The organism is Streptomyces cupreus (assembly GCF_014257025.1).
Taxonomy (GTDB): domain Bacteria; phylum Actinomycetota; class Actinomycetes; order Streptomycetales; family Streptomycetaceae; genus Streptomyces; species Streptomyces cupreus.
Genome location: NZ_JACMSF010000030.1, coordinates 1 through 55236 on the forward strand (window position 1 = coordinate 1; position 55236 = coordinate 55236).

The 55236-nt window shown below is 69.6% G+C and carries 57 protein-coding genes, 1 tRNA gene and 1 riboswitch (1 of these 59 only partly in view); of the genes, 28 read left to right on the forward strand and 30 right to left on the reverse strand.

The features are described 5' to 3' along the window. The first annotated feature begins 46 nt into the window (after positions 1-46). The 3 genes from H4N64_RS25270 to H4N64_RS25280 are packed head-to-tail and all read left to right on the forward strand — an operon-like array spanning position 47 to position 1632. Positions 47-439, forward strand: a complete 393-nt coding sequence (locus H4N64_RS25270) for a helix-turn-helix domain-containing protein (RefSeq protein WP_186284706.1) — start codon at positions 47-49, stop codon at positions 437-439. Positions 440-457: 18 nt separating this feature from the next. Further along, positions 458-874, forward strand: a complete 417-nt coding sequence (locus tag H4N64_RS25275) for a VOC family protein (RefSeq protein ID WP_186284707.1) — start codon at positions 458-460, stop codon at positions 872-874. A gap of 23 nt (positions 875-897) precedes the next feature. Further along, on the forward strand, positions 898-1632 hold the full coding sequence (locus H4N64_RS25280) for a VOC family protein (RefSeq protein WP_186284708.1): 735 nt from the start codon (positions 898-900) through the stop codon (positions 1630-1632). Positions 1633-1648: 16 nt separating this feature from the next. Here H4N64_RS25280 and H4N64_RS45525 read toward each other — a convergent pair whose 3' ends face one another. From H4N64_RS45525 to H4N64_RS25300, 5 genes are all read right to left on the reverse strand, one after another. Beyond that, entirely contained in the window at positions 1649-1975 is a 327-nt protein-coding gene (locus H4N64_RS45525; RefSeq protein ID WP_260859974.1) for a DUF952 domain-containing protein, read from the reverse strand. Positions 1976-1984: 9 nt separating this feature from the next. After that, complete coding sequence (locus H4N64_RS25285; protein ID WP_260859975.1) at positions 1985-3184, reverse strand: RNA polymerase sigma factor; 1200 nt, start codon at positions 3182-3184, stop codon at positions 1985-1987. 5 nt (positions 3185-3189) lie between these two features. Then, the gene (locus H4N64_RS25290) at positions 3190-3603 is read right to left on the reverse strand and encodes a YciI family protein (RefSeq protein WP_186284709.1); all 414 of its coding nucleotides are present in this window, start codon (positions 3601-3603) and stop codon (positions 3190-3192) included. Between the two features lie 95 nt (positions 3604-3698). Continuing rightward, on the reverse strand, positions 3699-3956 hold the full coding sequence (locus tag H4N64_RS25295; protein WP_186284710.1) for a hypothetical protein: 258 nt from the start codon (positions 3954-3956) through the stop codon (positions 3699-3701). Positions 3957-3974: 18 nt separating this feature from the next. Next, positions 3975-4559 (reverse strand): dihydrofolate reductase family protein, encoded by a 585-nt coding sequence (locus H4N64_RS25300; RefSeq protein ID WP_186284711.1) that lies wholly within the window; start codon positions 4557-4559, stop codon positions 3975-3977. Positions 4560-4670: 111 nt separating this feature from the next. Between H4N64_RS25300 and H4N64_RS25305 the strand changes: the two genes are divergently transcribed. After that, positions 4671-5261 carry a TetR/AcrR family transcriptional regulator gene (locus tag H4N64_RS25305; RefSeq protein ID WP_186284712.1) on the forward strand — a complete coding sequence of 197 codons (591 nt, stop codon included), beginning with the start codon at positions 4671-4673 and terminating at the stop codon, positions 5259-5261. Here H4N64_RS25305 and H4N64_RS25310 read toward each other — a convergent pair. From H4N64_RS25310 to H4N64_RS25320, 3 genes are all read right to left on the reverse strand, one after another. Continuing rightward, a complete protein-coding gene (locus H4N64_RS25310; RefSeq protein ID WP_186284713.1) occupies positions 5258-5875 on the reverse strand; it encodes a GNAT family N-acetyltransferase in 618 nt (205 codons plus the stop codon). The genes H4N64_RS25305 and H4N64_RS25310 overlap by 4 nt on opposite strands. 202 nt (positions 5876-6077) lie before the next feature. Further along, positions 6078-7235, reverse strand: a complete 1158-nt coding sequence (locus H4N64_RS25315) for a family 2 encapsulin nanocompartment cargo protein polyprenyl transferase (RefSeq protein ID WP_186284714.1) — start codon at positions 7233-7235, stop codon at positions 6078-6080. 103 nt (positions 7236-7338) lie between these two features. After that, positions 7339-8745: a family 2B encapsulin nanocompartment shell protein gene (locus H4N64_RS25320; RefSeq protein ID WP_186284715.1), complete on the reverse strand. Its 1407-nt coding sequence runs from the start codon at positions 8743-8745 to the stop codon at positions 7339-7341. A gap of 175 nt (positions 8746-8920) precedes the next feature. On the opposite strand from H4N64_RS25320, the gene H4N64_RS25325 reads away from it, so the two are divergent. Beyond that, entirely contained in the window at positions 8921-9814 is an 894-nt protein-coding gene (locus H4N64_RS25325; RefSeq protein WP_186284716.1) for a pyridoxal-phosphate dependent enzyme, read from the forward strand. Positions 9815-9821: 7 nt separating this feature from the next. Here the strand turns inward: H4N64_RS25325 and H4N64_RS25330 are convergent, their stop codons facing one another. Further along, a complete protein-coding gene (locus H4N64_RS25330; protein ID WP_186284717.1) occupies positions 9822-11417 on the reverse strand; it encodes a Na+/H+ antiporter in 1596 nt (531 codons plus the stop codon). An 85-nt stretch (positions 11418-11502) separates the two neighbouring features. Here H4N64_RS25330 and H4N64_RS25335 point away from each other — a divergent pair, with 85 nt between their 5' ends. The 3 genes from H4N64_RS25335 (at position 11503) to H4N64_RS25345 (ending at position 13540) form a co-directional block, all read left to right on the forward strand. After that, entirely contained in the window at positions 11503-11763 is a 261-nt protein-coding gene (locus tag H4N64_RS25335) for a UBP-type zinc finger domain-containing protein (RefSeq protein ID WP_186284718.1), read from the forward strand. 260 nt (positions 11764-12023) lie between these two features. Continuing rightward, positions 12024-12437 carry an ATP-binding protein gene (locus H4N64_RS25340; RefSeq protein WP_015657891.1) on the forward strand — a complete coding sequence of 138 codons (414 nt, stop codon included), beginning with the start codon at positions 12024-12026 and terminating at the stop codon, positions 12435-12437. Continuing rightward, positions 12434-13540, forward strand: coding sequence for a SigB/SigF/SigG family RNA polymerase sigma factor (locus H4N64_RS25345; RefSeq protein ID WP_186284719.1), 1107 nt, complete (start codon positions 12434-12436; stop codon positions 13538-13540). The genes H4N64_RS25340 and H4N64_RS25345 overlap by 4 nt, the downstream gene beginning before the upstream one ends. 11 nt (positions 13541-13551) lie before the next feature. On the opposite strand, the gene H4N64_RS25350 is transcribed toward H4N64_RS25345, so the two are convergent. Beyond that, positions 13552-13986 carry a hypothetical protein gene (locus H4N64_RS25350; RefSeq protein ID WP_186284720.1) on the reverse strand — a complete coding sequence of 145 codons (435 nt, stop codon included), beginning with the start codon at positions 13984-13986 and terminating at the stop codon, positions 13552-13554. 146 nt (positions 13987-14132) lie between these two features. Here H4N64_RS25350 and H4N64_RS25355 point away from each other — a divergent pair, with 146 nt between their 5' ends. Together H4N64_RS25355 and H4N64_RS25360 are read left to right on the forward strand one after the other, a co-directional pair. After that, positions 14133-15101 carry a diacylglycerol/lipid kinase family protein gene (locus H4N64_RS25355; RefSeq protein ID WP_186284721.1) on the forward strand — a complete coding sequence of 323 codons (969 nt, stop codon included), beginning with the start codon at positions 14133-14135 and terminating at the stop codon, positions 15099-15101. 320 nt (positions 15102-15421) lie between these two features. Beyond that, positions 15422-15679 carry a WhiB family transcriptional regulator gene (locus tag H4N64_RS25360; RefSeq protein ID WP_006142322.1) on the forward strand — a complete coding sequence of 86 codons (258 nt, stop codon included), beginning with the start codon at positions 15422-15424 and terminating at the stop codon, positions 15677-15679. 174 nt (positions 15680-15853) lie between these two features. On the opposite strand, the gene H4N64_RS25365 is transcribed toward H4N64_RS25360, so the two are convergent. Then, positions 15854-17320: a sensor histidine kinase gene (locus H4N64_RS25365; RefSeq protein ID WP_186284789.1), complete on the reverse strand. Its 1467-nt coding sequence runs from the start codon at positions 17318-17320 to the stop codon at positions 15854-15856. Positions 17321-17725: 405 nt separating this feature from the next. Further along, a complete protein-coding gene (locus H4N64_RS25370) occupies positions 17726-18355 on the reverse strand; it encodes a TetR/AcrR family transcriptional regulator (protein WP_186284722.1) in 630 nt (209 codons plus the stop codon). An 82-nt stretch (positions 18356-18437) separates the two neighbouring features. On the opposite strand from H4N64_RS25370, the gene H4N64_RS25375 reads away from it, so the two are divergent. Beyond that, positions 18438-19190, forward strand: a complete 753-nt coding sequence (locus H4N64_RS25375) for an SDR family oxidoreductase (protein ID WP_186284723.1) — start codon at positions 18438-18440, stop codon at positions 19188-19190. A gap of 118 nt (positions 19191-19308) precedes the next feature. After that, a complete protein-coding gene (nagB, locus tag H4N64_RS25380) occupies positions 19309-20094 on the forward strand; it encodes a glucosamine-6-phosphate deaminase (RefSeq protein WP_186284724.1) in 786 nt (261 codons plus the stop codon). A 145-nt stretch (positions 20095-20239) separates the two neighbouring features. Here the strand turns inward: nagB and H4N64_RS25385 are convergent, their stop codons facing one another. From H4N64_RS25385 to H4N64_RS25400, 4 genes are all read right to left on the reverse strand, one after another. Continuing rightward, complete coding sequence (locus H4N64_RS25385; RefSeq protein WP_186284725.1) at positions 20240-21724, reverse strand: glycoside hydrolase family 3 protein; 1485 nt, start codon at positions 21722-21724, stop codon at positions 20240-20242. 9 nt (positions 21725-21733) lie between these two features. Next, complete coding sequence (locus H4N64_RS25390; protein WP_186284726.1) at positions 21734-22564, reverse strand: ABC transporter permease subunit; 831 nt, start codon at positions 22562-22564, stop codon at positions 21734-21736. Further along, on the reverse strand, positions 22561-23556 hold the full coding sequence (locus H4N64_RS25395) for a carbohydrate ABC transporter permease (RefSeq protein WP_186284727.1): 996 nt from the start codon (positions 23554-23556) through the stop codon (positions 22561-22563). Before H4N64_RS25395 ends, H4N64_RS25390 begins: the two co-directional genes overlap by 4 nt. Before the next feature lie 77 nt (positions 23557-23633). After that, positions 23634-24911: an extracellular solute-binding protein gene (locus H4N64_RS25400; protein ID WP_186284728.1), complete on the reverse strand. Its 1278-nt coding sequence runs from the start codon at positions 24909-24911 to the stop codon at positions 23634-23636. Positions 24912-25218: 307 nt separating this feature from the next. Here H4N64_RS25400 and H4N64_RS25405 point away from each other — a divergent pair, with 307 nt between their 5' ends. The 9 genes from H4N64_RS25405 (at position 25219) to H4N64_RS25445 (ending at position 35767) form a co-directional block, all read left to right on the forward strand. Beyond that, the gene (locus tag H4N64_RS25405; RefSeq protein WP_186284729.1) at positions 25219-25983 is read left to right on the forward strand and encodes a GntR family transcriptional regulator; all 765 of its coding nucleotides are present in this window, start codon (positions 25219-25221) and stop codon (positions 25981-25983) included. Positions 25984-26084: 101 nt separating this feature from the next. Further along, complete coding sequence (locus tag H4N64_RS25410; protein ID WP_186284730.1) at positions 26085-28220, forward strand: carbon starvation CstA family protein; 2136 nt, start codon at positions 26085-26087, stop codon at positions 28218-28220. Then, positions 28195-28392 carry a YbdD/YjiX family protein gene (locus tag H4N64_RS25415; RefSeq protein WP_186284731.1) on the forward strand — a complete coding sequence of 66 codons (198 nt, stop codon included), beginning with the start codon at positions 28195-28197 and terminating at the stop codon, positions 28390-28392. The genes H4N64_RS25410 and H4N64_RS25415 overlap by 26 nt, the downstream gene beginning before the upstream one ends. Before the next feature lie 110 nt (positions 28393-28502). Further along, positions 28503-28760 carry a DUF3311 domain-containing protein gene (locus H4N64_RS25420; protein WP_186284732.1) on the forward strand — a complete coding sequence of 86 codons (258 nt, stop codon included), beginning with the start codon at positions 28503-28505 and terminating at the stop codon, positions 28758-28760. Beyond that, on the forward strand, positions 28757-30352 hold the full coding sequence (gene mctP, locus H4N64_RS25425; RefSeq protein WP_186284733.1) for a monocarboxylate uptake permease MctP: 1596 nt from the start codon (positions 28757-28759) through the stop codon (positions 30350-30352). The genes H4N64_RS25420 and mctP overlap by 4 nt, the downstream gene beginning before the upstream one ends. A gap of 69 nt (positions 30353-30421) precedes the next feature. Next, entirely contained in the window at positions 30422-30928 is a 507-nt protein-coding gene (locus H4N64_RS25430) for a GNAT family N-acetyltransferase (RefSeq protein WP_186284734.1), read from the forward strand. Between the two features lie 52 nt (positions 30929-30980). Continuing rightward, positions 30981-31104, forward strand: a riboswitch (cobalamin riboswitch). 121 nt (positions 31105-31225) lie between these two features. After that, a complete protein-coding gene (locus H4N64_RS25435) occupies positions 31226-33577 on the forward strand; it encodes a ribonucleoside-diphosphate reductase subunit alpha (protein ID WP_186284735.1) in 2352 nt (783 codons plus the stop codon). Continuing rightward, positions 33577-34587 (forward strand): ribonucleotide-diphosphate reductase subunit beta, encoded by a 1011-nt coding sequence (locus H4N64_RS25440; protein WP_186284736.1) that lies wholly within the window; start codon positions 33577-33579, stop codon positions 34585-34587. Before H4N64_RS25435 ends, H4N64_RS25440 begins: the two co-directional genes overlap by 1 nt. A gap of 214 nt (positions 34588-34801) precedes the next feature. Continuing rightward, on the forward strand, positions 34802-35767 hold the full coding sequence (locus H4N64_RS25445) for a helix-turn-helix domain-containing protein (RefSeq protein ID WP_186284737.1): 966 nt from the start codon (positions 34802-34804) through the stop codon (positions 35765-35767). Positions 35768-35771: 4 nt separating this feature from the next. Here H4N64_RS25445 and H4N64_RS25450 read toward each other — a convergent pair whose 3' ends face one another. The 10 genes from H4N64_RS25450 to H4N64_RS25495 all read right to left on the reverse strand — a co-directional run bounded on the left by H4N64_RS25450 (position 35772) and on the right by H4N64_RS25495 (position 45701). Further along, positions 35772-37148: a bifunctional albaflavenone monooxygenase/terpene synthase gene (locus H4N64_RS25450; protein ID WP_186284738.1), complete on the reverse strand. Its 1377-nt coding sequence runs from the start codon at positions 37146-37148 to the stop codon at positions 35772-35774. Continuing rightward, positions 37145-38230, reverse strand: coding sequence for an epi-isozizaene synthase (gene cyc1, locus H4N64_RS25455; RefSeq protein WP_186284790.1), 1086 nt, complete (start codon positions 38228-38230; stop codon positions 37145-37147). The genes H4N64_RS25450 and cyc1 overlap by 4 nt, the downstream gene beginning before the upstream one ends. A 283-nt stretch (positions 38231-38513) precedes the next feature. Next, entirely contained in the window at positions 38514-39164 is a 651-nt protein-coding gene (gene def / locus H4N64_RS25460; RefSeq protein ID WP_186284739.1) for a peptide deformylase, read from the reverse strand. 61 nt (positions 39165-39225) lie between these two features. After that, positions 39226-40206 carry a tetratricopeptide repeat protein gene (locus tag H4N64_RS25465; RefSeq protein ID WP_186284740.1) on the reverse strand — a complete coding sequence of 327 codons (981 nt, stop codon included), beginning with the start codon at positions 40204-40206 and terminating at the stop codon, positions 39226-39228. 117 nt (positions 40207-40323) lie between these two features. After that, complete coding sequence (locus H4N64_RS25470) at positions 40324-41571, reverse strand: HD-GYP domain-containing protein (protein WP_186284741.1); 1248 nt, start codon at positions 41569-41571, stop codon at positions 40324-40326. Next, on the reverse strand, positions 41568-42860 hold the full coding sequence (locus H4N64_RS25475) for an HD-GYP domain-containing protein (RefSeq protein ID WP_186284742.1): 1293 nt from the start codon (positions 42858-42860) through the stop codon (positions 41568-41570). The genes H4N64_RS25470 and H4N64_RS25475 overlap by 4 nt, the downstream gene beginning before the upstream one ends. A gap of 125 nt (positions 42861-42985) precedes the next feature. Beyond that, complete coding sequence (gene rsrA, locus H4N64_RS25480; RefSeq protein WP_186284743.1) at positions 42986-43288, reverse strand: mycothiol system anti-sigma-R factor; 303 nt, start codon at positions 43286-43288, stop codon at positions 42986-42988. Then, on the reverse strand, positions 43285-43980 hold the full coding sequence (sigR, locus tag H4N64_RS25485; RefSeq protein ID WP_336246803.1) for an RNA polymerase sigma factor SigR: 696 nt from the start codon (positions 43978-43980) through the stop codon (positions 43285-43287). The genes rsrA and sigR overlap by 4 nt, the downstream gene beginning before the upstream one ends. Positions 43981-44236: 256 nt before the next feature. After that, positions 44237-44884: an alpha/beta hydrolase family protein gene (locus H4N64_RS25490; protein ID WP_336246802.1), complete on the reverse strand. Its 648-nt coding sequence runs from the start codon at positions 44882-44884 to the stop codon at positions 44237-44239. A 1-nt stretch (position 44885) separates the two neighbouring features. Then, positions 44886-45701, reverse strand: a complete 816-nt coding sequence (locus H4N64_RS25495) for an SOS response-associated peptidase (protein ID WP_186284792.1) — start codon at positions 45699-45701, stop codon at positions 44886-44888. A 50-nt stretch (positions 45702-45751) separates the two neighbouring features. On the opposite strand from H4N64_RS25495, the gene H4N64_RS25500 reads away from it, so the two are divergent. From H4N64_RS25500 to H4N64_RS25515, 4 genes are all read left to right on the forward strand, one after another. After that, complete coding sequence (locus tag H4N64_RS25500) at positions 45752-46465, forward strand: M50 family metallopeptidase (protein WP_186284744.1); 714 nt, start codon at positions 45752-45754, stop codon at positions 46463-46465. A gap of 64 nt (positions 46466-46529) precedes the next feature. Continuing rightward, positions 46530-47846, forward strand: coding sequence for a 3-phosphoshikimate 1-carboxyvinyltransferase (gene aroA / locus H4N64_RS25505; protein ID WP_186284745.1), 1317 nt, complete (start codon positions 46530-46532; stop codon positions 47844-47846). Between the two features lie 16 nt (positions 47847-47862). Next, a complete protein-coding gene (rsgA, locus tag H4N64_RS25510; protein WP_186284746.1) occupies positions 47863-48873 on the forward strand; it encodes a ribosome small subunit-dependent GTPase A in 1011 nt (336 codons plus the stop codon). Between the two features lie 120 nt (positions 48874-48993). After that, positions 48994-49317: a DMT family transporter gene (locus tag H4N64_RS25515; RefSeq protein WP_186284747.1), complete on the forward strand. Its 324-nt coding sequence runs from the start codon at positions 48994-48996 to the stop codon at positions 49315-49317. A 6-nt stretch (positions 49318-49323) separates the two neighbouring features. Here H4N64_RS25515 and H4N64_RS25520 read toward each other — a convergent pair whose 3' ends face one another. Beyond that, a complete protein-coding gene (locus tag H4N64_RS25520) occupies positions 49324-49932 on the reverse strand; it encodes a TetR/AcrR family transcriptional regulator (protein WP_186284748.1) in 609 nt (202 codons plus the stop codon). 204 nt (positions 49933-50136) lie between these two features. On the opposite strand from H4N64_RS25520, the gene hisN reads away from it, so the two are divergent. After that, a complete protein-coding gene (hisN, locus tag H4N64_RS25525) occupies positions 50137-50937 on the forward strand; it encodes a histidinol-phosphatase (protein WP_186284749.1) in 801 nt (266 codons plus the stop codon). A gap of 126 nt (positions 50938-51063) precedes the next feature. Then, positions 51064-51456, forward strand: coding sequence for a CBS domain-containing protein (locus H4N64_RS25530; protein ID WP_186284750.1), 393 nt, complete (start codon positions 51064-51066; stop codon positions 51454-51456). Between the two features lie 80 nt (positions 51457-51536). On the opposite strand, the gene H4N64_RS25535 is transcribed toward H4N64_RS25530, so the two are convergent. Next, on the reverse strand, positions 51537-53009 hold the full coding sequence (locus tag H4N64_RS25535; RefSeq protein ID WP_186284751.1) for a catalase: 1473 nt from the start codon (positions 53007-53009) through the stop codon (positions 51537-51539). Between the two features lie 126 nt (positions 53010-53135). On the opposite strand from H4N64_RS25535, the gene H4N64_RS25540 reads away from it, so the two are divergent. After that, entirely contained in the window at positions 53136-53555 is a 420-nt protein-coding gene (locus H4N64_RS25540; RefSeq protein ID WP_186284752.1) for a Fur family transcriptional regulator, read from the forward strand. 263 nt (positions 53556-53818) lie between these two features. On the opposite strand, the gene H4N64_RS25545 is transcribed toward H4N64_RS25540, so the two are convergent. Together H4N64_RS25545 and H4N64_RS25550 are read right to left on the reverse strand one after the other, a co-directional pair. Beyond that, positions 53819-53892 (reverse strand) — tRNA-Met (locus H4N64_RS25545). Between the two features lie 56 nt (positions 53893-53948). Next, positions 53949-55236 carry the 3' portion of a tetratricopeptide repeat protein gene (locus tag H4N64_RS25550; protein WP_186284753.1) on the reverse strand. The gene runs 530 nt beyond the window's last position, so the window shows 1288 of its 1818 coding nt (coding positions 531-1818); its start codon lies beyond the right edge, outside the window — the gene reads right to left on this strand; it ends in the stop codon at positions 53949-53951.

Genomic DNA, 55236 nt, shown 5'->3' on the forward strand with positions numbered 1-55236 from the left:
TATCACTCGGCCGGGCCCCTTCGGCCGTTCGTGCCATGCTGGCGGGGTGAACACCGAGGACCTGGTCCGGCTGCGGCGGGCGCGTGACCGTATGGACCGCGAGTACACCGAGCCCCTCGACGTCATGGCGCTCGCCGGGACCGCGCTGATGTCCCCGGGCCACTTCCAGCGCAGCTTCCGCGCCGCGTACGGGGAGACGCCGTACGGCTATCTCATGACCCGTCGGATCGAGCGCGCGAAGGCGTTGCTGCGGCGCGGCGACATGAGCGTGACCGAGGTGTGCATGGCGGTCGGCTGTACCTCCCTCGGCTCCTTCAGCGCGCGCTTCACCGAGCTGGTGGGCGAGACGCCGAGCGCCTACCGGGCTCGCTCGCACGCGGACGGTGAGGTGATCCCGGCGTGTGTGGCCCGCCGTTACACCCGGCCGAAGCGGTCGTAGCGTCCTAATCTGGCCGTCATGGACATCAAACTCAAGCAGTGCTTCCTCGCCGTCGACGACCATGACAAGGCGATCGCCTTCTACCGCGACGTCCTGGGCCTTGAGGTCCGTGGTGACGTCGGGTTCGAGGGGATGCGGTGGGTGACGGTCGGCTCGCCGTTGCAGCCGGACGTGGAGATCGTGCTGGAGCCGCCCGCCGCGGATCCGGACACCTCCCCCGCGGACAAGGAGGTGATGGCCCAGCTGCTCGCCAAGGGCGTGCTGCGCGGGGTCAACTTCACCACCTCCGACTGCGACGAACTGTTCGCCCGGGTCCGGGAGTCCGGCGCCGACGTCGTCCAGGAGCCGACGGACCAGCCGTACGGCGTGCGCGACTGCGCCTTCCGGGACCCGGCCGGGAACATGCTCCGCTTCATGGAGCCGTCGAAGCCGTAGCAGGGCTGGCTAGGATCGCGCCCATGACCATCCGCTGGACGTACGCCTTCGTCGACCGGCCCGCCGAAGCCTTCGGCCCCGCCTGCGACTTCTGGACCGCCGTCACGGGCACGCAGCTGTCCGAACTCCGGGGCGACCAGGGTGAGTTCGTCACCCTGCTGCCCGAGTCCGGCGACGCCTGCGTCAAGGTCCAGGGCGTCATGGAAGGGCCCGGCGGCGCGCATCTGGACTTCGCCGTCGAGGACGTGCCGGACTTCGTGAAGGAGGCGCTGCGGGTCGGGGCGGGACTGGTCGCCGAGCACGAGGGCTGGGCCGTACTGCGGTCCCCGGCCGGGCAGTTGTTCTGCGCCGTGCCCTGGCACGGGGAGTCGGCACGGGCGCCGGTGGTGCGGGAGACACGCCTCGACCAGGTCTGCCTGGACATCCCGCCGTCGCTCTACGACGCAGAAGTCACTTTCTGGAGCGCCCTGTTGCCCGAGTGGGAGTCCCTGCCGGGTTCCCTCCCGGAGTTCCACGTGGTGAGGCCCCCGACGGGTCTACCGATCCGCATCCTGCTCCAGCGCCTCGGCGAGGAGCGCCCGGCGTCGGCCCATCTCGATCTGGCCTGCACGGACATCGAGACCGCCCGGACGGCCCACGAAGCCCTGGGCGCCATGCTCGTCCACCGCGGCACCCACTGGCGCGTGATGCGCGACCCGACGGGCGGCACGTACTGCCTGACGGGCCGCGACCCACACACGGGCGGGCTGCCGGTCTGACGGAAGAACCGGCGCTTCACGCCCAGGGCTCCACCCCCACCACGGCATCCACCGGGATCGGCCCGTACACATGCGGGAACTCCTCGCCGCCGGGCTTCATGGCCTCGTACTTCAGCGGCGCATCGAGGCGGGCGGGGTCGATGACGAGCAGCACCAGTTCGTCGGGGCCGTCGTAGTCGCCGTAGACGAACGCGGCCACCGGCGGCAGTTGCGCGCGGGTCGAGCAGTGGATGAAGCCCTCCTCCTGGAGGGTCTTGCCGCGGGTCGACATCTCGTACGTCCCCCGGGCGCGGGCCTCCTCCCAAAGGGACCGTTCGGTCAGGTGCACGATGGTTGTGGACATGACGCCACGTTACGACCTCAGCCGCGCCGCCCGCCCCCGCAAATACCGCTGCTCGGGCAGGCTCATGGTCTGCGCGGCCGCCGACTCGTAGGCGGCCCGCGCCGCGTCGTACTCCCCGGCCCGCTCCAGCAGATGCCCCCGTACGGCATCCCTGCGGTGCCCCAACTCCCCCTCCAGCGCGTCCACTTCCGCGAGCCCCGCCTGGGGCCCGTGCACCATGGCGACGGCGACCGCGCGGTTCAGGCGTTCCACGGGCCCGGGGACCAGGCCGACCAGCACGTCGTAGAGGCCGAGGATCTCCCGCCAGTCCGTGGCGTCCGCGGACGGCGACTCGTCGTGGACGGCGGCGATGGCGGCGCGCAGTTGGTAGGGGCCGACGGGGCCGTGCCGTAGGGCGTGGGTGACCAGCGCGACGCCCTCCTCGATCGCGGCCTTGTCCCAGCGCTCGCGGTCCTGTTCGTCGAGGGGCACGAGGTCGCCGTGCGGTCCTGTACGGGCGTCGCGGCGGGCGTCGGTGAGCAGCATCAGGGCGAGCAGACCGGTCACCTCGCCGGTGTCCGGGAGCAGCCGGTGGGCCAGACGGGTGAGCCGGATCGCCTCGCCCGCGAGATCGCGGCGCTGGAGGCTTTGGCCCGAGGTCGCCGTATAGCCCTCGTTGAAGATCAGGTAGAGGGTGTGCAGGACGGCGGGGAGCCGTTCCGCCCAGTTGTCGGGGCGCCCGAAGCTCACCCCGCGCACCTTCTGCTTGGCGCGGCTGATGCGCTGGGCCATGGTCGCCTCGGGGACGAGACAGGCGCGGGCGATCTCCGCCGTGGTCAGACCGCCGACCGCGCGCAGGGTGAGCGCGATCTGCGCGGGCGTGGTCAGGTCGGGATGGCAGCACAGGAAGAGCAGGGAGAGGGTGTCGTCCTCGCGGGGAGCCCGGTCCGCACCGGGCGCGAGGCGCGCGGCGAGCGCCGTCGCCTTCTCCTCCCGCGCCCGCCGGGCGTCGTCGGCCCGCAGCGTGTCCACGAGCCTCCGCGAGGCCACCTTGATCAGCCAGCCGCGCGGATTGTCCGGCACCCCGGCCGCCGGCCACTGCCCGGCCGCGGCGAGCAGCGCCTCCTGTACGGCGTCCTCGGCGGCGTCGAAATGGCCGTACCGGCGTACGAGCGCGCCGAGGACCTGCGGCGCGTGGTGGCGCAGCAGGTCCTCGACGGTGTCGCTCATGGGGTTCAGACGTCTCCGGTGCCCTCGCCGATGGGCCGGATCACCACGGGGTACACGGGCGCGCCCGCCGGCTGGGGGCACTGCGTGACCCGTGCGGCGATCTCGGTGACCCGCTCCAGGCTCGCGCAGTCCAGGACCCAGTAGCCGGCCAGCAGCTCCTTGGTCTCGCTGTACGGGCCGTCGGTGATGACGGGCTTGCCGTCGGCACCGAGGCTGACGTGCCGGGTGCGGGCGGGCTCGACCAGTCCCTGGGCGTCGACCAGTTCGCCGGTCTCGGCGAGGTCGTCGTTGATCGCGCCCATGAAGGCGTACATCGCCTGCACGTCCTGCTCGGTCCAGGCCGGCGAGTTCTCGGACGCCTTGCCCTTCATCGCCTCGTAGTCCGCCTGGCTTCCCTGCACCATGACCAGATACTTCATGACTCGCTCCTTTGTCTCGCGCCGCCTGTCTGGGCGGCTCTCACACGGGACGTCGGAGCCGGGCCCGGGTTCTCGACATGGTTCGGGACGACGTTTCAGGAATTCCTCGCGGCGCTTTCCTCGGGCTCCTCCCGGCGCTCTGGCTGTTCCTGGGGCTCATGATGTGCGCGGCGCCGGTGGTGGTGCGCGTGAGGGTCTTCCTCGGCGCCTTCCTCGACGAAGGCCTCGCACTGGGGGTTACGGCAGGGGCCGGCCACCCAGCGCGGTACCCATGCGCCCAGCGTCTTGTGGCGCTGGATGACCGTTTCGACGGACTGTCCGCAGACGGGACAGACGTGTTCTTCGCTGTCCATGTCCTCAGGGTAGGCCGGTCAGCTCTTGCGTGCGTAGGTGCGGACCAGCACTCCGTTGCCGAACGTGCGGACGCCTTCCAGGGTGAAGTCGCCCACGGCGAACCCGGTGCCGCCGAACATGGGCATGCCCGTGCCGTAGACCTGCGGATAGGTCTTGATCACGAGCTCGTCGATCTCGTCGAGCAGTTCGCCCGCGAGCCGGGAGCCGCCGCACAGCCAGATGCCGAGTTCGCTGTCCTCGGCCTTCAGCTCGCGGATCCGGGCGACCAGATCGCCCTCGATCACGGTGACGTTCGGGTCCGGGGAGTCGAGGGTGCGCGAGGCGACGTACTCGCGCAGATGACCGTACGGGCTGGTGACGCCGGCGTCGAGGGCGAGCTGGTAGCTGGCGCGGCCCTGGATCACCGTGTCGAAGTTGAGGTTCTCGGCGCCCTTGAGGCCGAGTTGTTCGCGGCCCTGGACCGCGATGGTGTCCGGCCAGGTCGAGCCGAGGTAGCCGAGGAACTCCTCGTCCAGGAACGCGAACATCGACGAGGCGTCGCCGTTCGGGTCCCCGATGAAGCCGTCGATGGAGCAGGCGACGAAGTACGTGAGCTTTCGCAAGCTGGTCTCTTTCCGTAGGCTGCGGTTGAACAACTGCAGTTGTAGTACTTCACTTGTAGTGGTTGCAAGGGTTTTCCAGGACCGGATTGAAGTGGGAGAGGAGATTCCGCATTGGCCAGGAATCCGGAGCGGCGCGCGGCGCTGGTGGACGCCGGTGTGGAGGTTCTCGCACGGGAGGGGGCCCGGGGGCTGACGTTCCGCGCGGTGGACGCCGAAGCGGGGGTGCCGGTGGGCACGGCCTCCAACTACTTCACCGGGCGCGATGACCTGCTGCGGCAGATCGACGCCCGGCTGCATGTACGGCTGGCCCCCGACCCCAAGGTGATCGCCGAGCTGCTCCAGCGGCCGAAGGACCGGTCACTGGTCACGGCGTTCATGCACGATCTGATGGGCCGGGCCACCCGCGACCGCACGGGCTATCTGGCGCTGCTGGAGATGCGCCTGGAGGCGACCCGGCGCCCCGAGCTCCGGGTCTCGTACACGGAATCGGTGCGCGGGGACCTGACGGAAGGCATGGAGTTCCACCGGAACGCCGGCCTCCCCGGCGGCGACGAGACCGTCACGGTGCTCTATCTCGCCATGCTCGGCCTGATCTTGGAGCATCTGACGCTGCCGGGGGTGCTGGAGGGTGTGCTGCCGGGCGTGGGCGTTCCGGAGGGGCTGATCGAACGGATCGTGGAGACGGTGGTGCCGGGGGCCTAGCGGGGGACGCGGGGTGCGCTGGGTGCGCTGGGTTCGCGCCACATGGGGAACATCTGGGGGCCGTCGGGCAGGTCGAGGGGGCTGCCGAGCAGTTCGAAGCCGAGGCGTTCGTACAGCTTGCGGCTGCGGGCGCTGCTCGCCTCCAGGTACGCGGGGACGCCGTCGCTGTCGCAGCGGTCGAGTACGGCGCCGATGAGCGCGGAGCCGAGGCCCTTGCCCTGCCGGTCGGGGGAGACACCGATCATCCACAGGTATTCGTGGGCGCGGTCGCCGGGATGGATCCCGGCGGTGAGCCGGCCGATCAGCTCCACGCGCTCGTTCTCCGGATCGACGGCGTCACGGAGCTGTACGGGCCCGTCGTCGTCGGGGTCGTGCTCCCCGGCGGGCGTGCGCAGCCACAGCGCGCAGGCCGAGGCGTCCTCGGTCAGGTCGATCCGCCCCTCGGCGAGCACGATGTCGGTGAAGGCCGCCATCAGCCGGTGATGGGTCGCCCGGCGGTACTCGGCACCGGGAAACACCCAGCCGCTGACCGGATCGTCCTGGAAGGCCTCGTCCAGCAGCCGCACCACCAGATCCCGGTCCGCCTCTGTCGCCGTCCGGATCGCCACACCCATGTCCCACCCCTTCGTCTCAATCCGCCTTGATCGTATGGCGGTTGGGCCGCGCGTGGTGAAGGCGGCCGAAGATTGTCGCGATCCGGGTGGGCGGACCGAGCGAACGAACGGGCCCCGCACACCGTGGGGATGTGCGGGACCCGCCGGGCCGGGCCGGTGGGCGTGCGGGGTCAGGAGCCGCACGCCCGCCGGTCCGGGGTCTTCAGGTGCTGCGCCGGGTGACGAACTCGGCCAGGGCCAGCAGGCCACCCGCCGCCTCCGGCTCGGGCACCGCGCGGGCCAGCTCCTGCATCGCGCGGGCCATCCGGTCGGCGGCCTGGACCTGCGCCCAGTCACGCCCGCCCGCCTGTTCCACGGCCAGCGCGGTACGCGCGGTCTCCTCGTCCGCCGCCATACCGCCCTTGCCGTACGGCACTTCGTACAGCTCGGCCAGCTTCGCGGCCGCCGGGGTGCCGGAGGTGAGCGCGGCGACGACCGGCAGCGACTTCTTGCGGGCGGCCAGGTCCGCGCCGGCCGGCTTGCCGGTGCGCCGGGGGTCGCCCCATATGCCGATGACGTCGTCGATGAGCTGGAAGGCGAGCCCGGCCTCACGGCCGAAGGCGTCCATCGCCTCCACGTCCTCCCCGGCCGCACCCGCGTACAGCGCGCCGAGGGCGCAGGCGCAGCCCAGCAGGGCTCCCGTCTTGGCCTCGGCCATGGCGAGCGCCTCGTCGAGGCCGACGTCGGCGCAGGCCCGCTTCTCCAGGGCCGTGTCCGCGTGCTGCCCCTCGCACAGTTCGACCACACAGGCGGCGAGCCGGGCCGCGGCCCCGGTGGACGCCGGATGCGGGTCCTCGGCGAGGAGTCTGAGGGCGAGGGCCTGGAGGGCGTCCCCGGCGAGGATCGCGTCGGCGTCGCCGAACACCGTCCAGGCGGTGGGCCGGTGCCGTCGGGTGGTGTCCCGGTCCATCACATCGTCGTGCAGCAACGTGAAGTTGTGGACCAACTCCACCGCCGCCGCGGCCCGTACGGCGGCCTTCCGGGCCGACGGCCCGCCGAGCGCCTCCGCCGCGGTGAGGACGAGCGCGGGGCGGATCGCCTTGCCCGCGTTGCCCGCCGCGGGTGTGCCGTCCGCGTGCTCCCACCCGAAGTGGTAGAGCGCGATCCGGCGCATGGAGCCGGGTAACGAATCGATGGCGGCGCGCAGTTCGGGGTCGACGGACCCTCGCGTGCGCTCCAGGATCGCCATCGCCTCCTGCCCGTCGAGCGGACCCGGTCCGGCGTGTGTCTGGGTCCCGATGGGCCTCCGCCTTTCACGCGTCTCGGTCTCTCGCCGCCCTCCGGCGGGGCGTTGCTGCGTCTCGGTCATGAACTCACCCATCGCCTAGGAGTCGGCGGACGGTGGCGCTCGTCCCTCGGCCGGGCACGTACCCCGAGGGTGTACCCGCCCCGGAGGGCGGGGACACCGGATGTCCGCGGGAAGGTCACTGCCAGCGCCCGATCTCGACGTTCTCCAGCACGCCGAGCGCGTCGGGCACCAGAACCGCGGCCGAGTAGTAGACGGTCACCAGGTACTTGATGATCGCCTGCTCATTGATACCCATGAACCGCACCGACAGGCTCGGCTCGATCTCGTCCGGGATACCGGCCTGCTGGAGCCCGATGACCCCCTGCTCGGCCTCGCCGGTACGCATGGCGATGATCGAGGTCGTACGGGCGTCGCTGACCGGGATCTTGTTGCACGGGAAGATCGGCACCCCGCGCCAGGTGGGGATGCGGTTGCCGGCCATCTCGATGGTCTCGGGCACCAGTCCGCGCTGGTTGAGCTCACGGCCGAACGCGGCGATCGCGCGCGGGTGGGCGAGGAACAGCTTGGTGCCGCGGCGCCTGCTGAGCAGCTCGTCCATGTCGTCGGGTCCCGGCACGCCGTGGTGCGGCTGGATCCGCTGGTCGTACTCGCAGTTGTTGAGCAGCCCGAACTCGCGGTTGTTGATGAGTTCGTGCTCCTGACGCTCCTTGAGCGCCTCGACGGTCAGCCGGAGCTGCTGCTCGGTCTGGTTCATCGGCTGGTTGTAGAGGTCGGCCACGCGGGAGTGGATGCGCAGCACGGTCTGGGCGATGCTCAGTTCGTACTCACGGGGCTTGGCTTCGTAGTCGACGAAGGTGTGCGGGATGTCCGGCTCGCCGCTGTGGCCGGCCGCGAGGTCGATCTCCTTCTCGCCGTACTTGTTGGCGCGCTGGGCGGGGATCGAGCGCTGCGCCTGGAGATGGTCACGGAGCGAGTCGGCGCGCTCCGCGATCTGCTCGACGTCCTGGCGGGGCAGCACGAGGACGGTGCACGCGGTGACCGTACGGACCGTGTGCTCCCAGATGGCGTCGGCGGCGAGCAGCGCCTGGTCACCGAGGTAGGCGCCGTCGGCCAGCACCCCGAGGGACTCGTCGTCGCCGTAGGGGCCGGTTCCGACCTTCTCCACGCGGCCGTGCGCCAGCAGATACACCTCGTCGGCGGGGCTGCCGAAGGAGGCGATCACCTCGCCCGCGGCGAGTTCGCGCTGCTCGCAGCGCTGGGCGAGTTCGGCGAGCACGTCCAGGTCCTCGTAACTGCGCAGCGCGGGCAGCTCGGTCAGCTCCGCGGGGATGACCTCGACCCGGTCGCCGGTCTTCACAAAGGTGATACGGCCGTCCCCCACGGCGTAGGTCAGGCGGCGGTTCACTCGGTACGTGCCGCCCTGGACGTGCACCCACGGCAGCATGCGCAGCAGCCAGCGGGAGCTGATCTCCTGCATCTGGGGCGCGGACTTGGTCGTGGTGGCCAGGTTCCGCGCGGCGCCGGTGCCGAGGCTCTGCTGCGGCCTGGCCTCATCAGTGCGGATCTCTTCGCCTACCGACATAAGGAATTGCCCTCCCGGTCGTGCGCCGACGCCGTTCTGCGCCGGGCATCGAATCGCACGACCAAGCCTTCCTCACGGAGCGTGGCGGTGCCATTACACGAAAGAGCGGGAATGGATCACGGGCGGCTGGGCACATGGGCAGTTCCTGTCCGGCGGAACAGGCGACAATGATCCCGTGACCAGCCTCGACGCCCTCCACCCCCGGCTTCCCTCGCCGCTCCAGGAGCTCGTCGACGACCGTTTCGCCCGCTCCGGCGTCCGCCTGCTCCTCAAACGCGACGACCTGATCCACCCGGACCTCATCGGCAACAAGTGGCGAAAACTCGCCCCGAACCTCACCGCCGCGGCCGGCCGCACCGTCCTGACCTTCGGCGGCGCCTACTCCAACCACCTCCGTGCCACGGCCGCGGCGGGCCGTCTCCTGGGCCTCCCCACGATCGGCGTGGTCCGGGGCCAGGAACTGGCCGGCCGTCCCCTGAACCCCTCCCTGGCCCGCTGCGCGGCAGACGGCATGCGCCTCCACTTCGTCGACAGATCGACGTACCGCCGCAAAACAGAACCGGACACGCAGGCGGCGATCCTCCGCGCGACGGACGCCGAGGACGCGTACGTCGTCCCGGAGGGCGGCAGCAACGACCGAGCGGTACACGGCTGCCAAGGCCTCGGCGCGGAACTCCGCGGCCACGCCGACCTCGTCGCCCTCGCCTGCGGCACCGGCGGCACCCTGGCAGGCCTGGCCGCGGGCCTCGCCTCCGGCCAGCGAGTCCTCGGCATCCCGGTCCTGAAGGGCGGCTTCCTCACCGACGACATAAGCGCCCTGCAACACCGCGCCTTCGGCGGCCCTCAAGGCACCTGGACCCTCGACGACCGCTTCCACTTCGGCGGCTACGCCCGCACCACCCCCGAACTGGAATCCTTCGCCGCGGACTTCGAGCAGCGCCACGGCGTGCCCGTTGAACGTCTCTATGTCGCCAAGTTGCTCTATGGACTGGTCACCCTCGCAGCGGAAGGCGCCTTCCCGCGCGGGACGACGATCGCGGCCGTCATCACCGGCCGCCCCTTCCCGTAGGCCCCGCTCACGCCGCCTCCCGGAACGCCGCCGCCTCCTCCAGGTCCAGCCTGCGCAGCAGGGTCCGCAGCATTTCGTCGTCGATGTAGCGGCCGTCCCGCAGCTTCACGAACACCGCCCGCTCGGCGCTGATCATTTCGCGGGACAGGCGTCGGTAGGTGTCGTCGACCGTTTCCCCGGTGACCGGGTTGACCTGGCCGAGGCGTTCCCAGACGGCGTTGCGGCGGCGCTCCAGGACGGTGCGGAGGCGGTCGGCGAGCGGGGGCGGAAGGGCGTTGCGCTCGTCGGAGAGAAGCTCGTCGAGGCGTCTCTCGGCGGACCGGGAGGCCTGGGCCTGGGCGTTGGCCTCCGCGAGGGTCTCGGCCTGGACGTCGCGGCCCGGCAGCTTCAGGACGCGGATCAGCGGTGGCAGCGTGACGCCCTGGACGACCAGGGTGCCGATGACCGTGGTGAAGGTCAGGAACAGGATCAGATTGCGCTCGGGGAAGTCCTCGCCGCCGTGCACGGTGAGCGGGATGGAGAAGGCGATGGCGAGCGAGACCACGCCCCGCATCCCGGCCCAGGCGATGACGAAGGGCCCCTTCCAGGTCGGGTTCTCCTCCCGTTCCCGGATCCGGGCCGACATGATGCGCGGCAGGAAGGTCGCCGGATACACCCACACGAACCGGGAGACGACGACCACGAGGAAGATGACGACCGCGTACCCGGCGGCGCGTCCTCCCTCGTACTCCCCGAGGCCCTTGAGGACCACCGGCAGCTGGAGTCCGATCAGCGCGAAGACGGCCGACTCCAGGACGAAGGCGACCATCTTCCACACGGCCTCCTCCTGGAGGCGGGTGGCGAAATCGACCTCCCACGCGCGGTGTCCCAGCCACAGCGCGACGACCACCACCGCGAGCACCCCGGAGGCGTGCACCTGCTCGGCGACGGCGTAGGCGACGAACGGGATCAGCAGCGACAGCGTGTTCTGGAGCAGCGCCTCCTTCACGTGCGTGCGCAGCCAGTGGATCGGCACCATCAGCACCAGGCCGATGCCGATGCCGCCGAACGCCGCGAGCAGGAACTCACCGATGCCGCCGGCCCAGGTGGCGCCCTCGCCGACCGCCGCCGCGAGCGCCACCCGGTAGGCGGTGATCGCGGTGGCGTCGTTCACCAGGGACTCGCCCTGGAGGATCGTGGTGATCCTCGACGGCAGCCCCACCCGGCGCGCGACGGCCGTGGCCGCGACCGCGTCCGGCGGCGCCACCACCGCGCCCAGCACCAGGGCCGCCGTGAGCGGCAGATCGGGCACGACCAGATATGCGGCCCAGCCCACGGCGAAGGTCGCGAAGAGCACGTACCCGACCGACAGCAGCGCGACGGGCCGCAGTTGCGCCCGCAGGTCCAGATAGGAGCTGTCGGTGGCGGCCGTGTGCAGCAACGGCGGCAGGATCAGCGGCAGCACGATGTGCGGGTCGAGGGTGTAGTCGGGCACCCCGGGCACATACGACACCATGAGGCCCACCGCGACCAGCAGCAGCGGCGCCGGGACGGGGGTGCGCCGGGCCGCCGCGGCGACCGCGGCGCTGCCCGCCACCAGCAACAGCAGCGGCATCACGTCCATGGACCTCGCCCGCCCTCAGTCATCGCCTTCGCCCGCCCTCGATTTTCCGCGCGGCCTTCCGCGCGCCCGTCGTAACCTGGCAATCATGAAACAGTGCACGCATGCCGACGTGCTGCCGCACCCGGAACCCGGCCCGCTGAGCGAGACGTGTCCGGAGTGCTTGGCGGACGGCACCCACCCGGTACAGCTGCGCCTGTGCCTGACCTGCGGTCACGTCGGCTGCTGCGACTCCTCGCCGGGACGGCACGCGACAGGGCACCACAAGGACTCAGGACATCCGATCATGCGGACGTTCGAGCCCGGTGAGGACTGGCGATGGTGCTTCGTGGACCACGTCCTGGTGTGACGGGTACGACTCCGGATCCGGACGGTTCGACCGTCTGGCGCCTGGGTACGTCAACCCGGCGCGCGCTCTTCCCATTTGGGCCCGCCGAACCCCTAGCCACGGAGCGTATCCAAAGGTTTACTATGAGTGACAGCAGTGGGGTTGGGGTCCCGGGGACAGAAAAGTTCGGAGCGCGATAGCGTCACCGCTGAACCACTCATCGCGTTAACCCGGGGGGCGACCCTCGGCCCCGAAAAGCTTGTACCACCTTGGAGGTGAGGGTGTCCCAGATCGCAGGCGAGCCCGCGACCCAGGACTTCGTGGAAGTCCGGCTGCCGGCTGCGGGTGCCTACCTGTCGGTGCTGCGTACGGCGACTGCCGGTCTCGCGGCCCGTTTGGACTTCACCCTCGACGAGATCGAGGACCTGCGCATCGCGGTGGACGAGGCCTGCGCGATCCTGCTTCAGCAGGCCGTGCCCGGCTCGGTGCTCAGCTGTGTCTTCCGGCTCGTCGACGACTCGCTGGAGGTCACCGTCTCGGCGCCGACCACAGACGGTCACGCACCGTCACGGGACACCTTCGCCTGGACCGTGCTGTCCGCCCTCGCGGGCAAGGTCTCCTCCGCCGTGGACGACGACAAGACCGTTTCGATCAGCCTCTACAAACAGCGCGGCGCGGGACCCGGGCCGGCGTGAGGAACGGGGACGGGCCGGTGCGGGACGAAGAGCGCGGCACACGGGAGCTGCCGGCCGAGAACGCCGACAACGCAGTCGCTCCGGGCGGTTCCCGACACTTGGCGGACGGCGTTGACGGCATTCCCGAGCAGGCCAGACCGCATCCGGAGGACGACACGGCCTCCGCGCGGACGGGCCTCCCGGACAACGCCGTGCAGGGCTCGCCTCAAGAGAGGCGGATCGGGGGCACCCCCGGCCGGGCTGAGACGAGAGCTCGACAGAGGGCGACGGGCGGGACGATGAGCGAGCACCAGCGAGACGACGATCAGGGCGTGCCGGCCACGCAGCACGAGGTACAGGAACGCGAACCGCAGGACCGCAGCGGAGCGCGCGCCATGTTCGTCGAGCTGCGCAAGCTGAAGGACGGCAGCCCGGAGTACGCGGAGCTGCGCAACCAGCTCGTCCGGATGCATCTGCCGCTCGTCGAGCACCTCGCCCGCCGCTTCCGCAACCGCGGCGAGCCGCTGGACGACCTCACCCAGGTCGCCACCATCGGCCTGATCAAGTCGGTCGACCGCTTCGACCCGGACCGCGGCGTCGAGTTCTCGACGTACGCCACCCCGACGGTCGTCGGCGAGATCAAGCGGCACTTCCGCGACAAGGGCTGGGCGGTGCGCGTCCCGCGCCGGCTCCAGGAGCTGCGTCTGGCGCTGACCACGGCCACCGCGGAGCTCTCCCAGCAGCACGGCCGCTCCCCCACGGTGCATGAGCTCGCCGAGAAGCTGGCCATCTCCGAGGAGGAGGTGCTGGAGGGCCTGGAGTCCGCGAACGCGTACTCCACGCTGTCCCTGGACGTTCCCGACACCGACGACGAGTCGCCGGCCGTGGCGGACACCCTGGGCGCGGAGGACGAGGCGCTGGAGGGCGTCGAGTACCGCGAGTCCCTCAAGCCGCTGCTGGAGGATCTGCCGCCGCGCGAGAAGCGCATCCTGCTGCTGCGGTTCTTCGGCAACATGACCCAGTCGCAGATCGCGCAGGAGGTCGGCATCTCGCAGATGCATGTGTCGCGCCTGCTGGCGCGCACGCTGGCGCAGCTGCGGGAGAAGCTGCTGGTCGAGGAGTGACTCCCGCGGGACTACTGCTGTGCGTTGCCGGGTCCTCGGATCCCGAGGGCCCGGGTCGTCTCGGCGTTCACCAGCAGGACCAACGCGGTGACGGCCACCACCGCGAGGGCGATCCCGGCCGGGATGGCCATGCTGTCGGCCTGGAGCAGGTTGTAGGCCACGGGCAGCGCCATGATCTGGGTGATCACGGCCGGGCCGCGCGACCAGCTGCGCCGGGCGAACAGTCCGCGGGCGGCCAGCAGCGGCAGCAGCGCGAGCACCACCAGCGTCACCCCGCCGGTCACGGCCTGCTGACGGTCGTCCGGGGCACCCGTGAGGCCCAGGACGAGGATCCAGACCCCGCCGACCACCAGGGCGAGCCCTTCAAGCGCCGCGAGGGCGGCCGCGTAGATCAGCCGCCGCGGGCGGGGTTCGGATTCCGGGGCGGGGTTCTGCTCAGCGCTCACCCCTGAAGGGTAGCCGTCGCGGTGTGCGCCCCCTCGGGCGCCCGGGGCACGCGGCACGCGCCCGTGGCGAGGTTCACGCACCGATTCTCTTACTGGATCACTATTCGGTGTAGGCCCAGTACCCCCCAGTAGGTACGCTGCAATCCATGCGTGCACTTCTCGTGGTCAATCCGGCGGCAACCACCACAAGCGCACGTACGCGCGACGTCCTGATCCATGCACTGGCCAGCGAGATGAAGCTGGAAGCGGTCACCACCGAGTACCGCGGCCATGCGCGCGACCTGGGCAGGCAGGCGTCGGAGAGCGAGGACGTCGACCTGGTGGTGGCCCTCGGCGGCGACGGCACGGTCAACGAGGTCGTCAACGGCCTGCTGCACGCGGGCCCGGATCCGGAGCGCCTGCCGCGTCTCGCCGTGGTCCCGGGTGGCTCCACCAATGTCTTCGCCCGTGCGCTGGGCCTGCCCAACGACGCCGTGGAGGCGACCGGCGCGCTGCTGGACGCGCTGAGCGAGGGCAGCGAGCGGACGGTCGGCATGGGCATCGCCGCGGGGACCCCGGGCACCGAGGACGAAGGGGTGCCGACGCGCTGGTTCACCTTCTGCGCGGGGCTGGGTTTCGACGCGGGTGTGGTCGGCCGGGTCGAGCAGCAGCGTGAGCGGGGCAGGAAGTCCACGCACGCCCTCTATATGCGCCAGGCCCTGCGCCAGTTCCTCCAGGAGCCCAACCGGCGGCACGGCACGATCACACTGGAGCGGCCCGGCGCCGACCCGGTGACCGATTTGGTGCTGTCCATAGTCTGCAACACCGCCCCGTGGACGTATCTGGGCAATCGCCCGGTGTACGCGTCACCTAAGGCGTCGTTCGATACGGGTCTTGACGTACTCGGTCTCAGCCGGATGTCCACGGTCTCGGTTGCCCGGTATGCGACCCAGTTGCTCACTTCGTCCCCCGAGCGGGGACCCCATGGCAAGCATGCCGCCTCGCTGCACGACCTGGACCAGTTCACCTTGCATTCGAAGGTCCCGTTGCCCCTTCAGATGGACGGCGACCACCTGGGGCTGCGTACGAGCGTGACGTTCACAGGCGTACGCCGTGCACTGCGTGTGATTGTGTGAGCAGAAGGGGCTAAAGTCCTTTCACTCGAACGTTTAGGCCAGGATCCACCCCATGGAAGTACGGCTGTGACCTAGTCGACACCGAGGAATCAAAAAAAACTTTCCAGAAGGGGTTGTATCCGCCGCTGAGGTTTGCGAGTCTCTACGTGGCGATCGGGACGGCCCGCAAGACCGGCCTCCACAGATCACCGGAACCCCTCTCCACATCACAGGACCACGCCAGGGAAACCTGACGGTCGGCCCTTCACTTGTTGAGGGATTCGTGAAAGCGTTCACATTCACAAGCAACGTGCATGTAATACCAAGGAGAGGTAGCAGCCATGGACTGGCGTCACAACGCCGTTTGCCGCGAGGAAGACCCCGAGCTCTTCTTCCCCATCGGCAACACCGGTCCTGCGCTGCTGCAGATCGAGGAAGCCAAGGCCGTCTGCCGTCGCTGCCCCGTTATGGATCAGTGTCTGCAGTGGGCGCTTGAGTCCGGCCAGGACTCCGGCGTCTGGGGTGGTCTCAGCGAGGACGAGCGCCGTGCCATGAAGCGCCGCGCCGCCCGCAACCGGGCCCGTCAGGCCTCCGCCTGACACTCCCGCCCCGCAAAGCCTGAGCTTGGCGGCGCGTACAGCGAGTACGCATCTCCCGCCCCCGAGCCGCAGCGCGCAGTACCCCCGATGCGCTCCCCCATAGCCTTTAGGGCATGGAGGACCCCCATCGCCCGAGCACGAGCCTCGGACCGATCACCGGTCCGAGGCTTTCTGCTATTTGTGCGCCCGCACCGGGATGTCCAGGATCACCTGCGTGCCACGCTCCGGCGCCCGCACCATGTCGAACGTTCCGCCCAACTCCCCCTCCACCAGGGTCCGTACGATCTGGAGGCCGAGGTTCCCGGCGGTGTGCGGGTCGAAGCCCTCGGGCAGGCCCACGCCGTCGTCCTGGACGGTGACGAGCAGGCGGGCCTCCTTGCTGGTGCCGCCGCGGACCGCGGAGACCTCGACGGTTCCGGTGTCGCCCTGACGGAAGCCGTGCTCCAGGGCGTTCTGGAGAACCTCGGTCAGGACCATCGACAGCGGGGTGGCGACCTCGGCGTCCAGGATGCCGAAGCGGCCGGTGCGCCTGCCGGTCACCTTGCCGGGTGAGATCTCGGCGACCATCGCGAGGACCCGGTCGGCGATCTCGTCGAACTCCACGCGCTCGTCCAGGTTCTGGGAGAGCGTCTCGTGCACGATCGCGATCGAGCCGACCCGTCGTACCGCCTCTTCGAGGGCTTCGCGGCCGCGGTCGGACTCGATGCGCCGGGCCTGGAGGCGGAGCAGGGCCGCGACGGTCTGGAGGTTGTTCTTCACCCGGTGGTGGATCTCCCGGATGGTGGCGTCCTTGGTGATCAACTCGCGTTCGCGGCGGCGCAGTTCGGTGACGTCGCGGAGCAGGACGAGGGAACCGATGCGGGTGCCCTTGGGCTTGAGCGGGATCGCCCGGAACTGGATGACACCGCCGTCCGACTCGATCTCGAACTCACGGGGGGCCCAGCCGCTGGCCACCTTGGCGAGCGCCTCGTCCACCGGCCCGTGGGTCGGGGCGAGTTCGGCGGTGGTCTTGCCCAGGTGGTGGCCGACCAGATCGGCGGCGAGGCCGAGGCGGTGGTAGGCGGACAGGGCGTTCGGGGAGGCGTACTGGACTATGCCGTCCGCGTCGAGCCGGATCAGTCCGTCGCCGACGCGGGGCGAGGCGTCCATGTCGACCTGCTGGTTCGCGAAGGGGAAGGAGCCTGCCGCGATCATCTGCGCGAGGTCCGAGGCGCTTTGCAGGTACGTCAGTTCAAGCCGGCTCGGGGTGCGCACGGTCAGCAGGTTGGTGTTCCGCGCGATGACTCCGAGGACGCGCCCTTCCCGTCGTACCGGAATCGACTCGACCCGGACCGGGACCTCCTCGCGCCACTCGGGGTCGCCCTCGCGCACGATGCGGCCCTCGTCGAGCGCGGCGTCGAGCATGGGGCGGCGGCCGCGCGGGACGAGATGGCCGACCATGTCGTCCTGGTAGGAGGTGGGGCCGGTGTTGGGGCGCATCTGGGCGACCGACACATAGCGGGTGCCGTCGCGGGTGGGGACCCACAGGACCAGGTCGGCGAAGGAGAGGTCGGAGAGCAGCTGCCACTCCGAGACCAGCAGATGGAGCCATTCGAGGTCGGACTCGTCGAGGGCGGTGTGCTGGTGGACCAGTTCGTTCATGGAGGGCACGTGTGTGAGCGTACCTGGCGGTTTGTACGGCTCTGAAACGGCGCCGGATCCGAAACGGCCCCGGAGACACCCGCGGGCCGCGGCGCCTGGGAGGGACCCTCAACCCTCCCGGCACCGCAGCCCGGAGCAATATCGGCCGTGGGGTGTGCGGTCCCGGTCGGCCGAAGGATGAGGATCCGGGGCAGTCAGGGCAGAGAGCACCGGTTCCTCGGTCCGCCTTCCTGTGCGGGGAAGACGGAAGTCCGCGTCCTCGTATCACATGGACTGCCCACCATTGTGGACTAGACCACTCGGCGTGTCCATGCGTGCGAGGATGTTCGTTGTTGTGACCTGTGATGCGGGTAGGTCAACTGGTCGGACGTCCAGCATCCACCACGCAGCCTAACCCTTGTGGGTTCATGTGCGGGGCCAGATGGACAGGGCAATTTCCGCGAGCGCCACCAACTCCGCACGGCTCGCGCCGTCGCGCGCCTGTTGGGACATGCCCTGGATCATCGCGCCGGTGTGCCGGGCGAGCGTGCCGGCGTCGATGTCGGCAGGGAGTTCACCTGCGGCGATGTCCGCGCGGATACGGCTCTCGACGGCGGCGATGGTGGCGTTGCGCCGGTCCCGCAGGGTCTGCTCCACTTCGGGGCTCGCGCCGTTGGTGGCCGCGTGGGCGTAGAGGCAGCCTTGAGGGAGGCCGGGGGTGGTGTACCGCTCGGCAGCCTCGCGCAGGGTGCGCTCCACGGCGTCCCGTGCGGTGGGCTCCTCGGTCAGGGCGCGCTCCCCGAAGGCCGCGTAGCGCTTGCCGTACTCGACCACGACCTCGTCGAACAACGCCCGCTTGTCCCCGAAGGCGGCGTACAGGCTCGGGGCGCCGATCCCCATGACCCGGGTGAGATCGGAGACGGACGTCGCCTCGTATCCGTGCTCCCAGAAGGCCATGATCGCCTTCTCCAGCGCGGTCTCCCGGTCGAAGGAGCGGGGACGGCCGCGGCGGCCCACTGTCGACCCTGCGCCCTTGGTGCTCACCATGGAGTTCATTTTATAGCGGACACTAGAGAATTGTCCCCACCCTCCTGTACGGTCTTTCTGTAGCGACCAATAGAGAATTGCGGGGTGTGGCATGGGTGTGCTCACTGGCAGGACAGCGCTGGTCACCGGGGCGAGCAGGGGGATCGGGCGAGCGGTGGCCGAGCGGCTGGCGCGCGACGGCGCACGGGTCGCCGTGCACTACGGCAGCAGCGAGGCGGCGGCGAAGGAGACGGTCGCCGGGATCGAGGCGGCCGGCGGCAGCGCGTTCGCCATCCGCGCCGAGCTGGGGGTGCCGGGGGACGCACGGACCCTCTGGGAGGCCTTCGACCGGCACGCGGACGGGGTGGACATCCTGGTCAACAACGCGGGAGCGGCGTTCTTCGCCACCATCGGAGAAACGGACGAGGAGCTCTACGAGCGGACCCACGCCCTCAACGCCAGAGCGCCGTTCTTCATCATCCGGCAGGGCCTCGGCCGGCTGCGCGACCACGGCCGGATCATCAATGTCACGGCTGCCACGGACGCCGGCATACCCGGTATCGCCGCCACCCACATGGCCAAGGGCGCGGTCACCGCTCTGACCCGTTCCCTCGCGGTCGAGCTGGCGCCGCGCGGCATCACCGCCAACTCCGTCGCGCCCGGCTTCATCGACACCGACCTCACGGCCGCGGTCCTGGCCGACCCCGGCCTGCGGGCGCACGCCGAGGCCGTCTCGGTCTTCCGACGGGTGGGTACGGCGGCCGAGGTCGCCGACGTGGTGGCCTTCCTGGCATCGCCCGACTCCCGCTGGGTGACCGGGCAGCACATGGACGCGACAGGGGGCTCGCTGCTGAGCTTGCAGTAGGCGGCCGGGGGCCGTTGTTCGCCTGGGAGGGAGGGCCCTCCTCTGTTAGATTGGTCTAAACCACACATCGCCCTCTCGGGTACCGGTTGAGTCCCCTCTTCAGATCGGCAGGCCCAGCGTGGAAGTTGTCATCGTTCCGGACGCCAAGGCGGGTGGCGAGCTCATCGCCGAGGCCATGGCGCAGCTCCTGCGGCGCAAGCCCGACGCCCTGCTCGGCGTGGCCACCGGCTCGACGCCGCTGCCCATCTACGAGGCACTGGCGGCGAAGGTGCGCACCGGTGCCGTGGACGCCTCGCGGGCGCGGATCGCTCAGCTCGACGAGTACGTGGGACTGCCGGCCGAGCATCCGGAGTCGTACCGTTCCGTCCTGCGGCGCGAGGTGCTGGAGCCGCTCGGCATCGGGATGTCGGCCTTCATGGGGCCGGACGGGACGGCGGCGGACGTACAGGCGGCGTGCGAGGCGTACGACGCGGCGCTGGCCGAGGCCGGGGGCGTCGACCTTCAGTTGCTGGGGATAGGGACGGACGGGCACATCGGGTTCAACGAGCCGTGCTCGTCGCTCGCCTCGCGTACGCGGATCAAGACGCTGACCGAGCAGACGCGGGTGGACAACGCGCGCTTCTTCGACGGGGACATCTCGCAGGTGCCGCATCACGTGATCACTCAGGGCATCGGGACGATCCTGGAGGCGCGGCATCTGGTGCTGCTGGCGACGGGTGAGGGCAAGGCCGATGCGGTCGCGGCGACCGTGGAGGGACCGGTGGCCGCGGTGTGTCCGGCTTCGGCGTTGCAGTTGCATCCGCATGCGACGGTGGTCGTCGACGAGGGGGCCGCGTCCAAGCTGAAGCTGGCGGACTACTTCCGCCACACCTACGCCAACAAGCCCGATTGGCAGGGGATCTAGAGTCCCGCGAGGTCGCCCTGTCGGCGGACCATCTCGGTGATCCAGCTGGGCGCGTACGGGGAGGTGCAGCCTTCAGCCGCTTGGCTAGGGCGCGGAGGCGCCGGTTCCCCCCATCCGGGAACCGGCGCCCTCGTCGTCGTAGGCCTTACCGGCCCGCGATGACCTCTGCCGCCGCTCGGCCGCACACGCGGGCCGCGCCGTGGGTCGCTATGTGCAGGGCGCCTCTCGGCGGGGACTGGGGTACGCCCATTTCGACCACGATCGTGTCGGGGCGTTCACGCAGCAGGGTGTCCACGGTCTTGGCCATCCACTCGTGGCGGTGCTCGTCGCGGACGACGGCGACGATACGGCGGGGGCCTGCCGAGTCCAGGGCCGCCTGGGCCGCCGACTCGTCGGTGTAGGTGGCGGTTTCGGTGCCGGGGAGCAGTTCGGCGAGTTCCGCTGCCACGCCCCAGGGGGTTTCGTCGCCCACGGCGATGTTCGCCTCCGGGCTGAGCGCGGCCACGTAGGGGGGCTCGGTCAGGGGGGTGTGGGCGTCGGTCTTCGTCAGCCGTACGGCGCGGCGGGCCGCCACCAGGCCGATGTCGGACGGGGCCCTGTCGTCGGCGGTGGCCGCCGCGGTCCTGGTCCAGCGGCCCAGGGCACGGACGCGTTCCGCGGCTTCCGCGAGGCGCTCCTCGGGGAGTTCGCCGGTGCGGACGGCGGTGACCAGGGCGTCGCGGAGGCGGCGGACAGTGCCCTCGTCGTTCAGACCGCCGCCCACACAGATCGCGTCGGCGCCGGCCGCGAGGGCGAGGACGCTGCCGCGTTCGATGCCGTAGGTGGAGGCGATGGCCCGCATTTCCATGCCGTCGGTGACGATGAGGCCGTCGTAGCCGAGTTCGCCGCGCAGCAGGTCGCGGAGGATGGGCCGGGAGAGGGTGGCCGGGCGGGTGGGGTCGAGGGCCGGGACCAGGATGTGGGCCGTCATGATGGCGCGGCTGCCGGCGGCGATGGCCGCGCGGAACGGGGCCAGGTCGCGCTCGGACAGCACATCGAGTCCGACCTCGATGCGGGGCATCGCCTCGTGCGAGTCGATGGCGGTGTCGCCGTGCCCGGGGAAGTGCTTGGTGCAGGCCGCCACACCCGCGGCCTGGAGGCCGCTGACGTAGGCGGCGGTGTGCCGGGCGGTCAGGTCGGTGTCGGCGCCGAAGGAGCGGACACCGATGACCGGGTTGGCGGGGTTGGAGTTGATGTCGGCGGAGGGGGCCCAGTTGAAGTTGACGCCGCAGGCGGCGAGGCGGCGGCCGAGTTCATGGGCGACCTCGCGGGTGAGGTCGGTGTCGTCGACGGCGCCGAGGGCGTGGTTGCCGGGGAAGGAGGAGCCGGTGCGCACCTCAAGGCGCGTGACGTCTCCGCCCTCCTCGTCGATGGCGACGAGGACGTCCTCGCGCTCGGCGCGCAACTGGGCGGTCAGCGCGGCGACTTGTTCGGGTGTGGCGATGTTGCGGCCGAACAGGCCGACGGAGGCGAGGCCCTCGCCGAGGCGCCGCAGGATCCAGTCGGGGGCGGTGGTGCCGGGGAAGCCGGGCTGGAGGACGGTCAGGGCGTCCCGTGTGAGGGTGTCTGTACCGCTGGCGATGGTCGTCATCGGGTGGCGTTATCCCTTCACGGCGCCGGCGGTCAGACCGCTGACGGCCCGGCGCTGGAGGAAGACGAAGAGGATCAGGATCGGGACGGCGAAGAGGGTGGAGGCGGCCATCGTGGCGCCCCAGTCGTTGCCGAAGACGGTCTGGAAACTGGTCAGCCACAGCGGCAGCGTCTGGGCCTCGGCGTCCTTGTTCAGCACGAGGACCAGGGCGAACTCGTTCCAGGCGGTGATGAAGCCGAACATCGAGGTGGCCATCAGACCCGGCGCGAGCAGCGGCAGGATGACCCGGCGGAAGGCCTGCATACGGGTGCAGCCGTCGACCATCGCCGACTCCTCCAACTCCGCGGGCACGGCGGCGACGAAGCCGCGCAGGGTGAGGATGGTGAACGGGAGGATCATCATCGTGTAGAAGGCCGTCAGCGGGACGAGGCTGTTGAGCATCGACGCGTCCCGGACGATCATGTACATCGCGATGATCATGACTTCCCAGGGCGCCATCTGGGCGAGCATGAAGCCGATGATGAAGCCGCGCCGCCCCCTGAACCGCATCCGCGCCAGGGCGAAGGACCCGGCCAGCGCGATGACCAGCGAGAACACGACGGCCAGGACGGTGACGGTCAGCGAGTTGGTGACGAACGTCCAGAAGTGGTCGGCGCCGGTCGCCGTCTTGAAGTGGTCGAGGGTGATGTCGGTCGGGAACCAGACCGGGTCCTCGGAGATGATGTCACCGGTCGGCTTGAAGGCCGTGGCGATCATCCAGTACACGGGGAAGACGAAGCCGATGAACAGGACTACGGCCGTGGCGTTGGGCCAGATGCGGCCGAAGAGCGAGCGCTTCACAGCCCGGCCTCCTCTTCCTTTTCTTGCTTGAGCACGATCCGCAGGTAGTAGGCGGTGAGGCCGATCATGATCAGGATGGTCAGGAAGGCGATGGCGGCACCCATGCCGTAGTGCTGGTTGCCGACGCCCTCGATGTAGGCGTAGACCGGCAGGATCTCGGTGAGGCGGTCGGGGCCGCCCTGGTTGAACGTGTAGACCTGCACGAACGCCTTGAAGATCCAGATGATCTCCAGGAACGTGGTCGCGTAGAGGAAGGGCCTGAGGAACGGCAGGGTGACTGTCGTGAAGCTCTTCCAGGCGCCGGCGCCGTCGAGGGCGGCGGCCTCGTAGAGCTCGCCCGGGATGGTCGTCGTGGCGGCGTAGAGGTTGATCGCGACGAACGGGATGGACATCCAGACGATGAGCACGGTGACGACGAAGAACGTCGACATCTGGTCGCTGGTCCAGCTGTAGTCGGCCATGGAGTGCCGGCCGAGCTTGTCCAGCACCCAGTTGACGACGCCGAAGCGCTGGGCGAAGAGCCACTGGTAGACGGTGGTGGCGGCGACCACGGGCATCGCCCAGGCCAGCACCAGGCCGATCATCAGGGTGAACCGCATGCGCTTGCCGAGGCGGGCGAGCAGCAGGCCGACGAGCGAGCCGAGGAACATGGTCAGGGCGACGTTGACCGCCGTGAACAGGATCGAGCGCAGGGTGACGCGCCAGAAGTCCTCGCCGGTGAGGACCTCGGTGTAGTTGTCGATGCCGTTCCACTCGGTGACGTGCTGGATCAGCTGCGCCATGTTGAGGTTCTGGAACGACAGCAGTAGGTCCTTCAGCAGCGGCCAGCCGAGCAGCAGCACGGTGGCCGCGCAGGCGGGCAGCAGCAGAAGGTAGGGGGCGAGCGCGCCGACGCGGGACGCTCTCGGGTTCGGCCTTCCGGATCCCCCGCCGCCCGCTGTCCTGCGGACGTCCGCCGGGCCGGAGGGCGGCCGTTCGGTCTGCACGGTCATGCTCGCGTTCTCTTCCTCCTAGACCTGCCGATACGCGGGGAAGGGGGCCGCTGCGAGCGGCCCCCGCCCCGGTGCGCCTACTGCTGCTGCGACAGGCGCTTGTTGAACTCCTCCTCGACCTGGGCTGCCGCCTCGGCCGGGGACTTTCCGTTCAGTACGGCGGTCATGTAGGTCTTGATCGGGTTGGGCGCGTTCTCGACGGCGGCCCATTCGGCGATCAGCGGGGTGGTGCCGCCGCCCGCGGCGGCCGGGGCCGCGGCCTCGGCGACGACGTTGCCCTCAAGGTTGCTCTGCAGCGACTCCTTGTTGGGGATGACGCCGTTGAGCTTGGCGAGCTGGCCCTCGTGCTCGTCGGAGAGGGCGATGCGCAGGAACTCCTTGGCCAGCTCCTGCTTCTTGCTGCCCGCGGCGACGGCGAGGTTGGAGCCGCCGAGGAAGACGCCCTCGGGCTTGTCGGCCGTGGCACCGGGGATGGTGAAGTAGCCGATCTCCTTCTCGATCTTCGGGTTGGCCTCGATGGCGATGCCGGCTTCCCAGCCCATGCCGATGAAGGCGCCGACGTTGCCCTTGCCGAAGACCTCGCCCTGCTGCGGGGTGGCCTCGTCCTTGTCCTTGGGGGCCTTGGAGAGGGCCTGGAACTTCTTGTACGTCTCCATGGCGGCGGCGACCTTGGGGTCGGCGAGGTTGGAGACGTAACTGTCGCCGTCCTTCTTCACCAGCTCGGCGCCCTCACCGATGGTCAGGCCGACGAAGTGGTACCAGTTCTGGCCGGGCAGGTAGATCGGCTCGGCGTCGGTCTTGTCGCCGATCGTCTTCAGGTCCGCGTAGAACTCGTCCCGGGTCTTGGGGGTGTCCTTGATGCCCGCCTCGGCCCAGATCTTCTTGTTGTAGAGGACGACACGGTTGGCGAAGTACCAGGGCGCCGCGTACTGCTTGCCCTCGAAGACCGAGGAGTTGTTCAGGGACTCGGTCCAGTCGGCGCCGATCTCGGTCTTGAGGTCGGCGAGGTCGGCGAGGCCGCCGGTCTTGGCGTAGGCCGGGGTCTGGGTGTTGCCGATCTCGAAGACGTCCGGCGGGTTCTCCTCCGACAGGGCGGTGGTGAGCTTCTGCTGGATGCCGTTCCACTGCTGGACCTCGAACTTGACCTTCGCCTTGGTCTTCTTCTCGAAGGCCGCGGCGACGTCCTTCTGCCACTGGTCGGGGGAGGAACCGTCCATCACCCAGACGGTGAGGGTCTGGCCCGCGTAACCGTCCGCGCCGGCCTTGCCGCCCTCGTCGCCGTCGTCGCCCCCGCACGCCGCGATGGAGACCATCATTGCCGCGACACCGATCGCGGATATCAGCTTGCGCTTCACGCCACCCTCCTCAGGGATGCCCACACCTCCCGCCCATGGGCCGGGACCTGGACCAATGGTGTAGACCAGTACGGGGAGCTTGGACCAGACCAAAAATCCTGTCAAGGGGGTCGGAATGCGCTCTGACCAGCCGTTATGCGACCTACATATGCAGGAACCTTTAAGTAAGAAGCCAGCGAAAACAACGGCGCCGGAGTACTCTCGTCCGCTAGACCACTTGCCTCTATGGACTAGACCAAAAGCGGTGGGCGACGGTATACAGAAGGGATCACGATGTGATCCGCATCCGGAGCCGGGAAGGCAGAACATGAGCACCGACGTCAGCAGGGCGGAGAACGAGGGTGGGGCGACCGTCCGTACCGCGCGCGTGCCCAAGTACTACCGCTTGAAGAAGCACCTGCTCGACATGACGGAGACGCAGGCCCCGGGCACCCCGGTCCCGCCCGAGCGCACGCTGGCGGCGGAGTTCGACACCTCCCGCACGACGGTGCGCCAGGCCCTTCAGGAGCTGGTGGTCGAGGGCCGCCTGGAGCGGATCCAGGGCAAGGGCACGTTCGTCGCCAAGCCGAAGGTCTCCCAGGCGCTGCAACTCACCTCGTACACCGAGGACATGCGCGCCCAGGGTCTCGAACCGACCTCCCAGCTGCTGGACATCGGCTACATCACCGCCGACGACCGCCTCGCCGACCTGCTCGACATCACCGCCGGCGGCCGCGTCCTGCGCATCGAGCGCCTGCGCATGGCCAACGGCGAGCCGATGGCGATCGAGACGACCCATCTGTCGGCCAAGCGCTTCCCGGCCCTGCGCCGCTCGCTGGTCAAGTACACGTCCCTCTACACCGCGCTCGCCGAGGTCTACGACGTCCATCTCGCCGAGGCCGAGGAGACCATCGAGACCTCCCTGGCGACCCCCCGCGAGGCGGGCCTGCTCGGCACCGACGTGGGCCTGCCGATGCTGATGCTGTCCCGCCACTCGCTGGACCGGGAGGGGAAGCCGGTGGAGTGGGTGCGGTCGGTGTACCGGGGCGACCGGTACAAGTTCGTCGCGAGGTTGAGGCGTCCACAAGAGTAGGTCTGTTGAAGCTTCGACCGACATAGTGCTCGTGGTGTAGCGCCCCTGCTGTTCCTGCTCTACGGTCCTCCCCGTCATCGCATGGACGGGAGGACGACCCGGTGCGCACCGCGAACACTCGAACCATCGTCATATGGACCCTCGTCGCGTTGGTCGGCGGCACCGGCTGGGCGGTGCTCGCGCTGGCCCGCGGCGAGGACGTCTCCGCCGCCTGGATGGTCGCCGCGGCCCTCGGCTCGTACGCCATCGCCTACCGCTTCTACGCCAAGTTCATCGCGTACAAGGTCCTCAAGGTCGACAAGACCCGGGCCACCCCGGCGGAACGGCTCGACAACGGCATCGACTTCCACCCGACCGACCGACGCGTCCTGCTCGGCCACCACTTCGCCGCCATCGCCGGCGCCGGACCGCTGGTCGGGCCGGTGCTCGCGGCGCAGATGGGCTATCTGCCCGGCACCATCTGGATCATCGCGGGCGTCATCTTCGCGGGCGCGGTCCAGGACATGGTGGTGCTGTTCTTCTCCACCCGCCGCGACGGCCGTTCCCTCGGCCAGATGGCCCGCGAGGAGATCGGCCCGTTCGGCGGCGCGGCAGCGCTCCTCGCCGCCTTCGCCATCATGATCATCCTGCTCGGGGTGCTGGCCCTGGTCATCGTCAACGCCCTGGCCGAGTCGCCCTGGGGCACCTTCTCCATCGCGATGACCATCCCGATCGCCCTGCTGATGGGCTTCTACCTGCGCGTCCTGCGCCCCGGCCGGGTCAGCGAGGTCTCCCTGATCGGCGTGGGACTGCTGCTGCTCGCACTGGTCGCCGGCCGCTGGGTGGCCGAGTCCTCCTGGGCCGACGCGTTCACGCTCGCGCCCTCCACGCTGGTCGTCTGGCTGGTGGCATACGGCTTCATCGCCTCGATCCTGCCGGTGTGGATGCTGCTCGCGCCCCGCGACTACCTCTCCACCTTCATGAAGATCGGCACGATCCTCCTGCTCGCCCTCGGTGTCGTCATCGCGCTGCCGACGCTGAAGATGGACGCGGTGACGGACTTCGCCTCACGCGGCGACGGACCGGTGTTCGCGGGCTCCCTCTTCCCGTTCGTCTTCATCACCATCGCCTGCGGCGCCCTGTCCGGCTTCCACTCGCTGATCTCCTCCGGTACCACGCCAAAGATGATCCAGAAGGAGACCCAGGTCCGGATGATCGGCTACGGCTCCATGCTGATGGAGTCGTCGGTCGCCGTGATGGCGCTGGTGGCCGCGTCGATCATCGACCCGGGCCTGTACTTCGCGATGAACGCGCCCGCCGGGGTCATCGGCGACACCGTGCAGAACGCCTCGCAGGTCGTGGGCAGTTGGGGCTACCAGATCTCCCCCGAGGCGCTCGCCCGGGCGGCGGAGAACGTCGAGGAGGCGAGCCTGCTGCACCGCACGGGCGGGGCGCCCACGCTCGCCGTCGGCATCTCCGACATCTTCTCCCAGATCACCGGGGACAGTCTGCGGGCCTTCTGGTATCACTTCGCGATCATGTTCGAGGCACTGTTCATCCTGACCGCGCTGGACGCCGGCACGCGCGTGGGCCGCTTCATGCTCCAGGACACGCTCGGCAACCTCTATCGGCCGTTCAAGGACGTCAGTTGGAAGCCCGGCCTGGTCATCTGCAGCGCGATCGTGTGCGGACTGTGGGGGTACTTCCTGTGGGTGGGCGTCCATGAACCGCTCGGCGGCATCAACCAGTTGTTCCCGATCTTCGGTATCTCCAACCAGTTGCTGGCCGCCGTCGCGCTGGCCGTCTGCACGACGCTGCTGGTGAAGTCCGGCCGCCTCAAGTGGGCCTGGATCACCGGCATCCCGCTCGCCTGGGACGCCACGGTCACCCTGACCGCCAGCTACCAGAAGGTGTTCTCCAGCGACCCCAAGGTCGGCTTCTTCAAGCAGCGCCAGGTCTTCCAGGACGCCATCGACGACGGCAAGATCCTCCCGCCCGCGAAAACCATGGACGACATGCACACCGTGGTCACCAACTCCACCGTGGACGGCGTCCTTTCGGCGGTCCTCGCGCTGCTGATCGTCGTGGTCATCGTGGACGCGGCCCGGGTCTGCGTCCGGCACGTCCGCCGCCCTGCCCTGTCCACGCTCAGCGAGGCGCCGTACGTCGAATCGAAGCTCGTCGCCCCGGCCGGACTGTTCCCGACCCGCGAGGAGAAGGAGGAGCAGCGCGATGAGGTCACTACGGCGGGCCCTTAGGGCCGTGCGCTGGTACGTCCGTGAACTGACCGACGAATCCGCCTACGACCGCTATGTCGCGCACGTGCGCAAGGACCACCCCCTCGCGCCCGTGCCGACCCGACGCGCCTTCGAGCGGATGCGGACGGACCGTCAGGAGTCGGACCCGCGCCAGGGCTTCCGCTGCTGTTGAGGGGATCTTGAGGGATCGATATACGGACGAGGGGTTCCGCTTCTGCGACACCGTGACCTAGATTGCCTGCGCGTTACACCAGGTGATCAGTGAGGGGACGGAGCCGTCAGATGTCACAAGCCCCAGAAGTGAGCAGAGAGCCGGTGGTGACGCCTGTGCGCGTCGTCATCGCCCTCTGCCTGATCGCGCCCTTCGTGGCGATGTTGTGGGTGGGGTCGTACGCGAAGGCCGACCCGGCCTTCATCGGCATCCCATTCTTCTACTGGTACCAGATGGCCTGGGTGCTGATCTCCACGGCCCTGACGATGATCGCGTACCAGCTGTGGCAGCGTGACCAGCGCGCCCGTAAGGCTGGGGGCGCCAAGTGAACGACGGCGTGAACGGCGTGGCACTCGCCGTCTTCATCTTCTTCTTCCTGGCCGTCACGGTCATGGGCTTCCTGGCCGCGCGCTGGCGCAAGGCCGAGAACGAGCACAGCCTCGACGAATGGGGTCTGGGCGGACGCTCGTTCGGCACCTGGGTCACCTGGTTCCTGCTGGGCGGCGACCTGTACACGGCTTACACCTTCGTGGCGGTCCCGGCGGCGATCTACGCGGCCGGCGCGGCGGGCTTCTTCGCAGTGCCGTACACGATCCTCGTCTATCCGCTGATCTTCACGTTCCTGCCCCGGCTGTGGTCGGTGTCCCACAAGCACGGGTACGTGACGACGTCGGACTTCGTGCGCGGCCGCTTCGGCTCCAAGGGGCTGTCGCTGGCGGTGGCGGTGACCGGCATCCTGGCAACGATGCCATACATCGCGCTCCAGCTCGTCGGCATCCAGGCGGTGCTGGACGTGATGGGCGTCGGCGGCGGGGAGAACACGAACTGGTTCATCAAGGACCTCCCGCTGCTGATCGCGTTCGGTGTGCTGGCCGCGTACACCTACTCCTCGGGTCTGCGCGCTCCGGCGCTGATCGCCTTCGTCAAGGACACGCTGATCTATCTGGTCATCGCGGTGGCGATCATCTACATCCCGATCAAGCTCGGCGGCTTCGACGAGATCTTCGCCGACGCGGGCGAGAAGTTCACGACCACCGGCGTGGGCGGACTCATCCCGGCCGAGGCGGGCCAATGGACGTACGCCACACTGGCGTTGGGCTCGGCGCTGGCGCTGTTCATGTACCCGCACTCGATCACCGCGACGCTCTCCTCCAAGAGCCGTGACGTGATCCGCCGCAACACCACGATCCTGCCGCTGTACTCGCTGATGCTCGGCCTGCTCGCGCTGCTCGGCTTCATGGCCATCGCGGCCGGAGTGAAGGTGGAGAACGGCCAGTTGGCGATCCCACAGCTGTTCGAGAACATGTTCCCGGACTGGTTCGCGGGCGTGGCCTTCGCGGCGATCGGCATCGGTGCCCTCGTGCCGGCGGCCATCATGTCCATCGCGGCGGCGAACCTCTTCACCCGCAACATCTACAAGGACTTCATCAAGCCGGACGCGACGCCCGCGCAGGAGACCAAGGTCTCCAAGCTGGTGTCCCTGCTGGTGAAGGTGGGCGCGCTGGTCTTCGTCCTGACGATGGACAAGACGGTCGCCATCAACTTCCAGCTCCTGGGCGGCATCTGGATCCTCCAGACCTTCCCGGCCCTGGTCGGCGGCCTGTTCACCCGCTGGTTCCACCGCTGGGCGCTGCTCGCCGGCTGGGCGGTCGGCATGATCTACGGCACGGTGGCGGCATACGGTGTCGCGTCGCCGACGCAGAAGCACTTCGGCGGTTCGTCGAAGGAGATCCCCGGCATCGGGGAGATCGGCTACATCGGCCTGACGGCGTTCGTGCTGAACCTGCTCGTCACGGTGGTCCTCACCTTCGTCCTGAAGGCGGCCAAGGCCCCGGAGGGCGTCGACGAGACAAGTCCCGAGGACTACACGGCGGACGCGGGCGACCCGGGCGTGCAGAAGGACCTGACGCCGGTCCACTGATCAGAACAGCGCAGCGGGCCGCCGAACAGCAGATGCTACGGCGGCCCGCTGTCGTACACACTCACGTCCATGGACTTCCGGATCCGCGAGGCGACACCGACCGACTACGACGAACTGGGCGAGATCACAGCCCAGGCCTACCTCCAGGACGGCCTCCTCACCTTCGGCGAGGCCGACTGGTATCTGGGCGAACTGAAAGACGTTGCGAAGCGAGCGGCCGCGGCGGACGTTCTGGTGGCCGTGGAGCAGGACCGACTCCTCGGCGGCGTCACCTTCGTCCCCTCCCCCGGCCCCATGGCCGACCTGGCCGGCCCCGGCGAGGCGGAGATCCGCATGCTCGCCGTCGCCCACGAGGCCCGCGGCAGGGGCGTCGGAGAGGCCCTCGTACGGGCCTGTATCGACCGCGCGAGGGCCGCGGGCGACCGCACCGGCATCGTCCTGTCCACCCAGCCCCTGATGCAGACCGCCCACCGCATCTACGAGCGCCTCGGCTTCACCCGCGCCCCGCAGCGCGACTGGAACCCGATCCCGAAGCACGAGGAGTTCACTCTGCTCACCTATGAGTTGACACTCTGAAGCCGACGCGACACAACATCTGGGGGTGTCACCGCGGGGCGGCACAAGATGTATGCTCATGCTCGCTGTCGCCGCAGGGGAATCCGGTGCGAATCCGGAACTGTCCCGCAACGGTGTACTTGCGTGTATCTGCACGCCTGTTCAGTCCGAGGACCTGTCGACAGTGCGCCCGGCCGTCCGGTTCGGGTGCCAGACGTCCGGGCCTCGTGGAATGGGCCGGTGGACGCGACGCCCCGTGCGCTCGTGAGCTGCCCCTGCCCTCCGCAAGGCCCCGTGCCGAGCGAGGGAGAGCTCCCAGTGACCATCGCGCCAGCCGACCCGGCTTCAGCCGCCCAGGTGGAGACCGACGGTCCCGGAACCGCGTTGCTGCGGACCCTGACCGAGCTGACCGCCGACCTCCCCGACGCCGACCCCGGCCGGGTAGCCGCCGCCGCGCTGCGCGGACGGTCCGCCCGCGCGGACGAGTCGGAGCTGCGCGAGCTGGCCACCGAGGCCGCCGCCGGGCTCATCTCCGAGGACCCCGCCTACTCCCGGCTGGCCGCCCGGCTGCTCACCGTCTCCATCGCCGCCGAGGCCGCCTCCCAGGGCGTCACGTCCTTCACCGGGTCCATCGCGGTAGGGCACCGGGAGGGGCTCATCGCCGACCGGACCGCCGAGTTCGTGCGGATCCACGCCGAGCGGCTGGACGCGCTGATCGACACCGGCGCCGACGACCGCTTCGGCTACTTCGGGCTGCGCACGCTGCACAGCCGGTATCTGCTGCGGCACCCCATCACCCGCAAGGTCGTCGAGACGCCTCAGCACTTCATGCTGCGCGTCGCCGCCGGGCTCGCCGAGGACGACACTCCTCGCTCCGTCGACGAAGTCGCCGCGCTCTACGGGCTCATGAGCCGCCTCGACTACCTCCCCTCCTCCCCCACGCTCTTCAACTCCGGCACCCGGCACCCCCAGATGTCGTCCTGCTACCTCCTCGACTCCCCCCTGGACGAGCTGGACTCCATCTACGACCGCTACCACCAGGTCGCCCGCCTCTCCAAGCACGCCGGCGGCATCGGGCTCTCGTACTCCCGCATCCGCGGCCGGGGTTCGCTGATCCGCGGCACCAACGGGCACTCCAACGGCATCGTCCCGTTCCTGAAGACCCTCGACGCCTCCGTCGCCGCCGTGAACCAGGGCGGCCGGCGCAAGGGCGCGGCCGCGGTCTACCTGGAGACCTGGCACTCCGACATCGAGGAGTTCCTGGAGCTGCGCGACAACACCGGCGAGGACGCCCGGCGTACGCACAATCTGAACCTCGCGCACTGGATCCCGGACGAGTTCATGCGCCGGGTGAACGCCGATCAGGACTGGTCCCTGTTCTCCCCCGCCGATGTGCCCGAGCTGGTCGACCTGTGGGGCGAGGAGTTCGACGCGGCGTACCGGAAGGCCGAAGTCTCGGGCCTCGCCCGCAAGACCATCCCCGCCCGTGACCTCTACGGCCGCATGATGCGCACCCTCGCGCAGACCGGCAACGGCTGGATGACCTTCAAGGACGCCGCCAACCGCACCGCCAACCAGACGGCCCTGCCGGGCCATGTCGTCCACTCCTCCAACCTCTGCACGGAGATCCTGGAGGTCACTGACGACGGGGAGACGGCGGTCTGCAACCTGGGGTCGGTGAACCTCGGGGCGTTCGTGGCGGGCGGCGACATCGACTGGGAGCGGCTCGAAGCCACCGTCCGTACCGCCGTCACCTTCCTCGACCGCGTCGTCGACATCAACTTCTACCCGACCGAGCAGGCGGGCCGCTCCAACGCCAAGTGGCGCCCCGTCGGCCTCGGCGCGATGGGCCTCCAGGACGTCTTCTTCAAGCTGCGGCTGCCCTTCGACTCGCCGGAGGCCAAGGCGCTCTCCACGCGGATCGCCGAGCGGGTCATGCTCGCCGCGTATGAGGCCTCCGCCGACCTCGCCGAGCGCAGCGGCCCGCTGCCGGCCTGGGAGAGGACCCGTACCGCGCAGGGCGTCCTGCACCCCGACCACTACGACGCCGAACTCACCTGGCCCGAACGGTGGGCGGCACTGCGGAGCCGTATCGCCGAGGTCGGGATGCGCAACTCGCTCCTGCTGGCCATCGCACCCACCGCCACCATCGCCTCCATCGCCGGCGTCTACGAGTGCATCGAGCCGCAGGTGTCCAACCTGTTCAAGCGCGAGACGCTGTCGGGTGAGTTCCTCCAGGTCAACTCCTACCTGGTCAACGACCTCAAGGAGCTCGGCGTCTGGGACGCCCGCACCCGCGAGGCGCTGCGCGAGGCGAACGGCTCGGTGCAGGACTTCGCCTGGATCCCGGCGGACGTACGGGCGCTGTACCGCACGGCGTGGGAGATCCCGCAGCGCGGTCTGATCGACATGGCTGCGGCGCGGACGCCGTTCCTGGACCAGTCCCAGTCCCTGAACCTCTTCCTGGAGACACCGACCATCGGCAAGCTCTCCTCGATGTACGCGTACGCCTGGAAGTCCGGGCTGAAGACGACGTACTACCTGCGCTCGCGCCCGGCGACTCGTATCGCCCGCGCCGCCCAGGCAACTGTCCCCGTGCAGCAGCCGGCTCCCGAGGACGCCGTCGCCTGCTCCCTTGAGAACCCCGAGTCCTGCGAGGCCTGCCAGTAATGCCCAGCAATCAGAACCTGCTCGACCCCGGCTTCGAGCTGACTCTCCGCCCCATGCGCTACCCGGACTTCTACGAGCGCTACCGGGACGCCATCAAGAACACCTGGACCGTGGAGGAGGTCGACCTCCACTCGGACGTCGCCGACCTGGCCAAGCTCACGCCCGCCGAGCAGCACCTCATCGACCGGCTGGTCGCCTTCTTCGCGACCGGCGACTCGATCGTCGCGAACAACCTGGTGCTGACGCTGTACAAGCACATCAACTCCCCCGAGGCGCGGCTGTACCTGTCCCGCCAGCTCTTCGAGGAGGCCGTGCACGTCCAGTTCTACTTGACGCTGCTCGACACCTATCTGCCCGACCCGGAGGACAGGGCGGCGGCCTTCGACGCCGTCGAGAGCATCCCCTCCATCCGCGAGAAGGCCGGGTTCTGCTTCAAGTGGATCAACGAGGTCGAGAAGCTGGACCGCCTGGAGACCCAGGCCGACCGCCGCCGCTTCCTGCTCAACCTGATCTGCTTCGCCGCGTGCATCGAGGGCCTGTTCTTCTACGGCGCCTTCGCGTACGTCTACTGGTTCCGCAGCCGGGGCCTGCTGCACGGTCTGGCGACCGGCACCAACTGGGTGTTCCGCGACGAGACGATGCACATGAGCTTCGCCTTCGATGTCGTCGACACCGTCCGCAAGGAGGAGCCGGAACTCTTCGACGACCAACTTCAGCAGCAGGTCACCGACATGCTGAGGGAGGCCGTCGAGGCCGAGCTGCAGTTCGCGCGCGACCTGTGCGGTGACGGCCTCCCGGGCATGAACACCGAGTCGATGCGGCAGTACCTGGAGTGCGTCGCCGACCAGCGGCTGAGCCGGCTCGGCTTCGCTCCGGTGTACGGCTCGGAGAACCCCTTCTCCTTCATGGAGTTGCAGGGGGTTCAGGAGCTCACCAACTTCTTCGAGCGGCGCCCTTCGGCGTACCAGGTCGCGGTGGAGGGGTCAGTCGGCTTCGACGAGGACTTCTGAGTCGGGCGGGCCGCCCGTAGCTGGCGGTCGATCCGGCGCTCGTGGACCAGGCCCACGAGCGCCGGGGCCGCGAGCAGGAAGAAGAGAACGGTGACGGTCAGGATTCCGAGGAATGCGTCCATGCGGTAATCGTCGTACTGGGATGACACTCCTGACAGTGGCAGGACTGCCGTACACCATCGAATTACTGCCAGCTCCGTGGCACACTGGCGGTGTGCTGAAAAACGTGGCCGTCGCACTGCTCGACGGCGTGCATCCCTTCGAACTCGGCGTCGTTTGCGAGGTCTTCGGGCTGGACCGCAGTGACCAGGGACTTCCGGTGTACGACTTCGCGGTCGTCTCGGCAGAGGGCCCCGCGCTGAGCACGCACATCCCCGGGTTCACGGTCTCCACGCCGTACGGCCTCGACCGGCTCGACGAGGCCGATCTGATCGCCGTGCCGGCGGGCAGCGACTACATCGGCCGGGAGTATCCGCCCGCGCTGCTCGACGCCCTGGTGCGGGCCGTGGACCGGGGTGCCCGGGTGCTCAGCGTCTGTTCCGGCGTCTTCGTGCTCGGCGCGGCCGGACTGCTGGACGGCAGGCGCTGCGCGGTGCACTGGCGGCAGGCCGACGAGCTCGCCCGGCGCTTCCCGCGCGCGGTGATCGAGCCCGATGTGCTGTACGTGGACGAGGACCCGGTGATCACCTCGGCGGGCACGGCCTCCGGGATCGACGCCTGTCTGCACCTCGTGCGCAAGGAGGAGGGCGTGGAGGTCGCCAACGCCATCGCCCGGCGCATGGTGGTGCCGCCGCACCGGGACGGCGGGCAGGCGCAGTACATCGACCGCCCGCTGCCCCGCTCCCAGTGCGACACGGTCGGCGATGTCCTGACCTGGATGGAACGGCATCTCGACGAGGAGGTCACCGTCGAGCAGCTCGCCGACCTCGCGCACATGTCCCCGCGCACCTTCGCGCGCCGCTTCCAGCAGGAGACGGGCACGACCCCCTACCGCTGGATCCTGCGCCAACGCGTCCTGCTGGCCCAGCAGTTGCTGGAGACGACGGACGAGACGGTGGACGCCGTCGCGAGCCGGACCGGGTTCGGCACCGCGGCGGCGCTGCGCCACCAGTTCGTCCGTGCCCTCGGGACCACCCCGAACGCCTACCGGCGCACCTTCCGGGGCCCGGAGGCGGCCTGATCCGTCACCTGGGCACCGGCCTGAGCAGCAGGTTGTGCGGACGCAGGGTGATGCCCACCCGGGTGCTGTCGTTGGACCCGGACACCTGCTCGAAGCGGTACTTCGTGGCCACCGCCGCCGTGATCAGCGTCAGTTGCGCCATGGAGAAGTGATCGCTCGGGCACTTGCGGTTGCCCACACTGAAGGGGCTCATGGCGTATTTGGGCACATCCTTCACGCGTTCCGGAAGCCAGCGGTCGGGGTCGAACCGAAGGTTGTCCGCGTACGACTTCGCATCGCGCTGGATCGCGTACGGGCTGTATACGATGTCCGCGCCCGCCGGAATGCGATACCCGCCGAGCCCGGCGTCGGTCACCGCCCGCCGCGTCAATATCCAGACGGCCGGACGCAAACGCATCGCCTCGACGACGACATTGTTCGTGTACCTGAGCGCCCGGACATCCTCGAATGCGACGGGCCGACCACCGGTGACGGATTCAACCTCCGCGGCCACCCGGTCGGCGTGCTCGGGATGTTCCGCGAGCACTTGCAGCAGCCACATGATCGTGGACGCGACGGTTTCGCTTCCGGGGGTGAGTATCGCGACGACCTGGTCGTGGATCTCCTGTTCCCCGATCGGCTCGCCATTCTCTTCCTTCGCCTCCAGCAAGGCCGTCAGCAAATCGTCCGGCTTTTGACCAGATGCCCGCCGCTCGGCGACGATCTCGTCGACCAGCCGATGCAAGTCGGCCAGGGCTCGGTTGAATTTACGGTTGGGCGGAAGCGGCAGCCGGTAGAGCGGTCCGGCGGGTATCACCATCCTGCGGTACATACCACGGAAGACGGTGGCGAGTGCAATGCACAGCCGCTCGGCCCGTTCGTCCATGTAGTCCCCGCGCAGCAGACAGCGGGCGGCGATCCGGACGGCCACCCGGAAGGACTCCGAGGTGCAGTCGATCGTCTCGCCGGGGCGCCAGCGCACGGTCAGCGCATGCGCCTCCTCCTCCATGATCGGCCCGTACGCGGGGATCGCGTCGAGCCGGAACGCGGGCTGGATGGTGCGCCGCTGGCGCCGGTGCCGAGGTCCGTTGGCGGTGGCCACACCCTCCTTGCCGAGCAGGCCTTCGAGGGACTCCCACAGCGGCCCGTCGATCTTGAAGTCGGCACTGAGGGCCAGGGCGCCGGTGAGGTCCGGGGTGGTGACCGCGTACACCGTCTTCGGGCCGAGCTTCAGCCGCACGACATCGCCGTGCTCGCGCAGCGCCGCCATGAAGGAGAGCGGATCGCGCACCAGCTTCCAGCCGTGGCCGAGCAGCGGGACGCCGCCGCCGGCGAGGGGCGGCTCACGCAGTTCCGATTCCGCATATATCTGCGCTTCGGGCTTCACGGACTCGACGGTCATTTCTCACCTGCCGCTTCGTTGTTGACGTACGGGGGCGTGGACCGGTCGTCCCAGCTGTCGACCATGTACCGGCCGGACTCGTGGTGGAACCAGTAGACGGTGCTGAACCAGTTGCGCATATTGCACACACAGGCCCGTACGGCGGCACTCAATTCCTTTCCCCGCAAGGTGCCGTCGGCGAGAGCATCGGCGAATCGAAGTGCGGCCCGCTCGGCGACCAGGAATTCGGTAATGCATTCCTCGATGCGCCGCCTTACTTCCACCACCGCTTCTTCCAGAGTCAGCCCCTCGTGTTTGATGAGACTGATTCCGAGATTGTGCACCTCATCGCCCGCTATTTCCTTGGGAAGCGAGCAGAGGTCGTTGTACCAGGCGGCGAATTCCTGGCTCAGCAGCGCCGCCCGCCGATATGCCGGGTGTTTCCGTATCGAGTCCGGGAGTTCACATCCGGCGCTCGGCTCCAGCAGATCGGTCCAGATCCAGTGCGCGAAGGTGAGCCGGCGCAGTGCGAGGTAATCCTCGACGGTGGGGATGATTCCGTTCGTCCGGTTGTGGAATTCCTGGTCGTACGCCTCGATCACCGTGTGGAAGTGCCGGGCGAACCGGGCGTTCCAGGTCGAGGGCAGGAACGAGTACAGCCGCACCATGCTGTCCGCGAACCCGGCCACCAGCGGATCCTCGTGGTGCAGGTGGTCCTCGGGTGCGTCGAGGGACGCATGCAACCGGAACCTCAGCCGCCGCCAGGCGGACGGGCGGCGGTGCACGATGTCGCGGTCGTGTCGGTCGTCCCAGACGAAGAACCACGCGCTGTAGTCCGCAATGGCCTGCAGGACCTCGTCGGGGGCGCCAATGTAGTACCCCGCCATGAGGTCGGTGTAGCAAAGGCCGTCGGCATATTCCTCCACCTTGTCCGCCGGCATGAGCCGTTTTTCCAGCAGCCAGGTGCGGGTCTTCTCCTGAAGCCGGGGCCAATACGGATGGAGTTGCCTGGGAAATGCAGCCTCGATCACCGGAAGGTAGAGCGATGGTGGAACCGCGACCGCCGTCGGCGTCGATGTGGTGCTGTGTGAGAAAGCATGCACGAACAAACCCCTCTCAGCCGCCAGTTGCGCACACCCCTCCCGCTGTGCCGGGCGTGCGCCGTTGCGTATCCCCGCACTTCCCATTCAGCACCACAACTGACCGATCTGGGAACGGATTTGCTCCATTCACTACCCCACGATGCCGAGAATCTCCCCTTGTGTGACTGATTATGGATCAGTAGATACGCACCACATGGGCTCGAACGTGCGACGCACAGACGAACGGCGCCTGGTCAGGAAGAGGTTCCTGAACAGGCGCCGTGCGTCTGGGACTTGAGGGACGTCAGTCGTTTGCGACCACCGGGTAGCGAGGCTCGCTCTCGGCCATCTGCCGCAGCGCGTCCTTGCGTTCACGCTTGGAGAGCCGGTCGATGTAGAGGTAGCCGTACAGGTGGTCGGTCTCGTGCTGGAGGCAGCGCGCGAAGTAGCCGGTGCCGCGCACCTTGATCGGGTTGCCCTGCTCGTCCTGCCCGGTGACCTCGGCGTAGTCCGGCCGGGCGAGCGGCGCGTACGCGGTCGGCACGGACAGGCATCCTTCGTTGCTGTCGTCGAGACGGCGCTTCTCGGCGGGCAGGTCGACGAGCTTGGGGTTGCAGACGACGCCGACATGCCGGGTGCCCTGGTCGTCCTGGCAGTCGTAGACGAAGACCTTCAGGTCCACGCCGATCTGGTTGGCGGCCAGGCCCACGCCCTCGGCGGTGCGCTGCGAGGCGAACATGTCCGCGACCACCTGGTCCAGCTCCGGGCCGAACTCGGTGACGTCCTTGCACTCCTTGTGGAGCACCGGGTTCCCGACGAGGGTGATCGGCCGCGAGGTACCCCGCTCGCGCCAGGCGTTCTCGCGCTCCTCGGTCTCCTCGGTGTCGATGACGAAGCCCTCGTCGTCCACGGGGAGCACGCCCGCGTGCTGCTGATCGGTGTCCTGCTGCGCCATGACCGACGTATGCCTTCCTGGAAAACTGGGATTCGGTGCTGATACAGGGTACGGCGATGCTTCAGCAGACCTCTTCCAGATCCCGCCAGTCCCGGGAATCGGGGCTGTCCGCGACCCATCCGTCCAGCAACCCCCGCACCAGAGAAGCCGGCGCGGCCACTCCGCACTCGCGCTCCGGCACCCACAGCTGTCCGTCCGTCCGATGCCCCAGCGGGCCCGGATGCCCCGGCTCGCTGTGGTCGTGCGGGTCGAGATGCTCCCCGTCGCCCTCGTCCGAGGGCATCCGGGACTCGGAACATGTGCGGCAGAGCAGCCGTACCGAAGAAGACCAGTCCTCCGCCGCGAACCCGGCGTCCGCCGCGAGCTGCTCCAGCGCGTCCCGGTCCGCCTCGGTCGCCGCCTCCAGCAGCACCACCCAGGTCGGCACCGGGGAGGGCGCCCACAGCTCGATCTCGTCGAAGACGGGGTACGCGTGCCCCGCGGCCGTCGTCCGCTCCCCGTGGGGCACGCCGTCGTGCAGGACGACCTCGCCCCAGCGCCGCCCGGACGACGGCAGCGGAATCGACAGCACCTCGATCCGCGCCGGATCCAGTCGCCGCCCCCACACCACCTCGGCCTCCCCCTCCGGGGACAGCCGTACGGCCGCGCTGCCGAGGTCCATGCCGACCGGCTCCCCGGAGTCGGTCGCACCGCCCGGCACCCGCAGCCCGTAGGCCTGCCAGGCCCGCCGGGCCAGCGGCCAGTCCTGCAGGGCGGTGGCCGCGATGCCGACGTTCCACCAGTCGGGCGCCCCGGTCTCCCGGTCGAGCAGCGCCACGGCCCTCAGGCCCGCCGCCCGCGCCTGCTCCCAGTCGTGCCGGAACTTGTGCAGCAGGGCGAGGTTGAACCAGGACTCGGAGAGCCAGGGCTCCAGATCGGCGGCACGTGTCAGCAGCGCGCCCGCGTCCTCGTACCGACCGTCGCCGATCAGTGTGAACGCGCGGTCGGTGGCCTGCCGCCAGGAGGCGGAGGGCCGGTGCCGTCCCTTGCCGAAGATCCTCACGTTTCCCGCCTGCCAGTTCCGTGGAGTGGGCCGGCTGTGCCCCCGGACAGCCTCTCGGAGACCCTCTCCCTTCGCATCCAACCACGTACCGCTGGAGGGGCGCTCATTACCCATGGGTTACCCCGCTCGACCCAAGGTCAGACAGTCTCTTGACAGGACCCTGGCCAGCGCCTCGACAACCTCCGGCGCATAGTCCCCCGCGGTGCCGAGCCGCAGCTCCTCCAGCGCCTTCAGCGGCCCTTCCGGCCCGGTCCCCTGGGCCTTCTCCTCGTAGGCGTTCACCGCCCGTACGATCCGCGCGGCCACCGGCTGCTCCCGGCACGGGTCGGCCTGGCGCTCGACGACGACCGCGACCGAGCCGTCGACGCCGGTCTGGCGGACGACAGCGCCGCCGAGCAGGGCGATCCTGCGCTGTTCGGCGGCGGACAGGTCGGCGGTGGCGCCGGACGGGACCGGGTCGACCAGGCTGAGCTGTCCGATGTCGTGCATGAGCGCCGCGTACTCCAGCACGGTGAGCTCGGTCCCGGACAGGCCCAGGTCCCGGCCGACGGCGACGCTGAGCGCGGCGACCCTGCGGGCGTGCCCGGCCGGGGTGTATCCGGCGACCTCGGTGGCCCGGGCGAGGGAGGCGATGGTCTGCCGGTAGGTGGCGCGGACGGCGGCGTAGCGGCGGAAGGAGAGCTGGGTGAGCAGCAGTGGCAGGCAGAACACGGGCAGTGCCCACAGGCCGACGACGGCCACCGCGAGCGCCATCACCGCGCCGGTCGCGCAGACGGCCGAGCCGATCCCGAGCAGGGCTCGCATCTCGTCCCTCAGCAGCGGGCCGAACGGCCATCCGGTCCTGGAGTGCGCGAGCGCGGCGGCGAGTACGGCGTCGCACAGGGCGGTGAGGGCCAGCAGCGCGATCAGCAGCAGCGCGTAGGCGGCGCCGCTCCACTCGTCGAAGAAGCCCCGGTTGTACAGGGGTTGGAAGCAGACGGCGGCGAAGCCGACGGTGAGCACCCGCCGGGCCAGCTGGTCGGGCTCCAGGCCCCGGCCGCGGGCGATGTGCGGGGCGCCGCCGAGAAGGGCGGCGATGACGACGATGGTGACGACCTGGAGCACACCGTGGTGCGTGGGCTGCCCCGCGTCCTCACCGAGCAGGGCGTACGACAGGGCGCCCGCGGCACCGAGCGGCGCGGCCTCCCGGACCTGGGCGCCGGTCCACCGGGTGAACTCACCCACGGTGATGAGGAGCCCGAACGCAAGCGCGACGGGACGTTCCTCCAGACCGTTCCAGAGCGTGCCGACGAGTGAGACGACGCCCAGCAGGGCGGCCGAGGCATGGATGAGGACGAGGATCCACCCGGGCCGGGCCGCGCTCATCGACGGGCTCCCGGCCTGCTGGCGACCGGCGCGCCCGGCGCCGGAACCCGCCCCTCGCCCGCGGTGACCTCCGGACGCCATCCCCACCGCTCGATCACCCGCACCAGCGCCGACACCATCCGCGGATCGAACTGTGTGCCCGCGCACCGCTCCAGCTCCTGAAGAGCCACGCAGACGGGCCGCGCCCGCCGGTAGGACCGTGTGGACGTCATCGCGTCGAAGGCGTCCGCGACGGCGACGACCCGTGCGGACTCCGGGATCTGCCCGCCCACGAGCCCGTACGGATACCCGCTCCCGTCGAGCCGCTCATGGTGATGCAGTACGGCGGCCCTGGCCTCCCCGAGGAAGGAGATGCCCCGCACCATCTCGTGCCCGTACTCCGGATGCAGTTCGATGATCCGCCGTTCCTCCGGGGTGAGCGGGCCGTCCTTGCGCAGCAGCCGGGTGGGCACCCCGAGTTTCCCCACGTCGTGCAGGATTCCGGCGAACCGCAGCACCTCCACGCGCTCGGCGTCCATGCCCAGCTCGCGGGCGATCATCATCGAGGCCTGTCCGACGCGCTCGCTGTGTCCGCGGGTGTAGCCGTCCTTGATGTCGACGGCCTGCACCAGCGCCCGGATGGTCGCCTGGTGGGCCGCCCGCTCCCGGTGGTACTGCGCGAACACCCACCAGGACACGCACATCGGCAGCAGCACGAGCAGCGCGGCGACCGGACCGTAGGGGCTGCGCCACAGGACGGCCATCATCAGACCGGCGAGGCCGTGTACGGCGACCGGCGCCAGCGAGCGCAGGAAGAGCCCGCGCCAGGCCCGGCGGACCGGCACCCGGTCGGCGAGGGCGAGGATGCCGCCGTCGAGCAGGGTCAGCACCAGGCAGAAGGCCAGGACCGCGGCCCAGGCGGGGAGCAGGGCGTACGGGAAGTCGGCGGCGACGACCGCGTCCCGCCCGTCCAGCGCCCAGTGCACCCGGGCGGCGGCCCAGACGGCGAGCGCCAACCGGGCGGCCCGCCATGTCCGTCGTACGAGCGCGCCTTGGGAGAGCAGTGCTCCGGGTATCGCCACGAGGGCCGCGGCGTGCGGGGGCAGCAGAAAGGCGCCGGCGAGCAGGACCGGGTAGAAGGTGCCGGCGAAGCGCCGGCGGGCGATCTGCTCGCAGCCGGCGTACAGCGCGGCCAGGAGGGCGAGGGCCCACCAGGGCGTACGGATCGTCGGCAGCGGCAGCAGACAGAGCAGGGCGCCGAGGGCGGCGCAGGCCACGTACACACGCGCCCGCGCGGGAATCCCCTCCATGAACCCCTCCCCTGACCATGCCTGTCCAGGCTCCGGAGCCTAGGGCGGCCAGGGGGGAGGGTGCGGGCGCATCAGCCGCCGATTAGCACGTTCGAGTGATGACCGCCCGTTCCCGGGGCGGGAGTTCAGGACTCCTGCGGGGTGACGGTGACGTCGTGCTCGGGGACGGCCTGCCCGGAACGGATCAGGTCGAGCCGTCCCAGAACCTTGGAACGCAGGTCGGTCGGCACGTCGTCATGCCCGCAGCACCGCTTGACCAGCTTCTTCACGGCCTCTTCGAGCCCGTACTTCTCCAGGCACGGCGAGCACTCCTGGAAGTGCTGCTTGAACTTGTCGCGGTCGACGTCCGGCATCTCGCTGTCGAGGAACTCGTAGAGATGGTCGAGAACCTCGCTGCAATCCGTCTCGTGCGGCTCTCCGCAGCTCATGAGCCCGAGCCTTTCGCTTCGTTCGACTCTCCGGCGCCCGCCGGGACCAGCCCGCGCTCACGGGCGTAGTCCTCCAGCATGCCGCGCAGTTGACGGCGGCCCCGGTGCAGCCGGGACATCACCGTACCGATGGGTGTCCCCATGATGTCCGCGATCTCCTTGTACGCAAAGCCCTCCACGTCCGCGAGATAGACGGCGATGCGGAATTCCTCGGGGATCGCCTGCAGCGCTTCCTTCACGTCCGAGTCGGGCAGATGGTCGAGCGCCTGCGACTCCGCGGAGCGCAGACCCGTCGACATGTGCGACTCGGCACGGGCCAGCTGCCAGTCCTCGATCTCCTCGGCCGCGGAGCGCTGGGGTTCACGCTGCTTCTTGCGGTACGAGTTGATGAAGGTGTTGGTGAGGATCCGGTACAGCCAGGCCTTGAGGTTGGTGCCCTCGCGGAACTGGTGGAAGGACGCGTACGCCTTGGCGTACGTCTCCTGCACCAGGTCCTCGGCGTCGGCCGGGTTGCGCGTCATGCGCAGGGCGGCCGAGTACATCTGGTCGAGGAATTCGAGCGCGTCCCGCTCGAAGCGCGCGCTGCGCTCGGCGGTGGTCTCCGCGGACGTGTCCGTGCTCGTGCCCTGGCCCTCGGGCAGCTCCGCCTGGCCGTTGTCGGCCCCTGCGTCGGTACCGGTGACCGGACCCACCTCCTCAAGATTCCGGGCAGCACCGAAGCCGGTGTCGCCAGAATCGGAGGATAGACGACTACCCGTTCCCGCCGCCCCTCGAATAGGAGCGGTCTTGGCCGCGTGCAGCACTGTCCAGTCCAGGTCGGTGCGGCTGCTGCGGGCCGGGCAGAAGGTCGAACCCATGCGGCGGACTTCCTCTCCTACGACGTCGGTGCTGGTGGCCAGCGCTTCTGTCCGCCTCAACAGTGGTACGGGGCGCAACATTCCCGAAGCTTTACCTGCGTGACGCGGTCCACTGCACCACGGCGTCGGTGACCATCGCCACGGCCTGCTCCTGGGTGATGTCCGCCCGCTTCGGCACGGCGAAGCCATGGTCGCCGTAGGGCACCTCGACCAGTTCGTAGGAGCCGTCCGGGAACTCCTCGGGCTTGCCGAAGGGGTCGTTGCCGCCCTGGACGACGAGGGTGGGCACCCCGGAACCGAGCAGCTCCTCGGCGCGGGACTTCTCCGGCTTGCCCGGTGGGTGCAGCGGGAAGCTGAGCGCGAGGACGGCGTGGGCGCCGAGTTCCGTGGCGGTACGGCAGGCGACGCGGGCGCCTGCGCTGCGGCCGCCGGAGATCACCGGTAGTCCGGGCTCGGTCAGCGCGGGCCAGACGCCACGCCAGCCGACGTCGAGGGTCTTCGGGGCGGGGGCGACCTTCTTGCCGGCCACCCGCCAGGGCTGCTCGACGAGGGCGACGGTCACGCCGTGCGCGGGCAGCACCTGGGCGAGCGCCTTGAGGTCCCGCGCCTCGACGCCCCCGCCCGCGCCATGGCTGACCGCCAGTACCAGGCGGGCCTTCCTCGCCTTGTGCCAGGTGACGCGGGCGTCCCCCGCGTCCGTGCTGATGATCTCGGTCGTCACATCAGAAGAGGTCGTCACATCAGAAGAGTGTGCCTTCCTCGGGCCCCTCCAGCTCCTTCAGCAGCTCCGGGCCGTTGTTGCGGACGTTGCTGACGGCGGTGGTCACCGGGTAGGCGCGCATCAGCCCGGCGGGCGGCGGGGCGAGCAGCTCGCGGAGGTCGTCGACGTCGGTGCGGGACGGGTCGAGCCAGGCGTCCCAGCGGTCCGGGGTGAGCATCAGCGGCATCCGGGGGTGAATCTCGGCCAGCGCGTGCGGGCCCTCGGCGGGGGACACGGCGAGCGGGGTCGTCTCCGCGTCGGTGGTGATCACGGAGCAGGTCACCCACCAGGCCTGGGGGTGGTCGTCGGGCAGGGTCTTGTCCCGCCAGAACTCATAGAGGCCGGCCATCGCGAAGACGGAGCCGTCGGCGGGCAGCACGAAATAGGGCTGCTTGCGCGGCCGCTTCTTCTTCCCCTCCTCCTCCAGGTTCCGCTCCTGCTTGCCGGTGACCCACTCGTAGTAGCCATCGGCGGGCAGGATGCAGCGGCGAGCGGCGAAGGCACGGCGGTACGACGGCTTCTCGTGGACCGTCTCGGCACGCGCGTTGATCATCCGGGCGCCGCCCTCGGGCGTCTTGGACCAGGACGGGACGAGCCCCCACTTGAGCTTGCGCAGCTGGCGAACCGGGCGCTTGTCGTCGGCGTCCTTCACAGGGCGGTCCAGGACCGCGTAGACCTCTTTGGTCGGAGCGACGTTGTAGTCGGGCTCCAGGGTCTCCTCGGGTTCCCACTTCTCGATCTCAAAGATTCCTGCGAGATCCTCGGGCCTACGACTCGATGCATACCGTCCGCACATACGTGCCACACTGCCAGATTCCTTAGGAACAGAGGGAGCACCCCGGACACATGGACAGCAGCACAGCGACCTCTCTGTGGGACGAGCTCGCCGGCACCCAGACCGACCCCGACCTGTGGGTCGTGATCGCGACCCTCGTGGCCGCCGTGGCGGTGGTCGTCCCGCAGGGCGTGTGGCGCGTCGCCCGCAACGCGATCACCATCGCCCACGAGGGCGGCCACGGCCTGATCGCCCTGCTCACCGGCCGGCAGCTCACGGGCATACGCCTCCACTCCGACACCAGCGGCCTCACGGTCAGCCGAGGCAAACCGCACGGCCTCGGCATGATCCTCACGGCGGCGGCCGGCTACACGGCTCCCCCGCTGCTGGGCCTGGGCGGCGCGGCTCTGCTGGGCGCGGGCCGCATCACCCTGCTGCTGTGGCTGGCGACGGCCCTGCTGCTGGCGATGCTGGTCATGATCCGCAACGCGTACGGGGCGCTGACGGTGGTGCTGACGGGCGGAACCTTCGTGCTGGTGTCGTGGCTGGCGGGACCGCAGGTGCAGGCGGCGTTCGCGTACGCGGTGGTGTGGTTCCTGTTGATCGGCGGGGTGCGTCCCGCTTTCGAGCTACAGGCGAAGAGGGCGAGGGGCGGAGCGGGCGACTCGGACGCGGACCAGCTGTCGAGGTTGACGCATGTACCGGCGGGCCTGTGGCTGTTCCTCTTCCACGCGGTATCGCTGTGCTCGCTGATAGGCGGCGGAAGGTGGCTCTTGGATATGTGACCAGCCACAACGGACCCGCAGCCGAAAGCCGACCCGCATCCCCCTGCCCACTAGAGTGGAACGCATGGCCCCGAACCACGCACAAAACGCCCTCTGGCCCGCCCCCCACGCGCGCGGTGCCGTCGAAGCGACCGTCCACGTGCCCGGGTCCAAGTCGGTCACGAACCGAGCCCTCGTGCTCGCAGCCCTCGCCAGCGAACCCGGCTGGCTCCGCCGCCCCCTCCGCTCCCGCGACACCCTCCTGATGGCCGGCGCGCTGCGTGCCATGGGCATCCAGATCGAGGAGGGCGTCGGCCCGGACGGCTCCGGCGAGGCCTGGCGCGTCCTGCCCACGGGCCTGCGGGGCCCCGCCACGGTGGACGTCGGCAACGCCGGCACCGTGATGCGCTTCCTGCCGCCGGTCGCGGCCCTCGCCGACGGCCCCATCCGTTTCGACGGCGACCCGAGGTCGTACGAGCGCCCCCTGCACGGTGTGATCGACGCCCTGCGTGTCCTCGGTGCCCGGATCGACGACGACGGACGTGGCGCGCTGCCGCTGACCGTGCACGGCGGCGGTGCCCTGGACGGCGGTCCGGTGGAGATCGACGCCTCGTCCTCGTCGCAGTTCGTGTCGGCCCTGCTGCTGTCGGGCCCCCGCTTCAACCAGGGCGTGGAGGTCCGGCACACCGGCTCCACGCTGCCCTCCATGCCGCACATCCGGATGACGGTGGACATGCTGCGCGCGGTCGGCGCCCAGGTGGACACCCCCGAGTCGGGCGGCGAGCCGAACGTCTGGCGGGTGACGCCGGGCGCGCTGCTCGGCCGTGACCTGACCATCGAGCCAGATCTGTCCAACGCCCAGCCGTTCCTGGCGGCCGCCCTGGTCACCGGCGGCAAGGTGCTGATCCCCGACTGGCCGTCCCGTACCACCCAGCCCGGTGACCGGCTGCGCGAGATCTTCACCGAGATGGGCGGTTCCTGCGAACTGACCGAGTACGGCCTGGAGTTCACCGGCTCGGGCGCCGTGCACGGCATCGACGTGGACCTGAGCGACGTCGGCGAGCTGACCCCGGGCATCGCGGCGGTCGCCGCCCTCGCGGACTCCCCCTCGACGCTGCGCGGTGTCGCGCATCTGCGGCTGCACGAGACGGACCGGCTGGCCGCGCTCACCAAGGAGATCAACGAACTCGGCGGTGATGTCACCGAGACCGCCGACGGTCTGCACATCCGCCCGCGCAGGCTGCACGGCGGCATCTTCCACACGTACGAGGACCACCGCATGGCGACCGCCGGCGCGATCATCGGCCTCGCGGTCGAGGGCGTGCAGATCGAGAACGTGGCGACGACGGCCAAGACCCTGCCGGACTTCCCCGAACTGTGGGCCGGGATGCTCGGGAACTGACGGGCGGACCGGGATCATGCGCCGCTACGGCAAGCACACCGACGAGGACGACATCCGCAGCCGCCCGAACCGCAAGGGCAACCGGCCGCGTACGCACATCCGCCCCAAGCACGAGGACGCGACCGAGGGCATGGTCCTCACCGTCGACCGGGGCCGGCTGACCTGCCTGGTCGAGGACCGGGTGGTGATGGCGATGAAGGCCCGCGAACTGGGCCGCAAGGCCGCGGTGGTCGGCGACCGGGTCGCCATCGTCGGCGACCTGACCGGCAAGAAGGACACCCTCGCGCGGATCGTCCGTATCAAGGAACGCGGCTCGGTGCTGCGACGGACGGCGGACGACGACGATCCCTACGAGCGGGTGGTCGTGGCCAACGCCGACCAGCTCGCCATCGTCACGGCCCTGGCCGACCCCGAACCCCGGCCGCGACTGATCGACCGCTGTCTGGTGGCGGCGTACGACGGCGGTCTCGATCCGCTGCTGGTGCTGACCAAGTCGGACCTGGCCCCGCCCGACGAACTCCTTGAGCTGTACGGCGCGTTGGGTGTTCCGTATGTCGTGACCAGCCGTGCGGAGCTGGAGAACGGCGAGGCGGTGGACCGCGTGCGCAAACAACTCGACGGCAAGATCACGGCTTTCGTGGGGCACTCGGGCGTCGGCAAGACGACACTGGTCAACGCGCTCGTGGCCAAGGAGCGGCGGCGCACGACGGGGGTCGTCAACGCGGTGACGGGCCGCGGCAGGCACACGACGACGTCGGCGCTCGCGCTGCCGCTCCCGGACGACGACGGATGGCTGATCGACACCCCGGGCGTACGGTCCTTCGGGCTGCACCACGTGGACCCGTCCCGAGTCATCCACGCCTTCCCGGACCTGGAGCCGGGAACCGAGGGCTGCCCGCGCGCGTGCAGTCATGATGAGCCGGACTGCGCGCTCGACGAGTGGGTGGCCGAGGGTCACGCGGACCCGGCGCGGCTGTACTCACTGCGCAGGCTGCTGGCCACGAGGGAGCGCAAGGAGGGTGACTGACCTCCGCGTTGTTTGTCTCCACCCGAGTCCGGTAAGGGCATAATCGCACCGAGCCGGAACCAAGCCTGACCAAAGCCTGACGAAGCGGTCACAGTATGCGGGGATACGGGAGGACAGCACATGGCGTGGCTGCTGGTCGTTGTGGCGGGACTGCTCGAAACAGGGTTCGCTGTCTGTCTCAAACTCTCCCATGGCTTCACGAGACTCTGGCCGACGATCGCGTTCTGCATCTTCGCGCTCGGCAGCTTCGGTCTGCTGACCCTGTCCCTGAAGAAACTCGACGTCGGCCCGGCGTACGCGGTGTGGACCGGCATCGGCGCGGCCGGTACCGCGATCTACGGAATGATCTTCCTCGGTGACATCGTCTCGACGCTGAAGATCGTCTCGATCAGCCTGGTGATCGTGGGGGTCATCGGGCTTCAGCTGTCGGGTTCGGCGCACTGAGGGGTGTCAGACCTGTAACTGCCGGTGCAGGGCGCCCCGTACGAGATCGGCCACCCCGCCTTCCCCCGGCGGAGCCGACACACACGACAACGCGATCCGGACGACGAGCTCGCAGGACCGGGCGAGTTCACCGCTGTCCGTTTTGTTGGCACCGGGTCCGGACAGTGCGGCCACGGCACGGTCGCGGACGATGGTCACGAAGTCGCCGGGTGAGGGCAGCGGGCCGTCGGCGCGGCGTTGTGCTGGTACGGCGGAGGAGGACGGGACGGCCGAGAGGGTCGGCGAGGGCAGGCGCTCGCTCCAGCAGCCGGTGAGCATGGCGCGCACGAGGGCGTTGTCGCGGGCGGCGGTTGTGGTCCACTCGGCGGTGGCGGTGAGCCGGTCCCGAGGGTCGGACTGGGTGTTCAACGCCCGCTCCACACCGGCGAGATAGGAATCGGCCTCCCGACGCACGAGCGCCCGGGCGAGCCCCTCCTTGCTCCCGAACTCGTTGTAGAGGGTCTGCCGCGAAACCCCGGCCGCAGCGGCCACGTCCACCATCCGCACAGCCGACCAGCTCCGACGCGCAAGCGCCGTATAAGCGGCATCCAGCAGAGATTCCCGCGCTGCAGGCATCGCGCCTCCCAGGGCCCCGGCTCTGCGCCCAGATTTGACGCGCATGACGGCACTGTCAAGGGTTGCGGAGCGGTGCGGCGAGTGGTGTGGGCGTGCACTGCCATCCTGGCCGGCTGCGCCCACCCCGCCCGGCACCCACCCCCGCACTGTCCACACTCCGGCCCCGGTAGCCCCGTACAACCATCCGCGGATACCGTTCACAACATGCCCGACTACCTGGACGACCTCCGCCTCGCCCACGTCCTCGCGGACGCCGCCGACGCGGCCACCATGGACCGCTTCAAGGCCCTCGACCTCAAGGTCGAGACAAAGCCGGACATGACCCCGGTCAGCGAAGCGGACAAGGCGGCGGAAGAACTCATCCGCGGCCAGCTCCAGCGCGCCCGCCCCCGGGACGCGATCCTCGGCGAGGAGTACGGCATCGAGGGCACAGGCCCCCGCCGCTGGGTCATCGACCCCATCGACGGCACCAAGAACTACGTCCGGGGCGTCCCCGTCTGGGCCACCCTCATCTCCCTGATGGAGGCGGGCGAGGGCGGTTACCAGCCAGTCGTCGGCGTCGTCTCCGCCCCCGCCCTCGGCCGCCGCTGGTGGGCCGCGAAGGGCCACGGGGCCTTCACCGGCCGTAGCCTCTCCTCCGCCACCCGCCTGAAGGTCTCCCGCGTCTCGAAGCTGAGCGACGCCTCCTTCGCGTACTCCTCGCTGAGCGGCTGGGAGGACCAGGGCCGTCTGAACGGCTTCCTCGACCTCACCCGCGAAGTCTGGCGCACGCGCGCGTACGGAGACTTCTGGCCGTACATGATGGTCGCCGAGGGTTCCGTGGACATCTGCGCCGAGCCGGAGCTGTCCCTCTGGGACATGGCCGCCAACGCCATCGTCGTCACGGAGGCCGGCGGCACCTTCACCGGCCTCGACGGCCGCCCGGGCCCGCACAGCGGCAACGCCGCCGCCTCGAACGGCCTGCTCCACGACGAGCTCCTGGGCTACCTGAACGAGCGCTACTGAGCCTCACGCGCCCCCTTGTTGACCCTCTCTTTGCCTGCCACTCTGAGAGTCCCGCCCCTTGTGCATTTGTGAAAAGATGAACAAGACGAACACACGGCGGGGACTCCACAGGAGGTGGCTGCATCCATGCTCGTCCGCGACGCCATGAGCACCGTGGTCCTCACCATCGGCCCCACCCACACCCTTCGCCAGGCCGCCGCGCTGATGTCCGCCCGCCGGGTGGGCGCGGCCGTCGTCCTCGACCCGGACGCCGGTGGTATCGGCATCCTCACCGAACGTGACGTCCTCAACTCCGTCGGCCTGGGCCAGGACCCGGACGCGGAACCCGCCCACGCCCACACCACCACCGACGTCGTCTTCGCGGCGCCGTCCTGGACCCTGGAGGAGGCGGCCCACGCGATGGCACACGGCGGCTTCCGCCATCTGATCGTCCTCGACCACGACGAGCCCGTGGGCATCGTCTCGGTCCGGGACATCATCCGCTGCTGGGCGCCGCTACGGCAGAAGGTCCCGGCCTAGAGGACGAACGAACGGGCCGGACCCCCTTCGCTGAGGAGATCCGGCCCGCTTCGGCAAGCGATCCAACGCTGGTGGGTGTGTCAGCCGCGCAGGGCCTGGACCGCGGCCTCCAGCCGCTTGCCGAAGTCGGCGTCCGCGTTGCGGAAGTTGCCGATCGCCCGCTCGACGATGTCCTCGCGCGAGACCTTGGCGACAAAGCCCGCCAGGTTCTCGATCAGACGCTCCTTCTCGTCGTCGGACATCAGCCGGTAGAGGTTGCCCGCCTGCACGAAGTCGTCGTCCTCGGCATGCACGGGCGCCGGGTGGTTGCCCGTGCCGCCGCCGAAACCGTCGTACGGCTGCCACAGCGGACGACCGGTCTGCGCCGGGCCGCCGAAGCTGTTCGGCTCGTAGTTCTTCGCCCCGCCGTGGCGGCCGTCGTAGAGGAAGCCGTCGCGGGAGTTGGTGCGCGCCTCGGTGGCGTGCGGGCGGTTCACCGGGAGGTGGTCGGCGTTGATGCCGACGCGGTAGCGGTGGGCGTCGCCGTAGGCGAAGAGACGGCCCTGGAGCATCTTGTCCGGGGACGGGCCGATGCCGGGCACGAAGTGGGCCGGGCTGAAGATCGACTGCTCGACCTCGGCGAAGACGTTCTGCGGGTTGCGGTTGAGCTCCAGCTTGCCGATCTCGATCGGCGGGTAGTCCTCGTGCGGCCACACCTTGGTGAGGTCGAACGGGTTGAAGCGGTACGTCGCCGCGTCCGCCGCCGGCATGATCTGCACCTGTACGGTCCAGGTCGGGAACTCCCCGCGCTCGATGGCGGTCCGCAGGTCGCGCTGGTGCGAGTCGGGGTCCTTGCCCGCGAGCTCGTCGGCCTCCGCCTGCGTGAGGTTCCTGATGCCCTGGTCGGTCTTGAAGTGGTACTTGACCCAGAAGACCTCGCCGGCCTCGTTGTTCCACTGGAAGGTGTGCGAGCCGTAGCCGTTCATGTGGCGGTACGAGGCCGGGATGCCGCGGTCACCGAAGAGCCAGGTCACCTGATGCGTGGACTCCGGGCTCAGGCTCCAGAAGTCCCAGACGTTGTCCGCCTCGGTCGAGCCCGTGTACGGGTCGCGCTTCTGCGTGTGGATGAAGTCCGGGAACTTGATGGCGTCCTTGATGAAGAACACCGGGGTGTTGTTGCCGACGAGGTCGTAGTTGCCCTCCTCGGTGTAGAACTTCAGCGCCCAGCCACGCGGATCGCGCACCGCGTCCGCCGCACCGAGGTTACCCGCGACGGTGGAGAAGCGCAGGAAGGTCTCGGTCTGCTTGCCGACCTCGGAGAGGAACGCGGCCCGGGTGTACTTCGTGACGTCGGCGGTCACCGTGAAGGTGCCGTACGCACCGGCGCCGCGGGCGTGCACCACACGCTCCGGGATGCGCTCACGGTTGAAGTGGGCCAGCTTCTCCAGAAGGAGCTGGTCCTGCACGAGCACGGGGCCACCGACGCCCGCGGTCTCGCTGTTCTGGTTGTCGGCCACCGGTGCACCGGCTTCCGTGGTGAGCGGTCCCTGCGTCACGTACGCCTCCTGCGCCATTCCTTGCTGTTCCTGTCCCTTGGCTAAAGCCGTTCCCGATCCTACAATGGACAATGTCTAAGTCAAATAAGGTTCCAAAGTCACACCTGTTCGGAACCTGGTCCCCTTGCTGTTAGGCTGTTGTCCATGAGCGACCTTCTGGAACGGCTGCGCGGACGTGGATGGCGGATGACCGCGCAGCGGCGCGTCGTGGCCGAGGTCCTCGACGGCGAACACGTCCATCTGACGGCCGACGAGGTCCACTCCAGGGCTGTCGCCAAACTGCCCGAGATCTCTCGCGCGACCGTCTACAACACACTGGGCGAGCTGGTCAGTCTCGGTGAGGTGCTTGAGGTCGCCACCGACAAGCGCGCCAAGCGGTACGACCCGAACGCGCACCGTCCGCACCACCACCTGGTCTGCGCCCAGTGCGGCGCGATCCGGGACGTCCACCCGAACGGCAACCCGCTCGCCGACCTCCCCTCCTCGGAACGCTTCGGCTTCACGGTCTCCGACGTCGAGGTGACGTACCGCGGCATCTGCCCGAACTGCGCGGCGGCCGCGTAACCGGACGCCCGTAAGGAGCCCCGGTACCGATCACTCGGTGCCGGGGCTTTTTGCCGCCCGTGCCCGCGACCTTCACGGGCCGCCCGGGGATCCGCACGTCATCACCGCGCCCGGCGGCCATGATCTTTCAGGCCCGCATGGCCCTGTCGGACTTCGCGCACGCGTACCGGTGACACGGGCCCTATGCGAGGAGGCAGTAGGCCACAACGGCTGACAACACCAAAGGGCCGGAACCCTTTCGGATTCCGGCCCTTGGCCTTCAGTAGCGGGGACAGGATTTGAACCTGCGACCTCTGGGTTATGAGCCCAGCGAGCTACCGAGCTGCTCCACCCCGCGTCGGTGAATGCAACATTACGTCAAGGACGCGGACGGAAGCAAATCGCTTAACGGCGTCACGCCGACAGCTCCTCGCGCAGGGCGTCCCGCAGCCGAGCCGCCCGCTCCGCGACCTCACCGGGCCCCAGAGCCACCGCGCGATCAGCCCACCGCTGCCCCTCCGCCAGCTCGCCGCGACGCGCGTAGACCAGAGCCAGCCGCAACGCCGCCCGCCCGTGCCCGGCGTCAGCGGCCCGAGTCCACCACACGGCGGCCTCCGGCTCGCTCCCCTCCCGGGCGAGCAGCAGCCCCAGATTGAAGGCACCGTTACGGGACCCGGCCTCCGCCGCCTCCCGGTACCACCGAGCCGCCTCCACGACATCGCCCCGCGCGGCGGCCAGCATCCCCACCCGCACCTGCGCCCGCCGATGTCCCTGACCAGCAGCCCGCTCGTACCACTCCTCGCACTCGCTCTTCTCGTGCACGGACTCCCCGAGCTCATGCGCGGAAGCCGGCGGCCGCCGAGCATCGAGCACGGTGGCCAGCCGATACGCGGCCTCGGCACTGCCACCCCCCGCGGCACACCGAAGATGCCGCTCGGCCCCGCCCTCGTCCCCGTCCCGGAGCCGAGCGATCCCGACCTGAAGCGCGGCCTCGGTATGACCGGCGGCGGCCGCCTGCTCGTACCACCGCAACGCGACCCCGTCCTCACCCCGCCCGGCGAACAGAATCCCCAGGTTGAAGGCGGCATCCACACTCCCCGCCTCCGCGGCCTTGGAGAACCACGGCTCCGCACCGGCGGTGTCACCGCCCTGGAGCAGCAGAATCGCGAGCGCGTTGGCCGCCTCCCGGTGCCCGGCATACGCCGCACGCCGGTACCACTGCTCCGCCTGCGCGGTCCGCCCCTGCTCGGCGCAGAGCAGCCCGAGGTTGTACGCGCCGTTCACATCACCGGCGTCCATCGCGGCCCGGTACCAACGCTCGGCGGTCTGGGTCTCCCCCCGCTCGGCATGCAGCGCGCCGAGCGCGTTGGCGGCGTTCCCGTCCCCCTCCTGCGCGGCCCGCAGCCACCACACGGCGGCGCTCTCGGTGTCCCCCGCGTCACGCAGCAGGAATCCGAGCGCGCAGGCGGCCCGCGCCTCGCCGTCCTTGGCAGACGTCAGATACCAGCGCCCGGCCTCCTTGAGCTCACCGCGCCGTTCCAGGATCGCCCCGAGGTGCAGCGCGGCCCGCCGGTGCCCACGCGCGGCGGCCTGCCGGTACCACTGCTCGGCCTCCTCCACGGCCGGCGAAGCCGCCTCGGAACCATCTGCGACACCGTTGTCACCGTCGGTCTCCCCCGCACCTCGCCGGTCCAGCGCTCGC

Bases quoted from the DNA above. Each gene is read 5' to 3' on its own strand.
- H4N64_RS25530 (WP_186284750.1), top strand. From the start codon at position 51,064: ATGCTCGTCCGCGACGCCATGAGCACCGTGGTCCTCACCATCGGCCCC.
- H4N64_RS25515 (WP_186284747.1), top strand. From the start codon at position 48,994: ATGGCGTGGCTGCTGGTCGTTGTGGCGGGACTGCTCGAAACAGGGTTC.
- H4N64_RS25385 (WP_186284725.1), bottom strand. From the start codon at position 21,724: ATGACGACCATCGCCAGCGGTACAGACACCCTCACACGGGACGCCCTG.
- H4N64_RS25280 (WP_186284708.1), top strand. From the start codon at position 898: ATGACCATCCGCTGGACGTACGCCTTCGTCGACCGGCCCGCCGAAGCC.
- H4N64_RS25500 (WP_186284744.1), top strand. From the start codon at position 45,752: ATGGACAGCAGCACAGCGACCTCTCTGTGGGACGAGCTCGCCGGCACC.
- H4N64_RS25520 (WP_186284748.1), bottom strand. From the start codon at position 49,932: ATGCCTGCAGCGCGGGAATCTCTGCTGGATGCCGCTTATACGGCGCTT.
- H4N64_RS45525 (WP_260859974.1), bottom strand. From the start codon at position 1,975: ATGTCCACAACCATCGTGCACCTGACCGAACGGTCCCTTTGGGAGGAG.
- H4N64_RS25295 (WP_186284710.1), bottom strand. From the start codon at position 3,956: ATGGACAGCGAAGAACACGTCTGTCCCGTCTGCGGACAGTCCGTCGAA.
- H4N64_RS25290 (WP_186284709.1), bottom strand. From the start codon at position 3,603: ATGAAGTATCTGGTCATGGTGCAGGGAAGCCAGGCGGACTACGAGGCG.
- H4N64_RS25275 (WP_186284707.1), top strand. From the start codon at position 458: ATGGACATCAAACTCAAGCAGTGCTTCCTCGCCGTCGACGACCATGAC.
- H4N64_RS25315 (WP_186284714.1), bottom strand. From the start codon at position 7,235: ATGGGTGAGTTCATGACCGAGACGCAGCAACGCCCCGCCGGAGGGCGG.
- H4N64_RS25420 (WP_186284732.1), top strand. From the start codon at position 28,503: ATGTCACAAGCCCCAGAAGTGAGCAGAGAGCCGGTGGTGACGCCTGTG.
- rsgA (WP_186284746.1), top strand. From the start codon at position 47,863: ATGCGCCGCTACGGCAAGCACACCGACGAGGACGACATCCGCAGCCGC.
- H4N64_RS25320 (WP_186284715.1), bottom strand. From the start codon at position 8,745: ATGTCGGTAGGCGAAGAGATCCGCACTGATGAGGCCAGGCCGCAGCAG.
- H4N64_RS25535 (WP_186284751.1), bottom strand. From the start codon at position 53,009: ATGGCGCAGGAGGCGTACGTGACGCAGGGACCGCTCACCACGGAAGCC.
- H4N64_RS25365 (WP_186284789.1), bottom strand. From the start codon at position 17,320: ATGAACGAACTGGTCCACCAGCACACCGCCCTCGACGAGTCCGACCTC.
- H4N64_RS25470 (WP_186284741.1), bottom strand. From the start codon at position 41,571: ATGAGCGCGGCCCGGCCCGGGTGGATCCTCGTCCTCATCCATGCCTCG.
- H4N64_RS25395 (WP_186284727.1), bottom strand. From the start codon at position 23,556: ATGACCGTGCAGACCGAACGGCCGCCCTCCGGCCCGGCGGACGTCCGC.
- H4N64_RS25360 (WP_006142322.1), top strand. From the start codon at position 15,422: ATGGACTGGCGTCACAACGCCGTTTGCCGCGAGGAAGACCCCGAGCTC.
- H4N64_RS25405 (WP_186284729.1), top strand. From the start codon at position 25,219: ATGAGCACCGACGTCAGCAGGGCGGAGAACGAGGGTGGGGCGACCGTC.
- H4N64_RS25285 (WP_260859975.1), bottom strand. From the start codon at position 3,184: ATGAGCGACACCGTCGAGGACCTGCTGCGCCACCACGCGCCGCAGGTC.
- H4N64_RS25450 (WP_186284738.1), bottom strand. From the start codon at position 37,148: ATGACCGTCGAGTCCGTGAAGCCCGAAGCGCAGATATATGCGGAATCG.
- H4N64_RS25310 (WP_186284713.1), bottom strand. From the start codon at position 5,875: ATGGGTGTGGCGATCCGGACGGCGACAGAGGCGGACCGGGATCTGGTG.
- H4N64_RS25370 (WP_186284722.1), bottom strand. From the start codon at position 18,355: ATGAACTCCATGGTGAGCACCAAGGGCGCAGGGTCGACAGTGGGCCGC.
- aroA (WP_186284745.1), top strand. From the start codon at position 46,530: ATGGCCCCGAACCACGCACAAAACGCCCTCTGGCCCGCCCCCCACGCG.
- def (WP_186284739.1), bottom strand. From the start codon at position 39,164: ATGGCGCAGCAGGACACCGATCAGCAGCACGCGGGCGTGCTCCCCGTG.
- H4N64_RS25475 (WP_186284742.1), bottom strand. From the start codon at position 42,860: ATGGAGGGGATTCCCGCGCGGGCGCGTGTGTACGTGGCCTGCGCCGCC.
- rsrA (WP_186284743.1), bottom strand. From the start codon at position 43,288: ATGAGCTGCGGAGAGCCGCACGAGACGGATTGCAGCGAGGTTCTCGAC.
- H4N64_RS25355 (WP_186284721.1), top strand. From the start codon at position 14,133: ATGCGTGCACTTCTCGTGGTCAATCCGGCGGCAACCACCACAAGCGCA.
- H4N64_RS25415 (WP_186284731.1), top strand. From the start codon at position 28,195: ATGAGGTCACTACGGCGGGCCCTTAGGGCCGTGCGCTGGTACGTCCGT.
- H4N64_RS25540 (WP_186284752.1), top strand. From the start codon at position 53,136: ATGAGCGACCTTCTGGAACGGCTGCGCGGACGTGGATGGCGGATGACC.
- H4N64_RS25440 (WP_186284736.1), top strand. From the start codon at position 33,577: ATGCCCAGCAATCAGAACCTGCTCGACCCCGGCTTCGAGCTGACTCTC.
- H4N64_RS25375 (WP_186284723.1), top strand. From the start codon at position 18,438: ATGGGTGTGCTCACTGGCAGGACAGCGCTGGTCACCGGGGCGAGCAGG.
- hisN (WP_186284749.1), top strand. From the start codon at position 50,137: ATGCCCGACTACCTGGACGACCTCCGCCTCGCCCACGTCCTCGCGGAC.
- H4N64_RS25330 (WP_186284717.1), bottom strand. From the start codon at position 11,417: ATGGACGTGATGCCGCTGCTGTTGCTGGTGGCGGGCAGCGCCGCGGTC.
- H4N64_RS25335 (WP_186284718.1), top strand. From the start codon at position 11,503: ATGAAACAGTGCACGCATGCCGACGTGCTGCCGCACCCGGAACCCGGC.
- H4N64_RS25430 (WP_186284734.1), top strand. From the start codon at position 30,422: ATGGACTTCCGGATCCGCGAGGCGACACCGACCGACTACGACGAACTG.
- H4N64_RS25495 (WP_186284792.1), bottom strand. From the start codon at position 45,701: ATGTGCGGACGGTATGCATCGAGTCGTAGGCCCGAGGATCTCGCAGGA.